Below are 57,671 nucleotides of genomic sequence, written 5' to 3' on the forward strand. Positions count from 1 at the left end.
AGCGCTTCGGCTCAACCGTGGGAGGCGCATTATACGCACCTTCTAAATCTTCGCAAGCGTTTTCTTTTTCAGAATCTGCCTGCCGGTGATTCGCAAAAGTGTTTTGCTTTCGCTTTATCACCACTCGCCGTTAAGCGAGGCGCGCATATTACGCTATTTTTTTTCTTTGTAAACCTTTAATTTTCTTAATTTTTTACAAAGCCACCAAGCTTTTAGTCTTTCCGTTTTCGCGGCCGCCCCAGCTCGGTGTGGGCGCGCACTATACGAATCCAACCCCTCTAGCGCAAGCTCTTTCGGGGAATTATCTCACCCTTACTTCGATTGAGATCACTTACCCATCAATAACAACAGAAACTATACAACCTCAAACAAGTGATATTTCTTCTTACCCACTCTCACGAGATAAAAGCGATTAAAAAAAGCATTTCCTGACGCAAAACAATTAGCCGCCTGCATATTGTCATCGATAGATTTAGCCACACCATTAACAAATACCGCATTTCTCACCAATGCATCCTTAATTTGCTTTCCAGATACAGCCAATTCGGCATCAGCCAATAACTGTGTGAGCGGCAAATCAATGATTTCTGCGCGAATCAACTTTGACGACGGCAATCCATCCTGCTGCAACTGCAAGAAATCTGACTCACTCAAGCCAGACAACTCATCACTAAACAGCGCCTGGGTAATACGCTGGGCAGCCAACAAACCAGCATCGCCATGCACAAGCCTGGTGACCTCTTCAGCAAGAATTCGCTGCGCCTCAGGCTTACCCTGACGAGCAACATCTTCCGCTTCAATAGCCTCAATCCGGGCAACCGACAGAAAAGTAAAGTAGCGCAGGAACTTATAGGCGTCAGCATCGGCAGTATTTAACCAGAACTGATAAAAGGCATAAGGCGATGTTTTTGCTGCATCAAGCCACACAGTACCCGACTCAGTTTTACCAAACTTGGTGCCATCCGACTTGGTCACCAACGGCATAGTCAAACCAAACACATGCGCACCATGCATACGGCGCGTCAAGTCGATCCCACCGGTAATATTACCCCACTGGTCGCTACCGCCAATTTGTAAAGTACAGGCATTGCGAACATAGAGCTCGGAGAAATCATAGGACTGCAGCAACATGTAGGTGAACTCGGTAAAAGAAATCCCCTCCCCCTCACGTTCGATACGCTGCTTTACCGATTCTTTATTAATCATGTTGTTGACAGAGAAATGCTTACCCACATCGCGCAGAAAGGTAAGTACATCGATTTTTCCAACCCAATCCAGATTATTCACAACCTCGGCTGAATTTTGGCCGCAAGAAAAATCGATAAATTGACTCACCTGACATTTAAGCTTATCAACCCAATTAGCAACCACATCAGCAGTATTGAGCTTACGCTCCTGTGCTTTGAAGCTTGGATCACCAATCAACCCCGTGGCGCCGCCCACCAAGGCAATAGGCTTGTGGCCGGCAAGCTGGAAGCGCTTGAGCATCAGCAACGGCACCAAGCTACCAATATGTAAACTGTCCGCAGTCGGATCAAAGCCACAATAAAGGGTGCGACTGCCAGAATTGAGATGCTCGACTATGGCATCGCCGCCAGTCATCTGTGCAATAAGTCCGCGGGCTTGCAACTCTTGCAAGAAATTAGTGTCAATTGCTGTCATAACGCACCAACCAAGGTTAAAAAAAGTGTTTCGATTAGGAACAAAAAGGCGGCAAAGATACCTCAACTTTCCTCAATTACAAGACCAAAACAGACCCTTGTTACGGAGTGATGAACTTTTGGGGTGTTAATGGCATATTTTTCTGCTATAAATGCTCTTTCTTGGATCACATTCCTATAAAGAATTACGACTTTTACGATGCCACCAATGAAACACTATTACACCATTGCCCGATCGACCCTGCTTGAGCATGTGCCGCGCGGACACCTTGCGGCCGCAGCATTGCTCTCTGCTGGTCTAGTGATTTTGTTAGGTACGGATAGCAATACAACACAATCCTCAACGATAATACAAAGCAGCAATATCCCAGGACTGGAAATTCAAGGCACAGAAACCCAAGCCGCCCCCATAGCTATTCCTCCTGTAGAAACCATCATCCAGCAAATTGCCGCTCCGGCAGAAAAAGAACCTGTCGATGTGGTGCCACCAAAACCCCAATGGAAAGAGTTTACTGTTCAGAATGGCGACAACTTGTCGGTTTTGTTCAAGCGCGCTGGCCTCAATGATCGCGCCATCTACGAATTATTTAGCGATGCCAAGGATGCCAAGGATCTGCGCAATATTCGCCCGGGCCAAAAGATGGCATTCCTTGTCGAAGACGGCCACCTGAATGGCTTGAAATATGTTGTCGATGAACTCAATAGCTTGACCTTTGATCGCGGCACCAAAGGCTTTACCAGCAAAGAAATTGCACTTAAGCCCGACGTGAAGTATGCCTTCCGCCAAGCATCTATTGACAGCTCTCTTTATATGGCCGGCAAACGCGCAGGCATGCCAAGCAATTTGACCATGGAAATGGCAAATATTTTTGGCTGGGATATCGACTTTGCTCTGGACATACAAAAAGGCGATAGCTTTAAAGTGATGTATGAAGAGCAATTTCTGAATGGAAAAAAAATTGGCGTCGGCAAAGTAATAGCGGCGGAATTTACTAACGGCGGCAAAACATTTAAAGCAGTGCGCTACACCGACAAAACTGGTAATAGCGCCTACTACACGCCGGATGGTCGCGGCATGCACAAGGCATTCCTCCGCACCCCCATTGAGTTCGCTCGCATTAGCTCTCACTTTAATCTGGCACGCAAACACCCTGTTTTGCATATTATCCGTGCGCACAAAGGCACAGACTATGCTGCTGCACGCGGAACACCTATTCGCGCCACAGGTAATGGTAAAGTTTCCTTTGCGGGACGCAAAGGTGGCTATGGCAACACAGTTATCATCCAACATGGACAAGGTATACAAACACTCTATGGCCATATGAACGCATTTGCCAAAGGTATGCGGAATGGCGCCAGAGTGAGCCAAGGGGATGTGATTGGCTATGTTGGCTCTACCGGTTTAGCCTCAGGCCCGCACCTACACTATGAATTTCATGTGAATGGACAGGTACGCAACCCGGTTACAGTTCCGCTGCCAAAATCTATTGGCATAGAGAAGACCGAGCTTGCACGATTCAACGAAACCACACGCCCACTGATTGCCAAACTGGATCAATTCAAATCATCTAATCGTCTGGCAGTTGCAAACAACGGCACCAGCGGCAATTAGCTCTTTAAATGATGCCACCTGCAAGGTGGCATCATTGCACATCGGGAATAATCCAATGTCCCACTCCAATCTCTATATCGGTTTAATGTCTGGCACAAGTGCGGATGCAATAGATGCTGTGCTGGTGGAATTCGGAGCGCAGCCGCGTCTGATCGCTAAATATAGTGAGCCATTGAGCAATGCCATTCGCCAGCAAATCCATGCGCTTGCACTACCTGCCGCCAATGAGATTGATCGCATGGGCGCACTCGATATTGACTTGGCACGACTATTTGCAAACACAAGCCTAAAACTGCTCGATCAAGCTAATATCCTACCCGATCAGGTAATTGCTATAGGCAGCCACGGGCAGACTATCCGCCATCGCCCACCAGGCTCCCCTGAAGGTTGCTTCACCCTGCAAATTGGCGACCCCAACACTATTGCCGAATTAACCGGGATCACCACAGTTGCGGATTTCCGGCGGCGCGATATAGCCGCAGGTGGCCAAGGCGCCCCATTGGTACCGGCTTTTCATCGCGCCATTTTTCAAACACCTGAACAGCATAGAGTTATTGTGAATATTGGCGGCATGGCCAATCTCACCTGGCTCCCCAAGCTAGGGCTTGCATTGGGCTTTGACACTGGCCCCGGCAACGCCCTGATGGACGAATGGACACTACTGCATGCGGGCAAACGTTATGATGAGTCGGGAGCTTGGGCGGCAACAGGCAAAATTAATCAGGAGCTACTGGACAGATTTCTACAGCATAGTTTCTTCGCACTAGCCGCCCCCAAGAGTACCGGGCGCGAAGCATTTAATCGTCAATGGTTAGACCAAGCATTGACCGGAATTAATATCCCAGCCAACGATGTGCAGGCAACACTGCTTGAACTAACAGCCATTACGATTAGCGATGCCATTACAGCACTCAGTACTGAATCCAAAGCAGTTTTTGTCTGCGGGGGCGGAGCCTACAACTCGCATTTAATGAGGCGCCTGCAAGCTCTACTGACAAGAGATAAGCTAGAAACCACCGCCACCCTTGGTGTAAACCCGCAATGGGTAGAAGCTATGGCGTTTGCATGGCTGGCCCAACAAACCATGAACCGGCAGCCAGGAAATTTAAAGGAAGTAACGGGGGCTAATAGAGAGGTAATTCTGGGTGGCGTGTATTACGCGTGAGCAATACACGCCAGATAAACCTAGACAGTAAACGATGAACCGCAGCCACAAGTGCTGGAAGCATTGGGGTTTTGAATAACAAATTTGGAACCTTGCAATCCCTCTTCGTAATCTACTCGTGCACCGACCAAATAAGGGTAGCTCATAGCATCAACTACAACCTTTACGCCCTCCCGCTCAACTACAGAGTCATCTTCAGCAACTGCCTCATCGAACGTAAAACCGTACTGAAAACCCGAGCAGCCGCCACCAGTTACATAAACACGCAGCTTGAGGTCCGGGTTATCCTCTTCCTCAATCAGGCTTTTGACCTTCGCCACCGCACTGTCGGTAACAGTGACAACTTGAGGGATATAAATTTCAGCGGTAGACATAAACACTCCGGATAACAACAAAGCCCGCAAGGGCGAGATTTATTATCCCTTTACCCTAGTAAAACAGTCAACTATTAAGCTTGATCGGCCGCTATTTCCAGAGCACTGGCGGTTTGCTGCTGGGTATTGATCATACTGCCATTCACTTGTGCACCTTTTACCATTTCTATCGAGTGATAATGTACCGTACCGATAACATTCCCCTTGGCCGCGAGCTCAAGATGCTTGGTGGAGTAGATATTGCCCTGCACCTTACCGTTTACTATGACTACTGGAGCGCGAACTTCGCCTTCAACAACACCGGTATCCGCGATCACCAATTTGGCATCCTTTTCATTCTCGGCAATGATATTGCCAGTCACCTTGCCCTCCAGTTGCAGCTCACCAGTAAAGTACAAATCGCCGACTACTTTGGTTGCGCGCGAAATCAAGGTGTGGTTATTGGAAAATGCCATCAGGGGCTCCTCAGTAAAGGTCTATTTATGTTTCGGCCATTCCAGCTGCGCCTCTACCGTTACGGGATTCCGGCGCGCATTGGACTTTACCGCCAATTCAAGGCGATCTGGAGTAAAGCCATCTGGCATAAGGATTTCCGTATCAATATTTTGAAAGAATTTGAAATTCAGGGGGATGGTGGCGGCCATCGATTCGCCTTGGTTTATCGCTAGTTCGTGCAATGAAAATCTGCGCTCTTTGCCCTCTTGCTGACCGACTACTGTTGCCTTGAGATCGCCCACAAAATCATCATCCCCCTCGGCCAGTTTCTGTATCACCAACTTGAACTGGTGTTTGCTGTCAGTAGTTGGCGAGACTGAAAACACACCAAAACTAATTCCCTTGGGATTGCTGTTCTTTTTGGAGGTCATAATGCGGTATACGTCGATATCCCGCTGCAATGCAGCTTTTTCCTCGCGCAACTCCATTACCCGTTGACGCAGCTCCTCACCAGCTTTGCGATCCACCTCGGCACTGAGCTGATAGGTTGCCAGCTCACGCCGCAACTCAGCCGATTCTGTGGTCATAACGTCCAATTGACCGCGCAACGCTTTGGCTTCGGCGGGTGAAAGTCGCTCAATACTGGCCTTATATTCCGCATAGCGATAAGCGGCAACAACCGCAGCCAAGACCAAGGCAATAGATAGCAGGGTAATAAGCGCCGATTTCAACGGGCGATGAGGCACCAGCTTGAGACGGTAAACGGGAGAACCTTTAACTTTGGCCATAGCAGATTTCATCTGTCATCGTTTTTATTATTCGCGGGATGACAGCTCATCCCGCGCGCTAAACCGTCATTAGGGCATTAAAGCCACAACATCCAGACCGGCAGTCTCTTCAAAGCCGAACATAATGTTCATATTTTGGATAGCCTGACCAGAAGCGCCTTTGGTGAGGTTATCAATCACCGATAACACCACCACTGTATCGCGCTGTTGCGGGCGCACAATGGCGATACGGCAAACATTGGAACCTTTCACACTGCGGGTTTGCGGCAATACACCTGCGGGTAATACATCCACAAAAGGTTCGTTGGCATAACGATCTTCATACAGCTTTTGCAGATCTGGCACTTTGCTGGCATCAAGCAGAGTTGCATAAAGCGTCGCGTGAATTCCGCGAATAATCGGCAACAAATGCGGTACAAAAGTCAGCGCTACTGGCGCAACACCGGCGGGCTGTACATCGCGTAAGCCCTGCTCGATTTCTGGCAAGTGACGATGCCCCGCCACACCATAGGCTTTGAAGCTATCGCTGATTTCCATCAATAGATTGTCGATTTTGGCTTGCCGACCGGCACCACTCGCGCCACTGGCGGCGTTGGCGATCAAACGGGTTGGATCGACCAGATTGTTTTCAATCAGCGGCAGATAACCCAATTGGGTGGCGGTGGGATAACAACCGGGGCAAGCGACCAGTTTGGCCGTGCGAATCGCCTCGCGGTTCACTTCGGGCAGGCCATACACAGCTTGTGCGACCAAATCGGGGGCACCATGGGGCTGGTTGTACCATTTTTCCCACAGCGGCACATCGCGGATACGGAAGTCAGCGGACAAATCGATAATGCGCGCCTTGGTATTCATCAAACCGCTCATCATGTTCTGTGCGACACCGTGAGGCGTGGCAAAAAAGATCACATCGCATTCGCCCAATAGCGCCACGTCCGGCTCGGTAAACGCCAGATCGACATGGCCACGCAGATTGGGGTACATATCAGCAACCTTGGTGCCCGCTTCGGCGCGCGAGGTGATTATAGTCACCTCAACCTGTGGATGTTTGGACAGCAGGCGCAACAACTCAACCCCTGTATAACCGGTTCCACCAACAATCGCCGCTTTAATCACCTCAACCCCCTGAAATTTGCTCAATATCATCGCTGTGTTTCTAACTATGGAGAATCATAAGGGCCATACGACTCTGGTATTCTGAGCGCGCCCTGTGCCATGGTTAGTAATAAAGAGGGCTATCATAAGAGCCTTATTCATAAATCGAAAGTAAAAGCTGCCGCCGCATCCGGAAAACGCTGGTGGCGTCGCAGTTAACGCTTTAGCAGGAACACACTGTGCCCGCCAACCTTCCACCGAACGCCACCAATACTCCCACTGACAGCAACCGCGCCAACAGCGGCCGCCTTGGTTTTAGTCGATATGCCGAATCCCTGCGCGATCAACTGGCGGGGGCGGAATCCCTGCCGCAATTGACGCTACTGGGGTTGCTCACCGGAATTATCGCCGGCGCAGTGATTGTGTTGTTTCGCTGGGCGGTGGAATTGCCGCTGGGATATTTCCTGCCGGGTAGCTTTGAAAACTTTGAAGCCATCAGTTCCCTCATGCACTTTGCGTTACCGGTCGCCGGAGCAATCCTGCTGGGGTTGATATTGCAACTGGTCGATAAGCGCCATCACGCCACCAGCATTGGGCATGTCATGGATCGCCTGCAGAACCATCAAGGGCGATTGCCTCTGGGCAACGTAATCACCCAGTTTTTCGGCGGCGCCGCCTGCTTGCTAACCGGGCAATCGGTGGGTCGCGAGGGCCCAGCCGTGCATCTGGGTGCAGGTAGCGGCAGTTTGCTCGGCCAATGGTTAAAGTTGCCTGCCAACAGCTTGAGACCACTGGCTGGCTGCGGAGTCGCCGCTGCCATCGCTGCCTGTTTTAACACGCCGATGGCGGGAGTAATTTTTGCGATGGAAGTGGTGATTATGCAGTACACCATCGCCGGTTTTATCCCTGTCACCCTCGCGGCCGTTGCTGGCGCCACCATGACGCGACTGGCCTTTGGCCCCGAAATCGCGTTTATCAATGCACAATCCGTAATGGGGGATTTACGGGAGCTGCCGCTGATGGGTTTGGTCGGGCTGGTAGTCGCCGTCTTTGCGGCAGCCTATATTCGCCTGCACGGTGCCAGTTGTCGCTGGGCGTTAAACCGACCTATCGCCCTGCGCTTCGCCTTGGCGGGATTGTTTACCGGTATCTGCGCCCTGTGGATTCCCCAAATTATGGGCGTAGGCTACGACACTATTAGCAGCGCCCTCGCAGGCGAAATAGGCTTTGCGCTGCTTCTGGCGATTGCAGTCGTTAAGCTGCTCGCCACATCCATTAGCCTTGGCGTGGGCATGCCCGGCGGTGTAGTAGGACCATTGCTGTTTATCGGCGCCTGTATCGGCGGCGCAGTGGGTAGTGCCGCGCAAATACTGATGCCCGGCACCGCCAGCGCCATCGGTTTTTATGTGATTTTGGGTATGGGCGCAATGATGGGCGCCACACTCAATGCCCCACTCGCCGCGATGATGGCAATCCTCGAACTCACTTATAACCCCAATATTATTTTCCCCAGTATGCTGGTAGTGATTGCCGCTTGCCTGACCACCCGCTGGGTATTTCGCTGCGATGGCTTGTTCCAACACGTACTGCGTATTCAGGGAAAATTCCGCAGTACCGAAGCAATGGAACAACTCCTCGGCAGTACCGGTGTACGTGGGTTGATGGATCGCCATTTGGTGATAAGCGATAACCTCATCAACGTCTCGACCGCTCAGCAACTGCTCAGCCATCATCCACACTGGATTTTACTGCGCGAAAATAATCAGCTGCTGCAACCGGCGGACCTGCATAGCTATTTACAAACACTGCAAAACGATCCGCAAAATTTAGGCAGCGATTTGCAAACCAGTGCTAGCGAAGATCAAATCAACCTGCTGGAAATTCCCGCGCGTCGCTACGACCTTGAACGAATCCCTGCGGATGCAAATCTATTTGAAGCCTTGGAATTGATGAATCGCCAACAGCTGGATGCACTTTGGGTTGAATCACTTAGCGATTCACACCAGCCACTGGGTATAATCAGCCGCCGCAACATCGATAACTACTATCGAATCTAGCGCTTGCTGAATTGAACCCTTGCCGAATTTAATCGTTGAGATGCACTTATGCTGTGGATAAAAGCACTACACATTATTGCTGTCATCACCTGGATGGCGGCGCTGTTTTATTTGCCGCGGCTGTTTGTGTATCACACCATGAGCGAAGATGAAATCAGCCGCGAGCGTTTCAAAATTATGGAGCGCAAACTGCTACGCGGTATCGCCAACCCCTCAATGGTTGCGGTATTTATTTTTGGGATTTGGATGAGCTGGCTCGGCTGGAGCTATTACTCAACCCAAGGCTGGTACTGGTGCAAATTAGTTTTGGTGGCCATTCTCACCGGTTATCACCACGCCTGCGTCGCCTACTGGAAGCAGCTGCGCGATGATCGCTGCACCAAAAGCCACGTATTTTTTCGCTGGTTTAATGAGTTCCCGGTATTGCTATTAATTGGCATCGTCATTTTGGTGGTGGTAAAACCTTTCTAATATGAACAATAAACTCTACGCGATTACCGACTCACAATTGCTCCCGGGGGATCAACTCTTCACCGCCGTAGCCGCCGCATTAAAAGGTGGCTGCAAGCTGGTGCAATATCGAGACAAAACCTCGGACAAAGTACGCCGATCATTTGAAGCCAGAAATTTGCTTGCGCTATGCAATCAATATCAGGCGCAATTATTAATTAACGACGATGTAGAGCTTGCAAAAGAAGTTGGCGCACACGGCGTACACTTGGGGCAAGGCGATACTAATCCCGTGGCGGCACGTATTATTCTCGGCAGTCGCGCAATCATCGGTGTCACCTGCCACGATTCACTGACACTCGCCCAACAAGCAATAAAAGACAGCGCCAACTACATCGCCTTTGGTCGATTCTTTCCATCGAGTACCAAACCTAACGCGCGCCCTGCGCCAATTTCATTGATTGGCGAAGCGCGCCAACAATTTAGCGCTATACCGATTGTGGTAATTGGCGGCATCACATTAGAGAATGGCAAACAATTACTGGATGCCGGCGCTGATATGCTCGCCGTTTGTCACAGTTTATTTGCGGCGGATGACATTACCGCCCAAGCCAAAAAATTTACTGAATTGAAAAATTAATTTAAGGATTCACCATGAGCCGCTCCGAAGAACTATTTTTACAAGCCCAAAAAACAATTCCCGGTGGCGTGAATTCGCCAGTACGTGCATTTAAAGCCGTGGGCGGCACACCGGTATTTTTTGAACGCGCACTGGGCGCCTATGTGTGGGACGCAGACGGCAAAAAATATATCGATTACGTCCAAAGCTGGGGGCCGATGGTTCTGGGCCACGCACACCCAGACGTGATCAACACCGTGATCGAAACCGCCAAGTTTGGCTTGAGTTTTGGTGCGCCTACTGAACGCGAAACCACGCTCGCTGAAAAACTCTGCACTTTAATTCCCAATATGGAAATGGTGCGCTTCGTAAGCTCCGGTACTGAAGCCACCATGAGTGCCATCAGGCTCGCGCGCGCTTTTACCAAACGCGACAAAATTATAAAATTCGAAGGCTGTTATCACGGCCACTCTGATTCTTTATTAATTAAAGCCGGTTCCGGCGCACTGACCCTGGGTGTGCCCAGCTCACCGGGTGTGCCAGCCGTATTGGCTGATCACACACTCACTCTCGATTACAACAATGCCGAACAAGTGCGCGAATGTTTTGCCAAGCTCGGTGACCAAATCGCCTGCATTATTGTTGAGCCGGTAGTAGGCAATATGAATTGTGTGCCGCCGGTGCCTGGCTTTTTGGAATGCCTGCGTGAAGTGTGTGATGAGTACGGCAGCGTCTTGATTTTTGATGAGGTGATGACCGGTTTCCGTGTTGCGCACAAAGGCGCACAAGGCCACTACGGTGTAAACGCCGATATCATCACTCTGGGCAAAGTCATTGGGGGCGGTATGCCCGTGGGCGCTTTTGGCGGCCGTCGCGACATTATGCAAATGATTGCGCCCTCAGGCCCGGTTTACCAAGCTGGCACCTTGTCTGGCAACCCCGTAGCCATGGCCGCTGGTTTAAAAACTCTGGAGTTATTGGAACAGGAAAGCTTTTACAACAACCTTTGTGCACGCACTACGCAATTAGTAGAAGGCTTACAAAAGCTGGCAGATGAAGCGGGCATCCCCTTCACCACCAATCATGTAGGTAGTATGTTTGGTTTCTTTTTTACCAGCGAGAAAAAAGTCACCAACTTCAAACAAGTCATGGCCTGCGATATTCCACGCTTTAATAAATTTTTCCACGGCATGCTGGAGCGCGGCGTTTACTTGGCACCAGCATCCTACGAAGCAGGTTTTATGTCAGGTGCGCACACCGAAGCGGACATTAACGACACTTTGCAAATTGCTGCCGAAGTATTTGCCAGCCTGAAATAATTATCGGAAGACCACAAAAACAAAAAAAGCCGACGCAGTTTTGCTGCGTCGGCTTTTTTATTGCGACCAAATTTTAATTGCTAACCTGTATAGGCAGGCCCGAAACCAAAACTCCAAATCAACACAGTAATAGCCATTAAGGCTACAAACATTACCAACCCGATAGTGAGGATGGAACTGGCGTAAACGAAGCCTTCATCCTCAGGGATTTTCATAAAAATGGGAATGCCGGTATAGAGCAGATAAACGGTATAAAACACCGCGCCTATACCGACCAACATGGTCAAAATCACATTGGGATAAAGTGCACAAAGCCCTGCAACAAACAAAGGCGTGGCCGTGTACGCAGCGAATACAATCGAGCGCGCAAGCCCGGGAGCCGAATCATAAGTGCGCGACATCCAATCGATAAACGCGCCCATAACACCCACACCGGCCAACAGCGCCAAGTACATTAAAACACTCATGGTTAATGCGCTGGATTCAGTGAGCATTACTGGCGCACCATCGCCAATTACCCACCCTACCTTCGTGGTGCCTATATACATTGAGATGGGCGGGATAAGCGCAAGAAATAAAACATGCGCAAAGTACAAGTGGGACACTGTCTCTTGAGTATCGCGAATTTCTTCCCACTCTTTATGTGGATGGGTAAAAAGCCCTGCAACATGAGAAATCATATTTTCCTCCAACAACTCTGCGACTGGTTATTCACTATTAGATTGTTCGACTAAATTGTTCGACGCGTTTCTGGTAGGGCGAAAAATAAATGCATTCGTCTTACAGATTCAGTATATAGCGTGATTGAAATGGCCTCCTCCACCCCGCTAGATCAAATACTGTTAAAAATTCAGCAGTAGATAACTGCTTCATCTAGCCCTACAAGTTCTCTCTCTAAGCAATTTATTGCTAAGTACTTTGCTGCCTATACCGAAACGACAAACAACAGAATTTAGTGTGTCATCATCAGGTTGAGGTCGGCCTCAAGTTGTTCGACATCGAACGGCGGCATAAAACTGCCACTGTAAGCGCCCTCAGGGTTGACGATAAAAATGCGTGTAGAATGATTTACTTGATACACATCGCCACTGCCATCAGGCATATCTATTCCCGCAGGCACCCTTAATAATTTACTGTCAATAATCACCGAGCGATCATACGCAGCACCAAAAAATTGTGCAGTTCGGGCAAGCTCACTGTTGCTTCCCTGGAGTGCCACAATGTCCGGGTGAAAAAAACCGACGTAGTCGCGCAGCTTAGTGGGAGTATCACGCTCGGGGTCAACACTGATAAAAACCACTTGTAATCCGGTATTTCCCTGCATCACTCGCAACAATTTTCCCAGCTTTTGTAATTCCAGCGGGCAAATATCGGGGCAAGAGGTAAAGCCAAAAAAGACCAGCGACCAGCGACCTCGCCAAAGACTTGAACGGATTGCTTCACCATAATGATTGGTCAAATTGAATTCCGGCAGCATTTTCGGTGCTGGCAATAACTGTGCGTTGTTATAAACCGGTTCGGGCGACAGCTGGCGAGCCCCCACAAAAATGCCAAGCGTTAGGCTCACCACAATAACCATTGCATAGAGCCAATAATGATGAAGTTTGCGGGTGGCATTCACACTAATCATCTGCAGCCTTTTTCACCGGAATACTGACGCTGTGTTGTGTTCCATCAGCAAAATCAAAATGAATATTTACCTTGTCGTTTAGGGTCAACGGAGCGTTTGCACCCAACAACATTAAATGTAAACCACCGGGCGCCAACTGAAGCTCCGATTGTGCAGGAATTATCAGCCTGTCGTGATGATCCATATACACTTTGTCGCCCTCGCGCCGCGTTTGGTGCATCATCACTTGCGTGCAGCAATCTGCACTGACTGCCACAATTATTTTTTCCTCCGGCGAATCATTGCGAAGATTCATATAAGCCGCATTCACGGAGGCGGCCGGCGGTGCCAATTTAACCCATGGGTTTTGCACAGTAAGTTCAGCCTGGGCAATCGCTACGCCAGGACACAACAGTGCGCTGAAAAATAAGATCACCATAATTGGGATTGGTTTAAATATTGTATTAACCGGCAAAAAATGCAATAACATAATGATCCACCAACAGTGCTAAAAACAGCAGCATTAAATGCACAATAGAAAAACGGAATGTTGCCATAGCACTATTTGCATCAGGCTTGAATTTCAACCGCCAGGCATGGCGAATAAAAACAATATTTAAATAAAGGCTTGCGCACAAATACACGACTCCAGCCATGCCAATTAAATAAGGGAGCCAGCACACGGCCATAAGCAACAAGGTGTAAAGCAAAATAAGCGTTTTGGTAAATTCAATGCCGTGCGTAACAGGCAACATGGGAATATTGGCTTTGGCATAATCATTGACGCGGTGAATTGCCAGCGCCCAAAAATGTGGTGGTGTCCAAGCGAATACAATCATCATTAACAATAGCGCTTCGCTGCTGACGCTGCCGGTGACAGCCGTCCAACCCAACACCGGAGGTAGTGCACCCGCCACACCGCCAATTACAATATTTTGCGGTGTGGCGCGCTTTAATAGCATGGTATACACCACGGCATAACCAAATAAGCCAAGCAGCGTTAAATAGGCAGTGAGTGCATTTACGGCCAGCATCAACAATAAGAATCCGGCAACGGCTAACAAACAGGCAAAAATCACAGCTTGATTACTTGTCAGCCGACCTTTAGGCAAAGGCCGCATGTGAGTGCGCGCCATTTGTGCATCAATTTTTTGATCTAGCACATGATTAAATGCCGCCGCCGCGCCGGACACCAATGCAATACCCACGCTAGCCGTGGCAATAAGCAAGAAGTCTGGCACTCCCGGGCTTGCCAACATCATGCCGACCACCGCCGTCAGCACCAAGAGTGCAACGACTTTGGGTTTGGTTAACTGATAATAAGCACGACCATAGCTACTTATTTCTGCGCGCCAACTCACACCGGGCGATACACTTTTTGTTATGGCCATGTTATTTCTCCCCCTTAGTTTGAATGATCCCTATCTAAATTTTATTTGGTGTTTGTGAAAATTTATTTTCATTCACAACAGAACGAACAACACTATGCCTTGGCGACGAAATTTCTGTTTGTGCTGGCATTACTGACGCAGGGAAAATAACATCCCTACGCAAAGCAATTTGTCGTAAAAAAACTACCAGCATCATTAACAGATTAGCTGCAACCACATTATGTGCAACTGCATTCCACAGCGGCACCAAGGCAATAATATTGATTAAGCCCAAGGTCAATTGCAGTAATAACAATAAACTCATTGCGATTACCATCTTGCGCATTACGTGGGATTGGGCACGGCGCCAACAGGCGTATAAAAAAGCACAGAACACCAGGAGCGTAACAATCGCACCCACGCGATGCGACACATGAATACTCATGCGCGCTTCGTAAGGTAAAACACCATATTCATAAGTTTCATGCCCTAGCGGCAAATGAAAAACTTGTGCCAGAGAAAAGCGCTCCTGCCAACCCGCTTCACAAAAAGGCAGTTGGTTGCAAACTGCAGCCGCGTAATTGGTAGAAGTCCATCCGCCCAATGCAATTTGCGCGATTAATACCAACAACACCACAAAACCAAAACCGGCCAAGCGCGACAAAGCCGGTTCAGCGACGTTATTATTCTTAGGGGTTGAGTTTTGTGCTCGATCCCATGCTATTTCTGCGCGCAATAATGCCAACAAACACAGCAGTGTGAACCCGCCCAACAAATGCGCTAATACAATTAGCGGTAACAGATTGAGCGTTACTGTCCACATTCCCAAGGCTGCTTGAAAAATTACTAGCAACAAAAGAGCCGATGCCAAACGGCGATAGCGTTTAATGTAATGACTGGCAATAAAAATGGCCAACACTGCCAGGCCCAATAAACCAGCAATATAACGGTGCAGCATTTCATTGCGCGCCTTGTAAGGATCTACTTCCAAGTGCGGAAATTTTTCTTGCGCATCGGCAATGTGATGATCCAGCACTGGCGCATGATATTTCCCATAACAGCCCGGCCAATCCGGACAACCAAGTCCGGCATCGGTTAAGCGTGTATAAGCACCTAGCGCGATGACAACCAACGTTAGTACCAGCGTAAAACTGACTAAAGTAGAAAAATATTTCATGTTCCGCTCCGGTCATAATTCATTAAACGCAATAGATCGGTGCGGACATCTTTGGCGATATTCTGCATTTGCTCAGGATCGGCATTCACCGGATAGCGCAAAAGAGCAAGTCCGTCACGATTCACGATCACGATTTGATTTTGCAAAGATTCGGCAAGAGTATTTTTTTCCGACCACGAAAGGGATGAAAATTTGTGGAGTGAATTCGGACTTTCTGCCGCAATCACCAGCGGTTGAATATTCAATTGTTTACGTCCAAGGCCAGTATAAAGCTGCTGCATTGTGAATAACGCTTGCTCGCAATCTTTTCCACAGGACTCTGGTGCCACATAAACCAAACGCCACGCGGGAGTATTCACCTCGGCGTTGGGTAACAATTCAATTTCACGCTCCAGCCAATAACCTTTATTCACCGAGTCGTGACTAAACCATCCAAATGCCAGGCTGACTTTGGCCGCAAGTAATGGCACCAAGGCGCAAAGTAGAAATAAACTAAAAAATTTACGACTGGTCATGAATCAACTCCTTTTTTGCACTTGCACTCAGCGCAATCACAATGACTGCTACTGCCAACAGCGCCCACTGCAATGCATAAGCTCTATGGCGTTCGGGTGGTAATATCACGGGTTGATAATGCACGCGGTAGGGCGATTGTTGTTGCTGAAAAATCACACCCAAGGTAGTTAATGACGGCAGATAGGGAGCAAGGCTTAATGCATCCAATTGCTGAATGCGCATTGGCCAGTGCCCCTTATCTTCAATATTAGTTCCTAACAATAACCCTTGAGGGGCGGTACGAAAAACTCCATCAACCATTAATTGCGCTGGAATCGCAACATCCGGTAACTGCTCGCGCCCACCAACCGCAGCAACCCATCCAAGATTAATCAACACCGGAGGAACTAAGTTGGTAGATGCGGAGTTTGATAAGTCAGCAGGAATTTCTTCAACCGGAATCACCACATCGTAACCGATGCGGCCATCGACTAATTGATTGTCCAACAACCAGATAATGGGGGAGACCCAACGGGCAGCGAATTTGACGTGCACACCGTCCAGATCCTGATCGCCAAGTGCTAATAGCTGCTGTGAAGTCAGTGCTCCGGCCGCTTGCCATTGCGCAATGCGCGCCAGAGTTTGTTTTTTTTCCGTGGCGCGCGACAATTGCCAAAACGACAATGACATAAGAAAGGCAGTGGCGAGCAAACAGATGAATACCCAATGCCACCGCATAACCCAATAGCGATTGAACGCTATAATTGTCATACCTCCACTCCTGCAAGGGATTTATTATGTTTATAAAAATAGTCTTAATCTGTTTACTGGCATTGGTTGTGTTTAGCTTGTTTCAGGCACTATTTGTGATGATTAAAAATGACGACAAAGCTCCGCAAATGTCCAAGTTTTTAGGTCGTCGCTTATTTTTTTCTGCCGCCGTTGTTTTACTACTCATCATCCTCTTACTGACTGGTGTTATTACACCTAATCCACGCCCTTACTAACCGATATCCAAACCTAACCACAAGCTTGTAAACGAACCAGCAAGGTTGTGGTTAGTTACAGTACATACACAAAAATAAATAAGTTAAGCCATACCACGTCCACAAAGTGCCAGTACCAGGCAGCTGCCTGAAAACCGAAGTGCCGCTCTGGAGTAAAATGTCCTTTAATCAAAATTCGTAAAAAAATAACTAATAAAAACACCGTTCCCAAGGTCACATGCAGCCCATGAAAACCTGTCAGCAGGAAGAAGGTATTGCCATAAACACCAGAATCTAGCCGTAAGCCCAAGTCGCTATAGGCATGCATATACTCATAACCCTGCAAATATAAAAATACTGCGCCCAGCACTATGGTTAACATCATAAAAAAACCCAACTGGGCATGTTTATTTTTCTCTATGCCTATATGCGCAAATTGCAGTGTGATTGAAGACGCCAACAAAATAAGTGTGTTGTACAGTGGAATTCCCTCCCACGGCATAGGCTGGGTTTCTATACCGCCTGGGGTTTTTGTCAGCGGCCACATTGCCTCAAAATTCGGCCAGAGAATTTCGCCCGTCATCACATTATTACTTGCCCCATCCAACCAAGGCACCGCAATCATTCGGGCGTAAAAAAGCGCACCAAAAAACGCCGCAAAAAACATCACTTCCGAAAAAATAAACCAGCTCATGCCCTGGCGAAATGAGCGATCCATTTGCGAACTATAAAGCCCTTCCATGGATTCACTGATCACATTTTTAAACCAGCCAAATAACATATAACACAAGAGTGCAAAACCAATGGCTAACACATAGCCTCCGGCGCCGTGCTGGTCTTTGGCCAGGTCATTCACCAATAGCGCGGCACCAATACCAATAAAAAATAACGACACAGCCCCCACTATCGGCCAAATACTTTGCTCGGGAACATAGTAACGCTGATGATCTACACGCATAGTGATTCCTCCAATCGCACAAGCAAACTACCGCCCGACTACCTGTGGTGTATTTTTGTATAAACGATACGAGAGAGTGATGGTGGTAAAATGCGCAGGTAGTTTTGGATCTATATAAAACTGAACCGGCATAGCTCTGCGCTCATGAGCATCCAATGGTTGCTCGGTAAAACAAAAGCATTCAATTTTTATAAAGTATTTGGCGGCCTCACCGGGCGAGACTGATGGCACGGCGCGCCCTACCATTGCTTCATCGGTTGGATTTTCCACAATAAAATTCACTACTTTTATCTGCCCGGGGTGAAGGCTTATATCCGCCATTTCCGGCGAGAAACCCCAGGGAATAGAACTATCGCGATTAGCCAAAAATTCCACTTTAATCGCACGCGACTCATCAACCTTGGCTCTGGTAGTTGCAGGTTGATTGCTGGTTTTGCCATTAATACCGGTAATTTCGCAAAACACATCGTAGAGCGGAACCAAGGCATAACCGAAGGCAAACATCGCAATACAAATAAGTATTAATTTGCGCATTAATGTTCTGTGCGAAACCATGCGCCCTCCGGACTCTGTGTGAAAACCAATTAGGCCAAACAATCAACCATTCACAACCTGTTATTTCACATGAGGTGGTGTTTGAAACGTGTGATAAGGCGCTGGCGACGGAATTTCCCATTCCAACCCCTGAGCACCTTCCCATACTTGGCTGCTTGCCTTTTTACCTTTTCTGCGCATGCAGCGAACCACCATCCACACAAAAATAAGCTGTGACAAACCAAACAATAATCCACCAATGCTGATAAACGCATTCATATCTGCAAACTGCAACGCATAATCAGGAATGCGCCGGGGCATTCCCGCCAAGCCGACAAAATGCATGGGGAAGAACAACATGTTGACGGAAACAATTGAACACCAAAAATGAAACTGGCCAATTTTTTCGCTGTACATTACTCCCGTCCACTTGGGTATCCAGTAATAAACACCGGAGATAATGCCAAACACAGCGCCCGTCACCAGCACATAATGAAAATGTGCCACCACAAAATAGGTATCGTGGTATTGAAAATCGGCGGGCACTATCGCGAGCATCAAGCCGGATAAACCGCCAATGGTGAATAACACAATAAATGCCAAGGCAAACATCATCGGCACTTCAAACGTCATTGAGCCGCGCCACATAGTGGCTACCCAATTAAATACTTTCACGCCGGTTGGAACTGCAATCAGCATGGTCGCGTACATAAAAAATAATTCAGCCGCTACCGGCATGCCAGTCGTAAACATATGATGCGCCCACACAATAAACGACAAGAACGCAATACTTGCGGTGGCAATCACCATGGATTCATAACCAAACAAGGGTTTACGCGCGAAGGTTGGAATAATGCTGGAGACAATCCCGAAGGCGGGTAGAATCATGATGTAAACTTCCGGGTGCCCAAAGAACCAAAAAATATGCTGAAACATAACCGGGTCACCGCCGCCCGCCGCATCAAAAAAACTGGTGCCAAAATATTTATCGGTAAGCACCATGGTGACCACACCCGCCAGTACCGGCATCACAGCAATTAATAAAAATGCGGTGATTAACCAAGTCCATACAAACAGCGGCAATTTCATCCACTTCATGCCTGGTGCGCGCATATTAAAAATGGTGACTATCACATTCATCGCTCCCATGATGGAAGATATCCCCATCAGGTGAACTGAAAACACAAAAAATGCGGTGCTATCGCTACTGTAAGTAGTGGAGAGTGGTGCGTAAAAAGTCCAGCCCGCTGCCGGTGCGCCGCCCTCCATAAAAAAGGTAGAAAGTAAAATCGTAAAGGCAAAAGGTAAGATCCAGAAACTCCAGTTATTCATACGCGGCAACGCCATATCGGGCGCGCCAATCATCAGTGGAATCATCCAATTCGCCAAACCAACAAATGCAGGCATAACTGCACCAAACACCATCACCAAACCATGTACTGTGGTGAGCTGGTTAAAAAAATGTGGATCAACAAATTGCAAACCCGGTTGAAATAATTCGGCGCGAATCATCATTGCCAAAATGCCGCCGGTAAACAGCATTAGCAGCGAGAACAACAAATAAAGCGTGCCAATATCTTTATGGTTAGTCGTAAACAACCAGCGGGTGATGCCGTGTGGCTTGTGGTCATGCGCATGATGATCATCGCTCTGGTGATGATCTAATTCACTACCCAATGCGCTGCTATTTTCGGTGCTCATTATTATTCTCCTCCCTTAACTGCGGCGACATCGGCAGCTTGCACCAACTCACCGGTATTATTACCCCACGCATTGCGCTCGTAAGTAATAACCGCCGCCAATTCGCTATTGGTTAATTGCTTACCATAAGCTTGCATGGCGGTACCGGCTTTACCGTTCACGACAATTTGAATATGTGCGGGAATATCGGTTGTTGCCATCACACTACCTTTGAGTGCGGGAATGACACCGGGCAAACCTTCACCGGAAATTTGATGACAAGCGGCACAATGGGTTTCATAGATTTTTTGCCCTTGTGCCATTAGCTCATCCATTGTCATATTTCCGCGCGCTGCCTCTGCGGCCTTTTCTTGTGCCTGACGCTCCAACTCCTGCGCCACCCACAGATCAAAATCCTCCGGGCTGCGCACATCAACAACAACGGGCATAAACGCGTGGTCTTTTCCGCACAACTCTGCACACTGCCCGCGATAAATGCCTGGCTTATCCACCTTGGTCCATGTCTCGTTGATAAACCCGGGGTTGGCATCTTTTTTCACGGCAAATGCAGGCACCCACCAGGAGTGAATTACGTCATCCGCAGTAACCAGAAAACGAATTTTTTTGCCGGTTGGCAACACCAAGGGCTTATCCACATCGCGCAGATAAAGATCGGTTTTTTCGGCTTGATTATTAATAGCGTCGCGCGGTGTCGCGAGCAGGGAATAAAACTCTATAGGGTAATCGAGATATTTGTAGTGCCATTTCCATTGTGAGCCGGTGATCAATACGGTGATATCGGCTTCGGAGGTATCCTCCATAGCGATTAACGTTTTGCTCGCCGGGATCGCCATAGCCACCAAAATTACTACCGGTATGGCGGTCCAAATAATTTCGATTTTTAAGCTGCCATGGAATTGCGCGGGAGTGGCGCCCTTGGCTTTGCGATGATGCAAAATGGACCAAAACATCAACCCAAACACTATGGCTGCGATGGCACAACAAATATAAAAAATGATCATGTGCAAATCGTAAACCTGACCACTGATGTCGGTAACACCGCGTGTCATGTTGTATTTTGCATCCTCTGCCAACAGAGGGTTAATGCAAGCCAATAAAAAAATGGCCAAGGCATAGCGAGCAGAGTGCATGTAAAAATAGCGCAGACTGGATAAACAATATTTCACTGCACAACTCCTTTATCCCATGGGTTATCGTTTTTATTACAGGCGACTAAGAAATAATGTTTGAGCAATAGCGTCCAGCTTATAAATGCCGGAAATACTGGTTTCGCAGACGGGCCACGAACAATAGCTATTACTTTTTCAGGCGTTGAGTTTCGACTCAACAGAGGAATCAGGTGTTCTTATCCCAAAACAGGCGCGACCTGACAACAGAAAAGCCAACTGGCAAAAACGGGGGCAGAGACTGACGGAAGCGACTGCTAACCGAAGGCTCTAACGACACAGCCAGAACACAGGACGTACCAGAACTAACAACCGGACACCTTAATTCCACGACCACGCGGGTAAACCTAACTCTAAGCTGAAAAAATGCTGAGAACAAAACACTACCCGACGGATTAACTATAAACCCATCGACTTAAAACGCAAGGGTAAAGATAAAAACAAAAAATGCATTTAAAAAATGTATTTATATAACAAAAAAGCCAGTTCAAAACTGAACTGGCTTTTGGTGTAACAGACGACTAAGAAAGCGAATGCTACTAGCAACCCTCACTAAAAGAGAACACTAGAAACGAATGGTTCCGCCGACCATTAAACTATTCTCGACTTCACCATCCACATAGCTGAGCTCCAGGCTAGCCTTGTCGGCGAAGAAATTACGCGCACGCACAAAGTAATCCGTCTCTGCGCCACTCACCGCAGTGTAAGAGGTATTAACAAATCCGGTGCCGATACTCAGGTTGCGATCTATGTAATAATCTGCAGCCATAGTGATAGTATCGTCAGTGAAACCCAGTTTGGATTTTTCGTAACTGGCCTCTACATTTAATGCCTGCTCACCCGAAAGCGGCAACACATACTTACCGTTAATATTCCACTCTTCCGACACATCAACATCTTCAACAAATTCAGACCACACCAATAAACCGGTGACAGGCGCGACACCCGCTTTTATAAACCAATTTGATTCCCAATCAGATGATTGACCTACAACAGCGGGCACTTTGGATTTAAATTCTTGTACTCCGGCACCGAGGAAAAACAGAGAATTAGGGATGTAAAAATCAACACCAATTAAACGCCCATAAAAATCAGCTTTTTGACCTGCAAACTTAACTTCTTCAGTAGCAAGCTGAGCATACACATTGCTTGATTTTTCGATAAATGCTGCTTCGGCAAGCGGATGATTAGAAGTATCTACCGGTGCAAAATAATATTTTCCTTCGATCCCAATAACACGACCGTCTGCATCTGAATCCTCATAATCAACATCGTCATATGCAGCAGACAATTCACTTTGATAGGTTGCAGCAAGTGCAAAGGGGGCGCTTAAAAAACCAGCAGCAGCGATAATAGCGGGAAGCAATTTAATTTTCATAATCTATCCTCGAAGAATTACAACGGCATCTGCATTGATGCACGGTTTCATACTAGCGATAGAAAATTGAATCAAAACTGAATGGAACAACTTTTTACAGAGCGGGATAAATTCATATATTTTTTATAACGGACAAAAAATATACATCTACGCCAAGCAATTACAGGAAAATAATACTTCATCTTCCAAGCGCAAAGCCGTTAACTCCCCGCCCCACACACAGCCGGTATCCAAGGCGTAAATATTTTTGGTATTTGCTTGCCCTTCAAGCGCAGCCCAATGTCCAAAAATAATTTTATGGTTGCGCATTTTACGCCCGGAGAGAGAAAACCAGGGGGCAAAACCGGTTGGCGCTGCATCGGCACTTTCTTTAGTTTCCAACTCAAGCTCACCTTGTGCAGAGCAAAAGCGCATACGGGTAAAATAGTTGGTAATGACACGTAACCGTTCGGCGCCTTGCAGCTCATCACTCCAGCGCGCCGGGGAGTTACCATACATATTTTCCAAAAGCAGTTCAGGCGAATTACTCTGTAACACAGTTTCCACTTCGCGCGCGCGCGCCAGCGCATCGTCCAATGACCATTGCGGTGGTATACCTGCGTGAACCATGGTGAAATTTAATTGTGCATCGTGATGCACTAACTTTTGTTGGCGCAACCAATAAATTAAATCGGCGCGATCAGGTGCGAGTAACAGCGGTTCGAGCGTATCGTTTTTACCTGCTTTCCGCAGGCCGTAGTAGACCGCAATAAAATGTAAATCGTGATTACCCAATACCAACGTAATGGAGTCGCGCAATTTGTATAACAAACGCAATGTCGCCAGTGAGTCTGGCCCGCGATTAATTACATCACCAGCAAGCCACAATTTATCTTTAGCGGGATTAAAATTAATCTTTTTTAACAGACATTGCAGCGGTTCAAGGCAACCTTGAATATCGCCAATTGCATAGGTAGCCATAAATTTATTTATCAGTGAATCGCATGGGGAGGCACAAGGGCAAAAGCGGGAATGTCAGCATCGAACAGCGAGCCGTCTTCAGCGCGCATTTGATAACTCCCCTGCATAATACCCGTTTCGGTTTCAAGAATAACACCACTGGTGTAAGTATAGCTGTCACCGGGTTTAATATGCGGCTGCTCCCCCACCACACCTATGCCTTGCACTTCTTGCCGCTTGTCATTTGCATCGGTAATTAGCCAATGGCGACTAATTAACTGCGCAGGCACATCGCCTTGATTGGCGATGGTGATGGTATAAGCGTAGACGTAACGATGCGCCAAGGGCTCCGACTGGGCATTAATATAAGTTGTTTTTACTGATACCTGGATCGCACACATTTTATTTATCACCACTGCTGATGACCGCAGAATTTAACGAAAGCTCGCCCAGTAAATTGCTCATCGCCACATATTCGGGCAAGCTGATTTCCTCTGGACGCAGGCCAAGATCAACCGGTAGCGACTCCATTTGCTCAGCGCTTAATAATTGTTTAAGTGAATTGCGCAAAGTTTTACGGCGCTGCTGGAATGCGACGTTCACCAATGTTTCCAAACTTTTTATATTGTTTGCAACATAGGGTAATTGTGCATAAGGAGTAAGGCGCACGATCGCCGAATCCACTTTTGGCGCTGGGTCAAACGAGGTAGGCGGCACATCAAATAAATCTTCTACCGCACAATAATATTGCACCATAATTCCCAAACGGCCATAGGCGCCATCGCCCGGTTGTGCAGCCATCCGTTTTACGACTTCTTTTTGCAGCATAAAGTGCATGTCTTGCACTTTATTGGCGTAAGTCAGCAGGTGAAAAATTAATGGCGTGGAAATGTTATAGGGCAAGTTGCCCACAATGCGCAGAGGCTGTTCGTTTTTAATTAACTGATTAAAATCAAACTGCAGCGCATCGGCCTGAAACAATTTAAAGTTGGGATGATGCTCAAACTTTACTTTTAACCAGGGAACCAAATCGCGATCCAGTTCAATCACACTGAGGTTGTCGCAGCTATCAGCAAGCAATTGGGTAATCGCACCTTTACCCGGGCCGATTTCGACAATTTGATCTGTTTTTTGCGGATGCACTGAACGAACTATGTCGCGAATAATACCGTGATCAATCAAAAAGTTTTGACCAAAACGTTTGCGCGCTTTGTGTTGGGATTCCTGAATAACATTTTTGCTCATGAAATTTGTTCCAATAAATTAGCGCGTGTTTTTGCTTGTACCATTGCCATGGCGTAAGCCAGCGCGGTGCGCAAGCTGCCTAAATCAGCTTTGCCAGTGCCGGCCAGATCCAACGCGGTGCCGTGATCGACTGAGGTGCGAATGATCGGCAGGCCGAGCGTGACATTCACCGCCTGACCAAAACCTTTATATTTCAATACGGGCAACCCTTGATCGTGATACATGGCCAGCACCGCGTCGGCCTTGTCCAAATATTTGGGCGTAAATAAAGTGTCGGCGGGCAGCGGGCCAATCAGATTCATGCCGCGCGAGCGCAGTTGCTCCAGCACCGGTTCAATCACCTCAATTTCTTCGCGCCCCAAATGACCGCCCTCCCCCGCATGGGGGTTTAAACCGCAAACCAAAATGCGCGGCTGCGCTATGCCAAATTGCAACTGTAAATCGCGCTGCAGAATTTCCGTCACCTGTGTGAGTTCATCACGGGTAATTGCAGCAGCAACATCTTTGAGCGGCAAATGGGTTGTTGCCAGTGCCACACGCAACCCCTCAGTTGCCAACATCATGACGACTTTCGCGGTATGGGTTTTATCGGCGAGATATTCAGTGTGACCACTGAATGGAATACCCGCTTCATTGATCACACTTTTTTGCACCGGGCCGGTTACCAGCGCGGCAAAATCCCCGGCGAGACAACCGTTAATCGCCGCATCCAGTGTTTGCAAAATATAGGGGGCATTGCACACCTTCAGCTTGCCGGGCTCAGCGGGCTCCGCCAGAGCGATTGGCAATACTGCCAGCTCCCCGGCAACACTTGGCCGTGGGGCATCCTGCAGATCGATAATACGCAACCGCAGCGGCATACCTAATTGAGCCGCACGCGCTTGCAGCAGCTGGGGATCGGCAATAGCTACAATTTCATAATCCTGCGGTTCCTGCGCGAGAGCAATTACCAAATCCGGGCCTATGCCCGCCGGTTCACCGGGAGTAAGTGCGATACGAAAACAGCTGGTCATAGATATCAGTGCCTGAAGAAGTTGGGTGAAAAATAATGCACAACAAAAAATCATTGCTCAAAAAGCACAGCGGCCAAAAACAAAATTGCAGTGTGCAATTCCATTTTTAGCCGCGCTTATTGCCGATGCACCGCTCAGGCGGTGCACTCGCTTAGAGCTTGATTTCGACGTAAGCCTCTTCGCGAATTTGGGTCAACCAAAGCTGGAACTCTTCATCAAAACGACGCGCACGCAAAACGTTTGCAGCCTGGTTGCGCTTCATCTTATCGCTCATATCTTCTTTGCGGCGCTCCAATACTTGCAGTATGTGCCAACCAAATTGGCTCTTGAAGGGGCGGCTGATGCCGTTGATTGGCGTATTTTTCATAGCCTCTTCAAACTCTGCTACAAACATCCCGGGCATGGACCAGCCGAGATCCCCACCACTTAACATCGAACCTGTGTCTTCTGAGTTTTCACGTGCAAGCACAGCAAAGTCTTCGCCTTTTTCAATGCGCGCTTTCAAATCCAACAATTTCTGGCGCGCCTGGGAGTCATCCATAATTTCAGAGGTTTTAACCAGAATGTGGCGCGCATGGGTCTGTTCAACCAACTGCTCGCCACCACCACGCTGCTCAATATTTTTCAGGATATGAAAACCTGCACCACTGCGGAATGGTTTGGACACCTGTCCTTCAGCCAAACCAAGCATTTGATTGCCAAACAACTCCGGCAACTGCGCGAGTTTGCGCCAACCGATATCACCACCTTGCAAGGCGGCCTGATCATTGGAGAAACTGATTGCCATTTGTGCAAAGTCACTGCCATTCAACAGTTTCTGGTAGATATCGTTAGCTTGTTTTTCCGCTTCCGCAATAGCTTCGGCATCGGCGCTGCTCGATACCGCAATCAAAATGTGGCCTATATGATAGTCGGGCGAGGTGGCATATTTCCCATCACTGGAGGCCAGGAAGTTATTGATATCCTGCTCGGTGATTTTAATGCGGCTATTAACAACACCCTGCTGCAAATTATTGATGGTCAACTCATTGCGCATCTGCTTGCGCAAACCATCCAGATTCAAACCCTGACGCTGTAAATCGGCCTCCAGTTGCGCCAATGTGATCTGGTTTTTTTGCAGCACACGGCCAATCGCCTGATCGATTTCAGATTCTTCAATGGTGATCTCATAGCGCTCGGCCATGCCTAGCTCAATGCGCTCAATAATCAACTGCTCCAGAATTTGTTTATTGAGCACATCTTCCGGCGGTAGCTGTTGATACTGGCCACGCAGCCGCTCCATGATTGACACTTTGCGGGCATTCAATTCACTTTCCAGCACAACATCTTTATCGACAATTGCTACCACACGATCCAGTGATACGGCACCGTTTTGTGCCATGCCGAGCTGGCTGCCAATCAATAAGAGGCCACCCAGTACTACTTTCCAGCCCAGAGGGTTTTGACGCTTACTCATAATTCAATCACTGTTTTATTGTAAAGATGCTTCACGCTCGCCGTAGCCGTACATGGCATTGTCGAGCAGGTTACTAATACGCTGACTCAAGGTGCCAAAACCACGCAACTGCACTTCAAAGAAGATGCCGCGGTCATAGTCATTGCTCTTGAGGTTTTCCATAAAGTTTTCGCTGAAATCAAAATCCACCCACTGGCGCGCCAGAATGCGAACCCGATAACAGCAATCGGTATATTCGAGCCCGGCAAAGGTGTCGAGTTCCGCATTGTACGTAAAATCGTAGTTGGTACGGGCAATAACCGCCCATTGGTTGCTGACCGGCCACAGAGTGGTGACATCCAATTGATTGCGGGTTTTACCAATAGATGAGCTGGTATCGAGTGGACTCAGGGATACTGGATCGCGATTGTAACGATAGCCAAGGTTAAAAATCCGATAGCGATCATCCATGTAATGCAAACTGCTGCTGAGTGCGCTGAGTTTTTCACTTTGATGATCGTAGAGCACATCATTGGTCAAACGAAAGTGATCGCCAAGCTGCGCGCTTAGCTCACCCGCAATAGCAGAGCTGGTACGGGTATTCGCATAGTCATCCGGTTTATCGAGTATTCCCACACGGCGATCATCAAAATAGGTGATTTGACCAACACTCATGCGCAGCCGCTCTACCCCGGTAGTAGATTCTACAAAACGACTGGTCACCCCCAGCGTAAGGTGATTTGCATCATCAATACGATCACCACCGGAGAAGCGGGTGTCGCGAAACAGCTGGTTGTAGGTAAACACTATATCCGAGGTATCGAAGTTCACGTAACTCGTATCAGAGGTCAAACGATAAAGCGAAGACTGGTCTTCGTAGTCGCGGTAGAGATAGTAGGCGCGAGGTTCAAGCGTTTGGGTAAAGTCTTCTGCAAAGAGATTGGTGTCGCGCTCAAAAAACAACCCCATATCGAGGGAGCCTTGAGGGGCGGCAAATTGCTGCTCAGTCTCGGCATCAGCGCGCATATTGCCAGCATCCAGGTGATAAGCCAGCGTTTTCACCCCTGCGCCAGGCTTGATATAACCGGCAGTGTATTTTTTATCCCAATGAATGCTGTAGTTGGTACGCAGACGCTCACCGACAATCAAATCCCCCAGCTTCGACGCATTGGCAGGATCATCACTGAAATAACGGTTCATTGAGAAGTTAACATACTCGTTTTCCAACCCAACAACCCAGTCGTCAAAGCGGTAGTTACCATCCGCCGACAAGCGCGGCAGCTCGCGATAGGGCAACTGACGATCAGTCAGGAGCCGGAATTCCTCGATTTTGCCGTCCAAGCGCCAATTATCGGTACGATAACCTGCGGCAGCACTCTGGCGAATGTAGGCCTGGCGATTGAGATCGACCGATCCCCGATCGACATCGCGCAGGTAATCTGTGTCACTCACTTCAGTGTAATCAACGAGCGTTGACCAGCGCTGATTGCGCCCGCCGGTCTGAACCAGGCTGTATTGCCAGCGATCCTTTCCTTTGTAAGGGTAGGCTTGCGCCTCACTGATTTCACCCGCCTCAATTTGATCCTGTAAGCGCTCGCTGAATCCACCACGATCATTGCCCAGGGAGCTGCCGCTCAATTCAGTATCAAAATACACCGACTTGTGACGGAATTCGCTCAACAGCATGTAGCCGTGATCTGCCAGGTAACGAGGCGTAAATGTGGCGTCGTAGTTGGGGGCAATATTCCAATAAAAAGGGGCAGAGAACTCATCAATCCCATCACTGGTATCAAAGCCGACAGACGGAAACAGAAACCCGGTAAGACGATCTGGACCAATCGGGAAGCGAAAATACGGGGCGTAGGCAATGGGGATATCTTTGACTTTCAATCGCATATGGCGGGCGGTGCCATAATGCTTATCGTTGTGAAGGGTAATATTGGACCCTTCAATCAACCAGGTATTGTCGCCCGGTTCACAACTGGTGAAGGTTCCCTGATCCAGGCTGATAATTTTATCGCCAAACTTCTCCAAGCTTTCAGCTCGCCCACGCACTCGCGTTTCATACATTACAAAACGCGCATTATCGAGACGGGCATTGCCGCTTTGCGTATCGACATAAGCGCTATCCGCACGCAACAGCAAACCCGGTTCGCGCACCTGAATGTTGCCATCCAGCTCGGCCTCCCGGCTCACCTTGTCAAAGGTAAATGTATCTGCATAAAAAGAGCGACGCCCTTGAGTCAGGCGAACATTGTCGCGCATGATAAATTTGGTCTGCTTTTCGGATTCAGAATAATCTGCCGTACCAAAAATACTGGCCTTCTCAGGATCAAGCTCTGACTCTGCATCATCGCGTGCGGGAGCTATATAAGCACCACAGCAGGCAGCAGGGATCAGTGCTCGCTGCTCCGCCGTCAACTCTTCCAGCGGCACCCAATCCAATTCGCGTAACTGCTGATTGGGGTCTGGCTTTACAGCTGCTGCATCAACAACTGCCACCTCATCCTGTGCATAGGCTAAAGGCGCCAAGGACAGGAGAGCACCAGCACACTGCGCCGCCACAAGGAGTGCCAAGCGGGAGCGGGAGAAGGGACTGTGCAATTTCTGTGTGGGGTAATTCTGGGTTGGAGCCATTAACCGCGGTCTCATATACGTGACACTGCTTTCTGTCACCTAAAAAATTGCAGCGATTCTACTGTAAAGCCGCTGTACAGGGAATGAATTGGGGGAAATCACTCGAGTGGGGTAGAATTCAGTCAATTCCAAGCCCCCCTAGGGAGAGGCTCGCTCACATTTATCCAATGCGGATACTACATGTCATCACACAATATAAAGACTGACTCGCCACAGACAGCCAATTTGCAACAAGATTCCCGCACCCGTGCGCTGGCAGAGTGGGTAGCTGAACAAATTGCAGACAACAATACCTCCGTCGAACTGCGCAGCCTCGGTAGCGATGCAGGATTTCGTCGCTACTTTCGTTTCAATCAAGGCCCAACCCTTCTTGCCGTGGATGCCCCACCCACCACGGAAGACAGCAATCAGTTTATCGCCATAGCAATGTTTATTGCCCAGCAAGCCGTACGCAGCCCGCGCATTATTGCTACCGATACAAACCAAGGTTTTTTGTTGGTGGAAGATTTTGGCGATCAACTGCTCTTCAAGATTGTTGATTCCCAAAATGCAGATGCGCTCTACCAACTGGCAATGCAAAACCTGCTCAAATTGCAACAAAGCACTGATGATCCCTTACTGATTCCACGCTATGACCGGGCCCTGTTGCGGCGCGAACTGGAGATTTTCAGCGAGTGGTTTGTCGGCCAACTGCTGGATTACTCACTGACACCCGAAGAGCTCGCACTGCTGGATAACACGTTTAACCAACTGGAAGCTATCGCCCTTAACCAACCGCAGAGCTTTGTGCACCGCGATTACCACTCGCGCAACCTGATCCTCTGCAACGATGGCGAATTGGGGGTAATAGATTTCCAAGGCGCACTCTGGGGTGGCATTACCTACGATCTGGTGTCGCTCTTGCGCGATTGTTATCTGCGCTGGCCAACACACAAAGTAACAACCTGGGCACTGGATTATCGCCAACAAGCGATTGCCCGTGGACTCATCAATCAACACATCAGCGAAGCGGAATTTATGCGCTGGTTTGACTGGCTAGGCCTGCAGCGTCACATCAAGGTACTGGGTATATTTGCGCGACTGAATCTGCGCGACGGCAAAGCTGGCTATTTACAGGATCTACCACTAGTCATTCGCTACACCTTGGAGGTAGCTGAAGCCTATACTGAACTCCGCCCTTTTGCCGATTGGTTTAAAACCACACTTTTGCCCATTGCAACCACTCAAGACTGGTATCGCGACTACCAAACTGCAGGAGACCGCACATGAAAGCCATGATTCTTGCGGCAGGCCTTGGCAATCGTATGCGCCCACTCACCGACCACACCCCCAAACCGCTCCTGCGGGCAGGCGGAAAACCGCTGATCGAATATCACCTACTCAACCTGCAACGCGCAGGTATTCGCGAGGTCATCATCAACCTCGCCTATCTGGGCGACAAAATCCGCCATCACCTGGGGGATGGCAGTGGATTTGGCCTGAACATTCACTACTCAGCCGAACCCGAACCACTGGAAACCGGCGGCGCCATAGTGCACGCCAGTCAGCTATTGGGTAGGGAACCTTTTCTACTGGTCAACGGTGATGTGTGGTGTGATATTGAATTGAGCGATTTTGTCGGGCGTGCCCTCGCGTGCAACGACAATAAAGGCCACCTGCTATTAGTGCCCAACCCGGATTTTCATCCGCATGGTGACTTTGCGCTCGCCGATAAGGGCAAGCTGCTTGATGACCCGGAAAAAAACGCGCCGCATCGCTTTACGTTTGGTGGTATAAGCCTGCTTCACCCTTCGCTCATCGATGACTACCCGCTCAAGCGGCAGAAATTCCCTCTGGTTGAAGTATTTCGTCACGCGATAAACGCAGGGCAATTGACTGGCGAAGTGTACAATGGTCACTGGAGCGACGTAGGAACCCCCGAGCGGCTCAACACCCTTGATGACTACTTGCACCACCAACGCACCACAATAGGCGCAGGAGTTTGAACAAAAAACCATATGTTTGGTTGACAAACCGACCGAACACGGCATAATGTCGCGTCCTTGAATTTAGACCCTTTTTCGATAGTTTTATCCAGAATTTATATATAGGAGCACTAAGGTGGCAAACTCACCCCAAGCCAAAAAACGCGCGCGTCAAAATGAAAAAGCTCGCAAGCACAACGCAAGCATGCGCTCTATGGGGCGTACTTACCTCAAGAAAGTGCTGAGCGCTATCCAAACTGGTGATAAAGAAGCAGCTACCGCCGCTTATGTATCAGCAGTTGCCGTGATCGACCGTATCGCCGATAAAGGTCTGATCCACAAAAACAAAGCTGCTCGTCATAAGAGCCGCTTGAATGCAAAAATCAAAGCATTGGCTGCTGCCTAATTATTTGTTTTGACTTAATGCATAAAAAAACCGGCTAAGGCCGGTTTTTTTATGCCCGTCGTTTGTTCAAACGCTTCTCGTATTGCACACAAAGCACCCGACTGACTCTATACACTGCAATAAAAACAGATTATCTTCGGCAGCAACTTTTCACCGGAACAAGAGTCCGGCGCCACACGAACGGACTTATGGGGCAATAACTGATTACAGCCGGTCATCCCAAAAAAAGATGCACCACTGACAACAGCTTTGCCACCAAAGTGCACATACTAATAATGGAGATAACCTATGCTGCCACGCGAACATTATCTGAAACAAACCTTTCAGGATGCAGTGAATTTCCCCGAAGGATTTGAAAAGGGCGGATTATCTGACATTCAAGCGCGCCTGGTGCGCAAACACGGCGCACTTATCAATGCGATAACCCAGGAAGAGGTGTCCGACCCCACCACCGACGATCTGCATATCCTCAAAGTTGTTGCCAATCAAAGCGTCCCCAAAAGCCCCATTGAACAAGCCTGGATCAAATACCTTTCAATTGTTAAAGCCCGTCAAGCTGCAGCACCAGCAAAAGTCAGCAAACCCAAAGCCCCCAAAACCAAAGCAGCAGAACCTGCCGCCGCAGAAACAGCAGCAAAAACCGTAAAGAAAACTAAAAAAACCGAAGCAAGTTGACAGCGCCGGTGTGTTACTAAAGAATTCACCTACCGAAGGGGAGTAGTTCCCGCTGTGGATGTCGTCATCACGAGCCAGTAGCTCCGGCGCCACAGGCAGTTGCATAGCAACTGTGAACGAGACCTTTGTCGTAATGACAAAGGTTTCGCGTGCCCGGTCGTTACGTATTTAACCTTACGCGCAAACACCGGAGAATCAGAACATGTATTGCCCAAACCCAAGTTGCAGTGAATCCCCTGATCGCCCCCACCTGCTTATTGCTGATCGCAACGGCATTGAGATTGATTATTGCCCGAAGTGTCGCGGCGTTTGGTTAGATCGCGGCGAGCTGGACAAACTGATTGAACGCGCGCAGGCCGATGCAGCACCCGCACCACAAGCGGCACCGCAACGTGAGCAGTATCGGGAACCGGAACGCGACTACCGCCCCCAAGAGCGGCGCGACGATCGCCAGCATATTGACCATCGCCCACACTATGGCGCCCACCATAAAAGTTCTGGGTATGACAGCTACGGCAAGCCGCGGAAAAAATCCATTTTGAGTGAGATTTTTGATTTTTAAACCAATGAACAATCCAAAATTACTATTAATAAAAAAAGGCGTGTGAGAAACACGCCTTTTTTGTTTTTTACAACCAGATTAATTTTGCACTAAACCATCGGCACAACGACATTCAATAAATAAACCTGGCCCACCTGAATATTCCGCACGCAATTATCGACCAACAACTCACCATTGCAGCTCAGCAGAATTTTGTCGGTTGCACCGCGTGCAATCGCTACATGGAAAGTCGCACCGCGAAATTGACGCACCGCTTTGACCTGACTCCAAGCGGACGGTAATTGCGGCGCAACACGCAAGCCTTCATCGCAGCCTTGCAAACCGAATACGCCTTCTACCAGACAGCGGTAAACCCAGGACACAGTGCCGGTATTAAATAATTGCGATGATCGCCCTGCCGTGCGTGGATACTGATGATAAGCGCCACGATAATAATTCGGGATATACACCGGCAACTGACCGCGCTGGAGATAATCCGCCTCGCTTGGGCCGGGAATCATTTGGCGCAGCAATTTATAAGCGCGATCCCGCTCCCCGATGCCAAACAAACTGAAAATATAAAACACCGCCGCATGATTATAAACAGAACCATTTTCCGCTGAGCCGGGGTGTTTTTGGGTCACACGCCCGACATCATCGCGCATGGCCGTATAAGCGGGGGCAAGCATGGCAACACCGTAAGGTGTCTCCAATTGTTGCTCTACCGCGGCGATCATTTTTTCACGCTGCTCCGCACTTGCCGCACCACCTAAAATCGCCCAGCTTTGAGGATTCAAAAAGATGCGCCCCTCCTGATCCTTGCTAACACCAAACACCACATCATCGTCAGTAATACCGCGTCCAAACCAATTGCCATCCCACAGGTATTTATTCACGGCCACATTAATTTCCTGCGCACCCGCACGAAACTCCTGCTGCAAATTTTCCTCCGCAAGTTTTGCGCAAACATCCGCCCACAAATTCAATGCGTAAGCGGTGGCAACCGAAAGCCAGCCGGAAACGCCTTTACCTTTGTAACCCACCATATTCATGGGGTCGCACCAATCACCCTGGGCGATAAAACTTAAACCGCGCTGATCTCGCGCCTGTAATAACCAGCGCATTGCATTGCTAATCCGCTCAAATACCGACAAGGTTTTGCCGTCATGACCTGTGACCATTTCCTGCAAAAGCGCATAGTCATTAGTTTCATCAAGGTAGGTTTTTAAACATACCGGCAGCCATACGCAGTGATCTGTATGGGGAATTTGGTTGATATATTTCAACTCAGCCTCCGCACTCAACAAAATGCCATCGGGCATTGCGCCCGACACTTCTTGCTGACTCAGCGCATGCAAAAATGCCGCGCGCGCAACCTGCGGTTTAACAAAGGTCATGCCCATATTATCTTGCAAGTAATTACGCGTTTGCGGATCGGTCGTTAACCGATTGACATCGCCGTGATAAAAAACCTGCCGCGGCAGCCAGTGGTTTACAAAATTATCCAATTCGGCATCGGGAGTTTCGATCTGTAAACAACCACTACCTTTTTGGATATAGTCAGCGTAACTCGCCTGTGCCTGCGCAAAACCGTCGGCACTTAAATATTTTTCGCGCAACTGCTGTATTTCCGCATCATCAAATGCGGGGCCAAACATAAACCGATATTGCTGTTGGGCTGATTCAGTCAATTCCAAACGATATTGCAGTACCGCCGCTGGCGTTTCATAGCGCGCATCGCCGCCACGCAATAAAGCTTCCTGCAGCGCAGAGGGATTGTGCAAGCCGCCCTCGCCTTCAAAAGTTTCTTGTTTAGCCTCCCAGGCGACGGGGGCTCGATCGTGCAAGAAAAACGTTTTGTCTTTGAAAAATTTATTTTTAAAATGATCCGCGACTTTTTGATAAGGCGTTACGCAGGTGGCGACAATACCGCCCAAGTCTGCACGATACTCGGCCGACTGATTCATCCACGACATATAACCCACCGGGAAATAGGGATAAACACTAATGCGGCGCGCACGCTTAGAGCGATTAGTGATTTTTACATCCCAGAGTTCAACTACATCTGCCACAGGCAGTGACAAACCGAGTTCAACTTCAATACCCAACGCTTGCACAGTCCAGCGCAAATCACTTTTACCCACTGAAAATACAAAATTTTCGTAAGGTGCGCGCACCGGTTCATAAGGCGCAGAAAAAATCTCACCGGTCTCTTCATCTTTGATATAAAAAAAACGGCCGGGGTGATGGGCGTAATAGGGTTGCTCTGGCTGCATAAATGTTTTTGCTTCCAGATTTGGTGCGTAGGCATATTTCGCGGGCTCTGGCTGCATAAATTGGGCAACCGCATAACCGCGACAGGTAACCTGAATCATCATGCGCTGATTCCACAAAAAACCGGCAGCGCGTGGCAGCGCGGTGGGGGAATACAATTCATAGCGCTGCCCCTGCTGGGCGGGCTGCAATAATGGTTTGGACATAACACACTCCGGCAAAATAACGGACAAAAAAGCGGACAAAAAAAATGCCGCAATCCGGTACTAAACCAGTGCGACACAAGGGAGAATAATCAGGGAGTCGGCACTTCGCGGTTTTTCAAATCGGACTGGATTTGCGCGAGCATGGCGTTGGTTAAAGGATAAAAACTAATAACCGCTACCGCGATCAATGCAATTACACCGGGGATAACTGTTTGCAATAATGCAATACCGGTTTGCGAAGCGTCAGACTGCGCTTCTTTAGCAACATAGCCTATGCCCGCCAACACCCACAACATTACCGCCGAGCCCAATGCACCACCCAATTTTTGTGCAAAAGTGGCAGCAGAAAATGTCATGCCTGTTGCGCGGCGCCCGGTTTTCCATTCGGTGTAATCTGCAGAATCCGCGTACATTGACCAGGCTAGCGGCGACTTGGGGCCAAGCGCCAAACTGATCAAAATATTCAGCACAAAAATAACCGACACATACTCTGCCGGAACAAAATACATAGCGATCGAAAGCACGCCCACAATCGCCATCAGCAGCATTAATAATTTGGTTTTATCAACGTATTTAGTGAGCAGCGGCGTGATGGCAGCGCCCACACCAAGCGCCAAACCTTGTACAAATAAATAATCAGAAATTAATTCCGGGCGTAGCAAATAATATTTTAGATAGTAGTAACTCGATCCGCCGCGCAGGGTGATAGTCATCATAATCACAATGGCTAACCCGATTAAAATCAACCAGGGGCGATTGTCGAGCAGATCTTTAATATCCCCCCAAGGTGAGGTTTTTTGTTGCGGCGGCGGTGCGATGCGTTCGCGGGTGGAAAAAAAAGTAATTGCAAATGCAGTACCCGCAATCAGGCCATAGAGCGCCATGGTGAGCTGCCACCCTAAAGATTCATCGCCCGCCCCCAAATAATCCACCAGCGGTAAGGTAAATTTATTCACCAATGTTGTGCCCGCAAACGCGGCGATAAAACGAAAACTGATCAGGGTATTGCGCTCTTGTGGATGCGCTGTCATCACTCCTGAAAGCGATGAATAGGGTGTGCTCAAAATGGTGTAACACAACATCATCAACGAGTAAGTGATGTAAGCATAAATAATTTTCCCGCTATCACTTAATTCCGGCGTACTAAAGGTGATGACCGCAGCGCCCGCCATGGGTGCACCGGCAAAAATTAAATAGGGGCGAAATTTTCCCCAACGGGTTTTGGTGCGATCCGCCACCGCGCCCATAATCGGATCGGTAATCGCATCGATAATTTTGGTCACTAAAAACATGGTGCCAGCCGCCGCAGCGGGAATGCCAAATACATCGGTGTAGAACACAGCTAAAAACGAGGCGATACTGGCCCAATACAAATTAAAACCCAAATCGCCCAGCGCAAAGCCCATTTTTTCGCGCAGCGAAAGCCGCGCCAAGCGATCATTTGTTGAAGTAGTCATAGACTGTCCCGGTTTTGATTATTGTTGAAAATTAGGCTTGGCGATTAGTAGAGTCGCGCTGTTTGATGGCGTAACCCATATCAATTTGTTTGTGCTCCGGCGGCTGCTTGTTGAGTGATTGAATAATCAATTCGGCAGCCTTAATACCCATTTCGTAACGGCCCACCGCCACACTGGTGAGCGAGGGGTTAACGTAAGCCGCGGCTTCAATATCGTTAAAGCCACAAATTGCCAATTGTTTGGGCACCGCAATATTCATGCGCTGGGCTTCAAATAATGCCCCCAGTGCCAAATCATCGTTCGCGCAAAACACGGCATCAATACGGCCTTCGTTGGCTGCCATCAAACTCTTGAACAAGGCACCACCCAAGGCGATGGAGGAAGGTTCGGGCGAGGTAGCGATCAGGCTGGCCTCAAATAGATCCTGCTGGCTGAGCGCCTGGGTGTAACCGCGAATACGCTGCTGCACCCGTGAATCCATACGCGCACCAATAAAACCAATGCGCTTGCAGCCTTTGGCCAGCAAATGTGCGACCACATCAGTACCCGCCAAGAAGTGGGAAAAACCGATATTCATATCTATGGGGTTAGGTAACAGCTCCATGATTTGCACCAGCGGGATACGCGCTTTACGCAGCAACTGGTCGCAGGCGGGCGTTTGGTCGCCACCGGTAATGATTAGCCCTTCGGGCGATTGGCTGAGCAGAGTGCGCACCATTTTTTCTTCTTCGAGGGGCGAGTAATGGGTGTCGACCAACAAGACCTTATAACCCGCCGCCCCCATCACCTTATAAATACCGCGCAATACATCGGTAAAGACCACGTTGCTGAGCGAGGGAATGGCGACGCCAATCACGCCCGAGCGCGAAGAGGCAAGCGAGCTGGCATGCTGATTGGGGATATAACCCAGCTCATCGATAGCCTTCTGCACCTTGAGCCGGGCGGACTCAGACACTTTATCCGGCTGATTGATAACCCGTGACACAGTGATGGGGCTGACCGCTGCAGCAAGCGCCACATCGACCAGAGTAATTTTGCCGTCAGAACCGCCTTTTCTCGATTTTTTCATGGTTTTTAATGCTTTTTGGCAGGATGTAGTGGTTGGTTATTGATTATTTTTTTATACCCTACCACGATCAAAATGATTGCGCTATCATTTGATGGCTAATTAGGCGCCAAGCCGCTAGTATCCCAGCCTTATCAACACCCATCCCAGGAAGATCGCGATGCAATCTCACCGCCAAGCGCAACCCAGCAACCCTGACGCCCAGACCTGCCTGATTATTGTGATGGGTGTTTCTGGCAGTGGTAAATCCACCCTTGCCCAAGCGCTGGCAGCTCACTATGGCTACGCGTATTTGGACGGTGACGACTTTCACAGCCAGGAGGCGCGCGACCGCATGGCCCAGGGCTTACCGCTGGACGATGCGATGCGCCTACCCTGGGTAATGCGCATGCGCGATTACTTCAGCGCCGCCGCCAACGAAGGCAAACATGCCACCCTCGCCTTCTCCGGCTTAAAACGCGCGCATCGCGAGGAATTACGCAACGCGGGCCGCAAAACCCTGTTTTTGTTTCTGCACAGCGATATCAGTACCATCCAGCAGCGGGTTGATAATCGCGCCGGGCACTTTATGGCACCGAGCCTGGTCAGCAGCCAATTCGATAGCCTGGAGCGCCCGGTTGATGAAACAGATGTGGTGGATATTGATGTGCGTGCGCCGTTCAATGAAGTACTGCAGCAGGCCATTGCGATTATTGATCAGCAGCTGCTCGGTGCAACGCAAATCCAGCACGCCTGAAATCGCAAATGACTGCTTGCATTCGCGAGCACGCGGTAGAGAATAGGAACTTCAGCACCTTGTCTTAATCAAAGTTCTTGATTGATACAACAATCCCGTTCACTTAGATGGAGCAACCTATGCCAGCCGTAAACATACCCTCAATCAGCGCCCTGCTTGTTATTGCCCTGTCGCTCTCTGCTTGCGCGGGCAAAACCCAGTATCGCACTGCATGCGCCAGCGAGGTGGATGCGGCCTGGAGTGAACTGTCGATCGCCAAAGCAGAAGGTTTTAGTGGCACGGTCAGCTACGGCAAAGCCTTAGGGTTAATTACCAGTGCACGAACCATGCAAACCGTGGAAAATTTTGACAACTGCTATCGCCATGCCAAAGACGCACGTTTTTATATTCGCGAATCGCGCAAGGGCCAATAAAGCCCTTGCCCGAAACATCGGCGCGCATTAACTATTCTGTAGGCAAATTTAATGCGCGACGAATTTTTTCCCAACTTACATATTTAAAGTTTTGCGGTGCTTCCGGCATCACCTTGTGGCCGTCTTGCACTACCAACATACCCTCTGGAAATGCAGCGCCAAAATCAATACTGCTCACTTCCAAGCCATCGGTTTCAGAAACACCATCAATATTTTTAGTGGCATCCAGTGCGATGCGCACAATGCCGCGCAACGCGTAAGGTGCGGCTGCATCCAAAATCACAAAACTGTTATTGCCCTGACTGGAGATCACCAAAAAGGATTGGTTTTTGCCCTGATAAACACCGACACCTTCAATATCCGCGACCAGAATCTCACCGGCACCAAGTACTTTCTCCAAACGAGTTCCGCTATCGGGTTCAGCCGCAATAGTCCAGAGCGCAACGTCCTCCTCACCTACAAATAAACGTTGGTTTTTATCATCGGCGACACAGCCTTCAGGTTGGCTCTCTACAGAAAAACGGCGCTTGACTTGCCCCTGCCACTGCACAGCATTTTTATCTGCAGCACTCACTGCGGCGCTCAATTGAATTTGCTGGAACTCACCACTTTTATCGTTGGGAATCGCATAGAGCGCACCTTCAGGTTGCGCTGCACTGGCAGGCGCTTGATACATACAAAAACCATAGATTTCTTTCATGTCGGTCGCAACACTGCCAGAAAAGGCTAATTTACCGCTGCGTGGATCAATAGTGTAAATGGACAAACTATTATCATCGCGGTTAGTCGCCACCGCCAGGTCAACTACTTTTTTGCCTAGGCGCACACCGTAACGCACATCAACGTTGTTTAATTTTCCGGTATTAAATTGCTGTACTTCTCGGCCCTGCAAGTCGTAAACAAATAAACCCTGTTGTTTATTGGTGCCGAGTACCAAACTTTTTTGCGGACGCTTTTTATTGACCCAAATCGCAGGGTCATCTGCCGCATCGCCAAAACGCAGCATCGACTCGGTTTGCACATCAGCAGTAACGGTCACAATCGGATGTGCGGGTGGTTGTTGAGCTGTCGGATTCCACGGCAATTGCAGCAAATGATTACCGGTTTTTTCATCGTTTACGATTAACGCCAGGCTTTTTTGCTCAGCCACATACGCAGCCTTCACCACTTCCGGTTCATCGGTTTGCGGTAAGTCGATTTGTTGCTGCTGCGTAAATTTACCCTGTTGCACGGAATAAACCGCGAGCTGTTTTTCCTCAGCAATCGCCGCGACTAAACCTTGAGGCATAACCGCCAGCGATTCCACACTGCCCGGCAATTTTCCAAACGGCTGCTGCATATCCACCGCAATACGACCGGGCGATGACTCCTCACTCGCGCCCTGCGCCCAAATACCCACGCCTTCTTCGGCGATAAATAATAAATCCTGTGCATCATCTACGGCGCAGGCTTTGCTATTCGGCGCAATCGGTACACGGCGCAACAGTTTTGCATCCGGCTTCCCATTGGCATCAATAACTAGCCAATGCTCGGCAGTGCCGCGCTCATCCAATAAATACAGCGACAAATTATCGCCCGCCGCGCGACTCAAACAAATATTTTCAATTTTAAACGCGGGGGTAGGCACTCGCAGCAATTCACTCAGCTCACCTGTCGCAGGGTTTAATGCAACCAAACCCGGCTGTTGTTCCGGTAAAAATACGGTAGCGGCGATAAGACCAGGTATGGATTTGCCTTGCGTTTGCACAGTCACCGGGTAGCGCCAATCCAATAACTCAGCGGCTTGATCTAACTGCGCTAATGATTCACCACTTGCCGCACGCCAATGAATTTGGTTGTTATCACCCAGAGTTAAATACGTTGCTTGCTGATTTTTTTGCAGCGGGAGCGGCGCAACCAGGTCTGCATTCAACTTGGCAGTAAGCAATTTATTGCCTGGTGAAATCGCCATCACAGAGAATGAACAAACCCCAAGAACAACCGCCAGGATTTGCGGGAAATATTTTTTATTCATAGCTTTACTCTCAAATTAAAAGTGACAGCTGTGATTATTATAAAAAATCGATTAATCACAACCATCACACAAATTACAGCAGCAAACTTAATTCATTATTAAAATTGCATAAAGGTAATGCCCAACTTATAAGTTGCACCGTAGCGCTCATACTGGGCATTGTAATTATGCTTGTTCACGTAGGTGTAATAGACCTCATCGGTTAAATTCAGCGCTTCAAAATGCAGCTTAATGGTTTCAGTCAAGTAATAACGCAGGGAGAAATCCAGCTGGACTTGATCATCCACATAGGCATCGTAATTTGCTTCCATGGGATCAAGCACTTCCAACAAATAATTGGATTTGTAATTGGCCGATAAACGCATGCTGATCAAATCAGATTCATAACCAACCATGAGGTTAGCCGAGGTATCCGACTGACTGGGCATGGGGATATCGCGTGCAATAAATTCACCGTCATCATAACCACCAATTTCTGCAGTGGAGTCCACAAAGGTAGCGTTACCGCCAATCAATAAACCATCCCAAGGCGCCGGCAATTGCGTGAACTGTTTGGATGCCGCCAATTCAATGCCCATTAATTCTGCTGAATCACCATTGACATAAGTGAAAGCCTTATCAAATTCTTCATAACCGGCGGTGCCACCCAAATCCGTTTGATAGGCAAAATTTTCTATATCTTTATAAAACACAAATGCAGAGAGCACGCTCGCCATGCCCGGGTAATGTTCAATGCCCAAATCAATATTGCTGGACTCAAGCGATTTTAATGCCGGGTTACCAAATTCTGCTTCAACATCACCGTCGTCCTCTTCGATCAACTGACCGGGTGATAACTGTGCAAAACCGGGGCGCACCACGGAATTAGTCCAAGCCGCACGCACTTGGGTTTTATCATCGATACTGTAGCGAATATGCAGCGCCGGTAAGAAGTAATCATCAGAGTTACTAAAGTTTTGCGTGGTTATTGCCTCATCTTCGCTGTTATACGAAAAGCCTTCTGCAGTGAAGTCTGTATTTTCATAACGCACACCGGTGAGTATGCGCCAGTTATCAATATCAATTCGCCCCATTAAATAGGCTGCAGAGGTATCTTCGGTAATCTCGTAATCACCAATACTGGATTCAGCGGTATCCTCTTCCAGCTCACCTATAGCTGCCTTTATCGCACGGGCATTGATTTGATTACCAAACTGACCCAGTTTGTAATCCACGGCCTCGCCGGAAAAAGCGCTCAGGGAGGTATCACCCACAAAATCTTCCGACGTCCAGACAGCCAAATCGTTATCCTTGCTGCGCGCCTGATGTTTTGCCCCAAATTTTAGTTGCGCAGCATTGCTACCCAATTCCAATTCGCGGGTGAAATCCATATTTACCGCCGTACTTTCGTCGTTGGTATTAGTGCTGCCTAACTCGACTTCATCCAATTTATAACTGGCACTTTGATAAAATTCGGCGGGCGCGGTCAAACTGATTTTTTTGCTATTGTTAAAGGAGAGATCAAATGTCTCATCGGCAATCACGTCATCGTCAATTTTAAATACGGCGCCCGCGATATTCTGCGGCTCGTCTTCGCTGGATTTGCTGTAAGCAACGCGATAATCCACCGTCCAATTATCCAGACGGGTCTGACCACCCAATGACGTAGAAAGAATTTTTTGCGTTTCAGTGCGATCTTTTAATTCACGTTGTACTTCTGCAGCGCGTGTTTGACCGGCAACAACCTCCTCTTCAAATTCAATAACGTTCGCTAAACGAATTTCCGCATCCGTGTATTCGCTATACAAATTACGCCAAAACAAATCGGTATTTTCGCTAGGTTTGTAATCCAGATTCAAAGTCAAACCAGAGCGCTCACGGGTAATACGATAATCGCGCTGCTCCATTTCCTCCAGGCGCGCCGCGTCCTCATCAAAATTCCATGCACCGCCGGTTTCGACGTTATCTGAACCGAATTCGCGCTTAAAAGAACTCACACCAAACGCAACACCTACATTATTATCGTCATTACCGATACTGAATTGATTACTTGCTGTGGCGGCAAGTTTTGGACTGTATTCTTCGGTGTTTTCATCAAAGCTGCCTTCGGCGGTTAATTGATAGAAAAAACCATCGCGATCAAATGCCGACAAACTCTGTACATCAATAGTGCCGCCGAGAGAGTTGGCATCCATATCCGGCGTCAAACTTTTTGTCACCGTCAGGTTTTCTAATAAGTCAGAAGGAATTACATCCAGCGCCACCGCGCGACGATCGGCATCCGGCCCCGGCACACCAACGCCATTAATGGTCACCGCGTTGTAATCCGGGCTCATACCGCGTACACGTACGTAACGGCCCTCACCTTGATCACGCTCAATCGACAAACCCGGTAAACGTTGCAGCGACTCGGATACATTGGTATCCGGAAATTGGCCAATCGCATCTGCCGACACCGAGGTAATAATATTGTCGGCGCTACGCTGTTTATTCAGCGCCTTATTAATGCCCGCCGCCTGACCAATAACAATGACGTTTTCAACCAAACCGGACACACCCTGCAACTGAAAACTGGCGCGCGTGGTTTTTAAATCTTCAACCACAATGGTGCGCGAAATATTATCCGCACCGATATAACTCGTCTCCAAGGTGTATTGACCGGGCTTTACATCCAAAAATACAAAACGGCCATCGCGCTGGCTTACCGCTTCGCGTTTTAATTCTTTAATGCGTACCTTGGCGCCCTGCAGGGCAATGCCTTTGTCAGTCGCTTTAATTTCACCTTCAATGCGCCCGTCGGCTGCAGCCTGAGCAGCAACACCGGCAACAACTAATGCCAGACAGGTTTTAGCAAATAGATTAGGTAATACGTTTTTCACAATGAGTCCCCAAGCGAGTGATTGATTTCAACAGCGCCAAACTAGGGTTGCTCTGTGACACTTCTGTTACCTGTAGCGCTTGCCCAGCAAAAATCACCTGAGCTGATTTGCCTCCCTTTATCACTCATCTCACTAAAAAAATATAACGAAAGAATCGCCCCGAGCAGTCACAAAAATGTCACAACAATTTGTTAAGGGTGTCAGCCATTATTCATATTTCACTGCTGTGGATTCACGCTCTATGCTCGCACTACACAAATGGAAACTGCTTTTTCTCGCACTGGCGGCCAATCTGGCTTTAGTTGGCAGCCTTGCCAGTGGCGATATAAAAACCACTAGCGAATGGAATTGGCTAGACATAGTTGGCGAGGGCGGCTTGGCGTTGCTGGCATTAATTTGGCTGTTATTGATTTTGCACAGTCGCCCCGCTGGGCGCGTGACACAATTTCTCAGCTTGGGGCTGAGTGCGGTATTTATTGCTGGCTTTCAGGATTGGCTGGACGAATTCATTTATTTTCCCGAAGGGGCACTCTGGGATCACTGGATTGAATCGGGCTTTATGCCGATAGGGTTAATTTTATTAACCTTGGGTATTTATCACTGGCACAAAGAACAGCTATTAATTACTGAACAATTGCGTAAACGTGAGCGGCTTTTTCGTGAGCACCGCGGGCTTGACTTCACCACCAGTTTAAGCGGCGCACATTATTTACGCGTGCAATTACAGCACGAATTGGCACAGGGTAATCAGGAAAATCCGCTGGCGTTAGTGCTGATTGATATTGATAATTTTGCCCAGATTAATCGCCGCTATGGTAATCGTGAAGGTGACAATCTATTACATTCATTAAGCGAGTTATTGCTGCTCAATATTCGCCGCAATGATTTACTCTGCCGTTATGCAGGCGATCGCTTTGCGCTGTTGCTACCGAACACGGGCAAACTCATGGCCAATACTATTGCGGCGGAAATATCCCAGGCCGTGCGCCATTTTGCATTTAAACCGCAACAACAGCAGGACAGTATTTTTCATTCCGTGAGCATTGGTATCGCCTTCAGCTGCGGGCAAACGGCAGAAGCAGATACACCCGACAGTTTAATCGCCCGCGCCACCCAAGCATTACTCCATGCCAAGGAACAGCGCGACTCGCAACAATTGCGCGCAGCTTGATATGAGCGAGTCTGTAGAATTTCCGCTGTGCCCTGTGCCGCCGGTTTACTACGAGCGGGACAGCGCTATAGTGCACTCCCACTTTTGGCCAGCAGAATTAATCGACCTGGCACAGACAAGGGCAATTCCAGAGCACAAGCTGCTGCGCCACACCGGTATTTTTTGCGAAGACATTCATCGCCCGGATCACTGCATCTGCCCCGAACAACTGCTGCAATTAATCCAAAACATCACCAAAAATACTTCCGCTGACGACCTCAGCTTTTTAGTGGGGCACCAATTGTTACCGGGCAAAATTGCGGTTATTAGCGATCAATTAATGGCTTCAACCAATCTCGATGAATTGATTGATGCCCTAGTAGAACACCAAGCGTTTTTAAGCCCACTGATTAATATTCGCCGCTGCTATGAAGGTGATGCGCTAGTGCTCTATTGGCAAGATGCCTGTGGTGCTGAGGATTCATTTATTTTTTTAGTAGAAGCGTTAACTACTGCTATCAGCAGCCTTGCGCGCTGGCTTTCCAACAGCCGCCTGCCTTGGCAATTTTATTTTTCCCATAAGGCACCGACTTATATCGAACAGTATGAAGTACACCTGGGCGGGAATATTCACTTTGATTGCCAGCGCAATGCCATGGCTATCGCCCGCGAATATTGTTATCAGCCATGGGTGAAAAATGCGGATATAACAGCAGAAATTTTTACAGATCACTCAACCAATATAATAGAGGCTCCCACCAAAGGCTTTCTTGCCGCCGTCTATGATTACCTGAATAGCAATATCGCCACTGATCCGAACTTAGAACAAACCGCTGCCGACTTCGGTATGAGCAGCGCGAGCTTTAAACGCAAACTCAAAAAACATCGCAGCCACTTTCAGGCCATTTACGATCAGGTACGCAAAGACCTCGCCGTTTATTGGATTAATCAGGAAGGCTACAGCAGCGAACAAGTTGCAAAAAAATTACATTTCCACGATGTCGCCAATTTACGGCGCGCGTTTAAAAAATGGACGGGACTGACACTGCTGGCGGCGCGCAGTTAGCAGGAAAGGAAATACTTACTGTCGATCAGCCGGATGATTAACGCCATCATTCACTGGCACATTGGGAATAAGAAAAGGATTCACTCCCTCTAAACATCCCACGTTGTAACCATAAAGTTCTGGATTGGAGCGGCGCTGGTGGTGGGTGTAAATACCACATACCGAACAAAAATAATGTTTTGCTTGATGCGTATTAAATTGATAAAGCCGAAGCAGCGCCTCCCCTTTTACCACCCGAATTCCTGACAACAATGCAGACGCAACTACAGCACCTTTCCTGCGGCAGATAGAACAATCACACCGACGCGGATCAACAATGCCATCTGGCAAATCAATCTCCAACTCCACTGCCCCGCAATGACAAGTGGCTTTGTGTTTTGGCTGGATATCGGTATTACCCACACGCTTGATCATAGAAATATTCCTTAAGTTTTTCCTTCAAACCAGTTATCCATTTTTTTCTGCAACGATAAAACAGTAATCTCCTAAATCATTTGCATAATTGTTAAGAATAGATTCAATCTTACCAGTTTCAATATCTGCTTTTAATTTCAATAACCCCGATTGCAGCTCTGCTTCCGAACATAAGTTACGGAATGAGGAAATTCCAGACCTGACAGATTGGGATAAATAGATCTCAGGCTGATATTTTCCGCTGTAGAGAAAAAGATCCTTAATTGTAGGTGACACTGAAAATCTCTCAATCTCAACTACCCTAAGATTCGCCGCATGTAGCGCACACTGAATATTATCCAACAACGGCATTTGCTCAACAGAACGAGCAAGCATGTTAGGAAAATAATGATTTAACCAGTAACGGTTCATTTGCTCTGGCAAAGAAGTAAAAACAACAAACTTGCCAGAAGGTTGCAGCAGCCTTGCCACCTCGGCAAAAGCTCGCCCTAAATCAGCAAAATGGTGAATCGCCAATGAGCACAGAGCCGCATGAAAAGAATTTGAGCTATAGGATGTTTGTTCAACATCAAAAATGCTCCACTGAACGAGTGAACTTTTAGCTTTCGCCTGTGTAATCATCAACTCCGATTGATCAAACGCATGCCACTCTCCACCGAGGCGCGCAAGCTCAACCGTATAGTTTCCCGTGCCGCAACCTATATCAATATATAAACCATCTTTCCTCACTGATAGCAGACGCGCCATAGCACTTAAAATTTCAGGATCAGCACATCTTGTTGTGTCATATCCATTTCCAATTTGGTTGTATATCGCAGTCATAACCTCATCCACAGGAAAGTTATTATTTAGCACAAGGTCGATGGCAAAAATCACGTTATTTTAAGGTCGTGACAATTCAACCAAATCGTTAGTAAGACTATAAAAATCCTTCCCCATTTTTCCCACACTATTTAATTGTGCTTGATTGATAAAACCATCCAGCCAAACAGCATCATCCACAAAAATAGTTTTTACATCCAACAACGCGGCGCTGCCGCCCATGGGGAGGCTGCTGAAACGCACTACTTCGCGCAGTGTGCATTCGTAGCGGACTAAGGTGCCGCGTACCGAGGGAGGTTTAACACTGTGACTTGTGCATTGCTCAAGTTGGGCGAAATCGAATTCGCTTTGTTCAGCGGGAAGTGAGGCGCAGGTCTGGTTCATTTTTTCCAGTAATTGTGCGTTAACAATATGTACCACGCATTCTTTGGTATCGAGCAAATTGACCAGCGTATCTTTATCGCCACCATCGCGCGGGTTAACTTGGGAATACCAGAGGATTGGCGGGTTGCAGCTGGCCACATTGAAAAAGGAATATGGCGCTATATTTGCCACGCCAGTTTTTGACAGGGTACTGATCCACGCAATTGGGCGCGGCGTGACGCCACCTACGAGCAGACGATAAATTTCTTGCGGGTTTAGTTGGGCCGTATCGAACAACATAATAAAAGTCCGGAAAAGTGTATTACTGAATTTTCAGCGATACTAACAAAAAAGGAGCCTTGCGGCTCCTTGATTGCGGGTCATTTAATTTAGTTTTTTCCGTCTTTCGGCAGCGAGTTGAGCGATACGATACGGGTTTTGCTGATTTTGTGGCGATAGATTTCGCGCAGGTATTTGATTGCTTTTTTCACGCTGTCACGCGATAGGCGAATATCGTTGATCGAGCAGAATTTTTCCGAGTCGTTGATTAGCTCGCGGTATTTTTTCTCGTACATAGGTTTGATGGCGTACCAATTAGTATCGAGAATTTTTGCCGGGTTTTCGTATTCGTTAAGCATTTTATCTACGAGAGCCTCATCGAACTCCTCAGCGCGGATAAAGTCGAGCATGGCGCTATCCAGCTGTTCATCAAAACGGTAGGAGTCTTTGGCGAAGCAACGTTTGATAAAGGCGACAATTAAGGTGAGAAAGTCATCGCTCAAGCAGGGGCTTTTTACAATAAGCGTGGTTAAGGAAATATTCGCCGAGGCGCCAATCACCAAGGCATAGCGTTTTAATGTGGTATTGGGGAAGAGTGCGTTCAAATGGGATTTGAGTTTATTCAAATCCATGTAGCTGAGTTTGTAATCTTTTGGCAGGGAAATAATGGATACCACTGACGAGCAATTCTTGAAGAAGTGCAGGTCTTTTAAGGCGTTGGCGTCGTAACCTTTTTGCAGGTAGTTCGCCAGCGCCTCGCGGTAGCGTGCTGATTCAATCGGCAATAAACTGATGCCTTCAATCGCCTGGGTCACTTTATTAAAGTGCGGCAAATCGATGGAGCGATAGAACAAATCATCGATGTTTAATTCGCCGATTTTTTTGGTATCTATGCCGCGCAGTTTATCTACACCCTGCGGAATACTGGCGGGAATAACGGATTCCGCGTAAGCAACCGCGACGGGGCCAGCGAGGCTCATAAATAAATCGTTCGCGTCGAGGCGAATGGTTTCGCCAATATCGATACCCGCGCGGCGGAAATAATTTTCGTCGTAATCAGTAGTCACTGCTTGTGCGGTGAGGATGTTAAAAATTTGCTGGGAGATATATTGGTTAGCGTATTTCTCCATGGCGTTAACATCAATGTGTTGGATCGCGCCTTCATCGGTTTCTTCGGCGTAGCGCATGATGTCGTTGGAGATCAGCATCATCGCGTTCCACGGGCGAATACGATGCATCACACTCGCTTCACTGCTGTCTTCGTTATCGAAGTTGTAGGAGAAATCCCACTCTTCCGAGAGATATTTACACAGCAACCGCCCAGCGTTGATATGCAGCGCCTCCGACATTTCCACGCCGTGGTCGGAAATATTGGGCAGGATACAAATACCGCTGGTAAAAATCGGCTCAAACACAAACGAGTGGCCGCGATTACTGCTGTCCTCGGACTGGGCGCGCACATCAAATGTTTTGCTCATATAAGCGTACTGCTGAGCTAAACCAAATTCACTGGCCATACCTGAACCGGTACCGCCACCAGCGCTGAAAATATAAAAATACAAACGCGATTGGTTGGCTTTTATGCCGCAGGAATCAATCAAATAAGAATGCACAAATTTCCAATCGGGGTTGGAAAAACGCTGGGTATCTTTATTGAGAATAATTTTGGCGAGGTACTGACCAAGAATGGGCGCGTTGCCTGAACCGCCCGCATGGACTTCCGACAAGTCCATGATTTTCATTTTGGTGTAATCCTTGAGGAAACCGGCGCGCTCACCTTTATGGGAGAAACGGATGCGGCCTTCAATATCTTTATCTAAATCGCCAAGCATCACCAAGGGTTCGATTAAAAATACCGGCTTGAGTTGATGCGAGCCTTTTAAATGCAAGCTGCGTTTGATCCAGCGCATGGGCATGTGATCCGGCTCGCGCACTTCTTTTTCTTCGCTCAGAAATTCATTCAGATAAAAGTTGCGCGCGTTATAAACCAAGCTCGCCACATCTAACGCGATATTGGAACCGCAACGCCCCAAACCAATGAGGCAGACCGAGGGAAATTGCGGCTGCTTTTGGTTGTCGGCATCCTGTTGGTTTGCAAGGTGGGGGTAAACGCTATCGCGCAGGGTATCGAGGTTATGCAGAATTTTATTTAAATCCCGCTCGGTGAAGTACATGTAGCCATTGCCGTTAGCATTGGTGAGTGGACGACTGATAACCTCTACTTCCGCCTCGGGACTGGCAGTGATTACGTCGTCCAGTTCGGTGGATTCAGTGGTGCGGGAGGTCTTTTTGGTGGCCATCGATAGGGTTCCTTTTTACATGCGACAAGGTTACGAGCGACTAAGTTAAGAGCGAAGGAGAGCGATATTTTTATAGCTATTCAATGGCCGATATTAGCCAAAGTACCAAACACTCTTAACGCTAGTCGCGACTGGCGATAAATACAAATCGCCAACCCTGTCACAATAAAAAAAACACCTGATTGTTAAAGATCGCCCGCAGGTTCGAGCAGGTTGATAACCGGCTGGCTCACGCGCCGATTCAACGCCGCGAGCACCGCGCCATCGCGGGCGTAAATATCTGGCTTAAATGCCACTTTGGTGTCGCTCACGGCATCCACAGTCCAATAAGCAAGCATGATGGGCACCCGCTTGGCGAGCGTCACATTGCGGGTTTTGCCGGTAGCCAGGGTTTTGTTGATCGCCGCATCATCCCAATTAGGGGTTTCCTCCAGCAGCAACTCCACCAGTTCCAATGCGCGCTCCACACGGATACAGCCCGAGCTAAACGCGCGCTGGCTTTTATTAAACAGGCGCTGGTGCGGCGTGTCGTGCAGGTACACCGCGTAAGGGTTGGGGAAACGAATCACCGCCTTGCCCAACGCCGCATCGTCGCCCGCATCCTGGCGCAGGGTGACATTGCCGGGGCGATACCAGTCGATGGTCGCTGGGTCCAATTGCTGGCCGTTGCTATCAAGCACGCGGATCTTATGCTCGCGCAGGTAACTTAAGTCCTTGCGCAGCTTGGGCAATATATCCTTGCGCAAAATGGTAGGTGGCACTGTCCAGGTGGGGTTGAGGGTGATGTAGTTGACCTCGGACTTGAACACCGGCGTAGTGCGGTAGGACATGCCCACCTGCACCCGGGACTTCCACAGCTCTTTGCCACCCTTGAAATAGGTGATTTTGAAACCGGCGATATCCACCAACAACAGCTCGTCGGGAATGTTGTGCAGCAACCAACGCGCGCGATCCAGATTGACCCGGATTTGATCCACCCGCGCCTGAGCAGAAATATTCAGCGCCGCCCGAGTCGCCGGGCCTATGGCACCATCGTCCTCCAGATATTGATCGCGCTGGAATTGTTTGACCGCCGCCACCAGGTATTCATCAAAGACTTCTTCATTATTAACTGCCGCCGCGCTACTACTGGCAGAACTGTCACTTGATGGGTTCGGCTGTGTGCTGCCTTCGCTGCTATCCGACTCTGCAAGCTGGGCACCCAGCTCGCCAGTGATGGCAGGATCCAGTACTGCGTAGTTGTTCGCCTCGCTTGCACCTACCGAGCTAGTGTTCTTGGCTTGTGCCACCTTGGCGTTCGCGGCAAGGCACGCCGCCACTGCCTGCACCTGCTCTTCGTCGCCCGGGTGTTGATACTCACCGGTTACACGCAGGCGATCACGCAAGAGCGCAACTTGAGGGTCGATCATGCAGGGTTTTAGCGTGGGGCCCGCGGGCAGTGAGAACCATCCCCCCTGAGCGGCAAGCTCGCGGTAGCGGCTCAATCCGGCCTGCAAGCTGGTATAAACGGGGTGTTGGGGGCGCGTTTGGGCAAACACATCCTCTATCCGGCGAGAGTCAACGCCCTCACTCATCAACCCCGCCACCACGGCAGGCGATAATTCGTGCAGCTCGAAATTCCACTGGGGGTCCAGGCCGGCGGGATCGACCTTGCCGTTAAATAAATGATAGAGCGCGCGTAAATAAGCATTAGTAGCCAGCAGTTCCCACTCCACCAACTCACTGGCGATTGGCCGCTGCCCGGTTTTTAACAAGCTGTGCATTTGGCGCAGAAAGCTGATGGAGTAATCCTCGGGGTCGAGGCCATCGGCGTGCAGCCCCTCCAGCGCTGAGATCAACTCCTGAAGACGGTTCAGATCAGACCAAGCCGGTTGAAAGCCGCGCTGCTGATAAAAGCTGCTTACCGCCTGCGCCACCGGGCTGACCGTAGGCAAAGAGGAAGGGTCACCTGCTGGTGCCTGCAATGCCTGCACCCGGGCCTCCAACTCCGCAACTAACAAGGTGTTAGCCGCACCACGCAAATTCGTACCAGAATCCCTGGCCGCTTGCGCGGGTAATTCAAGGCTTAGTATTAAGCCCAAGGTTAGCAACAACAACCGCATAAACGAGCGCTCCTGCACGCTTAAAAAACAACGATGTATTTCCCAAAATGACTAAAAAAGGTCTAGAAACGGCATATTTTTTGATCAATTATTATTTGCCGCCTCAGGTTCATGATGCTAGCATTCAACAGCTTAACCCTGCTGCAAGGGTAAAAACATAATCTCACCTAGCAAGGCCGCTACAACTTCAATGACCCAGTGTGTCCGGGGATGTCCATGTTGTATTCACTATTGAAGGCCTTGTTTGTCTCGGCCGGTTTAACATTTTTGTGCTCTTCCGGCACCTTCGCCGCTCAGGATCGCCCCCTTACACTCCCCAAGCACACAGCTAACAACCCCTTTACGCACCCGGCCTTCGGCAAGGATCAATCCTTCCTGAACTTGCTGGATCGCCTTACCCGCGCGGCGCCGGGAGCCAATCCGCAAGTGATCAACATGGCGCTCACCGCGCTCGATTGCGCCCTGAAAAACGGCATGGAACCGGCGCGCAACCTGACCATGATCGACTATTCACTGGTCTCCACCCAAAAACGCCTGTGGGTATTTGATTTGGTGAGCGGCAAGCTGTTGTTCCACGAATTGGTCGCCCACGGCAAAAATACCGGTGAACACGTTGCCCGCCACTTTTCCAATACCTATGGCAGCCTGCAAACCAGCCTTGGGCTGTTCCGCACCAAGGAAACCTACATGGGCGCCAATGGATATTCCCTGCGCATGGAAGGTCTGGAAGAAGGGTTCAACGACAAAGCCATGGAGCGCGCCATTGTATTCCACGGTGCTCCCTATGTGGACTTAAAACTGGCTAAAAAACTCGGCCACCTAGGGCGCAGTTATGGCTGCCCGGCAGTGCGTAATGGCATCGCCCGTAAAGTAATAGACACCATTAAAGGCGACCAATTCCTGTTTTCCTACTATCCTGATAAACACTGGCTGGCGTCGTCCAAGTTTTTGAACTGCAACCGTCGCGAGCAGTTGGCCCAGCAAAACCTGCGTTAATCCCCCGCCTACCCGACAAGGCTGGTTTGCGCAGGATGATGCAAGCGCCAGTCTTAGTCTGTTAAGACATGTTAATCAAACCTTCATTAATCAGATTAATTTATCAAGCTGTGTAAAACCTGTCGCTGATCGGCGATGGAGCAGCTATATAGCCACTGTAATTACAAAACATAACAACGACCTGCAATCCCAAGGGAAAACACTTCATGAAAAACACACCACTAACACGCGCTATTGCACCTGTTTTATTCGCTTTTGCCGCCTGCTCTATCAGCACCCTGAGCACTGCTGCCGAAAGCAAAAAAGAGCCATGGCAGCTCGCTGAAGAAACCGAGGTCTGGGAGCCGGTACCACCGGTGGTATCCGCCCCAGCTAACGGTGTTCCCTCCGACGCCGTTGTATTGTTTGACGGCAAAGATTTAAGCAAATGGGAATCGGTTAATGGCGGCGCTGCTGCCTGGAATCTGGCCCAAGGCGCAGTAACCGTTGCAGCGGGCAAGGGCGATATTCGCACCAAAGAATCCTTCTGCGATGTGCAACTGCATATTGAGTGGAAAACCCCCACCGAAATCAAAGGTGCCGATGGCAAGTTGCTGGAAGGCCAAGGCCGCAGCAACAGCGGTGTGTTCTTCCAGGAACGCTACGAAATTCAGGTGTTGGATTCCTACAACAACAAAACCTACCCTAACGGTCAGGCGGCATCGGTTTACAAACAAACCATCCCCTTGGCTAACGCCACCCGTGCACCGGGCGAATGGCAGACTTATGACATTATCTTCACCTCGCCCAAGTTTGACGGCGACAAGCTCAGCAAACCCGGTTATGTGACCGTGCTGCACAACGGCGTATTGGTGCAGAACCACGTTGAAATCCAAGGTGCTACCGAGTGGATTGGCAAGCCGGTTTACAAAGCCCACGGCTGCGCCCCGATCCGCCTGCAAGATCACAGCAACCCGGTGAGCTTCCGCAATATTTGGCTGCGCAAACTCTAAGATTTGGCTGATTTTTTATCTGTCCGCTGACAGTTTTGTTTTGCCTGAACTGTCACTTCTTTGCGCCGCAGCTAACCCTGCGGCGCTTTTTTCATAATTGGTATCGGTATTGATCATGTCTCTACTCAAAAAAAGCACACTGCTGACACGCAGTACCCTGCTTGGCTCGCTGATTGCCTGCAGCCTGCCGCTCTATGCACAAAGCCCCGCCGATTTTTTCAAGGAAAACAAAGCGTGGGTCACCACCACCAAAGCCAGTGCTGTGGGCAACAAATTACAACTGGCACCCACCAGCAAAGATGGCACCATCCTCGCACTGAGCGCCAGTAACGGCGAACACTTGGTCGCCCACGAATGGCTGGGGGATTCCGTATTGGATATGGAGTTTTTGGTCACCGAAGGCAGCGACGCCAAACTGTTTATCCAAGGTCGCTACGCGGTAGATTTAAAAAACGTCACCAACGAATGGCAGCACCTGCGCGCCAAATTCCGCGCTCCGCGCTACAACGAAGCCAGCATCAAAACCGAACCCGCATTGATTCTGGAAGTTACGATTAACGGCGAGCCAGTGCTGACCAACGATATTCGCACCGGCCTGAGCGAAGGCTCCAGCATTCCGTGGGAAGGTACGGGCGGCCCCACCAGCTTGCTGGTCAAAAAAGGCCAAATGGCATTGCGCAATTTCACTCTAGCCGGCGCCGATTTCTCGCTAGTAACCCTGCCCAAAAACTCCGGTGAAGCTACCAACGAAAAAGAACTGGTGGATTTTGTGGCCTTGGGTAAAGAAACCTTTGGCGCTGTAGGCTGTAACGCCTGTCACTTGGTTTCCGCAGATGACAGCGGTGTCAGCACCGGACCTAACCTCTATGGCTTGTTTAAACGCGAGCCACGCAACCGCGAAGTGGTTGAGGGCGGCGAAGGTCATCGCTTTACGGTAAAAGCCGATCGCCAATACCTGCACCGCAGCCTGCGTGAACCCGAAGCCCAGTTAGCAATTGCCGAGAGCGGCGCCAAAAAAGGCGAAGCCTACTTACCAATCATGCCCGCGTTTTCGGCGCAGGTTTTAAGCGATGTACAAATCGATGCGATTGGCGATTACCTCGCCACGCTGAACATTCCAGCCGAACAAGGCCCGGCGATTAAATTGCTCGCACAAACCGGCGCGGAAGAATACGACCCGGTAACTGACCGGTTGCAATTTTTGGTGGGCGATGAAGTGCGCATCCAGCGCGGCCCGATGGTCCTCACCGACGGATTCGGCAGCTCTGGCCGTGCGATTCACGTAGGCACCCCTTGGGGCGTGAACTACACCTTTGATCCACGCCTGCTCGCTATCACCAAAATTTGGCAAGGCGGCTTCTTGGATATGAGTGGCGAGTTTTTGAATCGCGGCGGCAAGGGTTTAAAAATGGGCTTTGAAAGCCGCGAAATTAATCTCGGCAGCAAAACCTTTTTAATCGCACCACTCAATGCCAAAGGCGATGTAATTGATTTCTCTTTTAAAGAGGCCCAGTTTGGCGATGCAGCCACGGTGAAAGCTTCACTGGAAAGCAAAGAGGATCACCTGCCCCGCGTAGCGGCGATGGACGCCCAGTTTCTGGGTTACTTCCGCGACTCCAAACAAAAGCAACAACTGCCCAGCTTCAAGTATCGTGTAGGCAAAAACACGCTGGAGATCCAAACCAACATCGCTGCCGATGGCACAGTAACCGTTAATCTCACAGGTGAATTGGCCAGCCCACAAACCTTCGCACTGAATGGCGATGCGCTGCAAAACATCAGCAGCAAACAAGGGAAAATTGCCAACCAGCAATGGACCTTACCCGCCGGTAAAACCAAGGCCAGCCTGAGCGCCAAAATGACCCTGGCAAACAACCCCTGGCGCCCGGAAGTGGTGAAGTTTGATCACTATAAACAACCGGTAAAAATCACCGAATCCAAAGCCAATATGCCTGCCGGTTACAAAGTGGAAAGCTACTACCCACCGAAAGACAACTTCGGCCGCGAGCAATTGTTTGAAGCCCTGGGTTTAAGCCTGACCGAAGACGACACAGTAGTAATCGCCACCCGCACCGCCGGTATTTGGCGCATGGTGAAAGGCCAGTGGCAATTGTTTGCGGAAGGTACTTTTGACAGCCTGGGTGTTATCGCCGAGGACAAAAAAGGCCTGAGTGTAGTGGTTGGCCAAAAGGCCGAATTGACGCGCATCAGCGATACCAACGGCGACGGCGTGGCAGATAAATTTGAAACCCTCTTTGATGCCCACTCCTACCACGGCAACTATCACACCTATATGCACGGCCCGGCGCGCGGTAAAGACGGCGCTTACTACATCAGCCTCAACCTCGCCCACAACGAA

Annotated in this window: 53 protein-coding genes (1 of these 53 running past the window's edge); 20 read left to right on the forward strand and 33 right to left on the reverse strand. The window is 49.0% G+C overall.

All coding sequences use genetic code 11. The features are described 5' to 3' along the window. Positions 1-180, forward strand: a 180-nt coding sequence (locus O59_RS22100; protein WP_040393299.1) for a hypothetical protein, incomplete at its 5' end; no start/stop codon positions are given. A gap of 174 nt (positions 181-354) precedes the next feature. Here the strand turns inward: O59_RS22100 and tyrS are convergent. Beyond that, the gene (gene tyrS, locus O59_RS17125) at positions 355-1,662 is read right to left on the reverse strand and encodes a tyrosine--tRNA ligase (protein WP_007644853.1); all 1,308 of its coding nucleotides are present in this window, start codon (positions 1,660-1,662) and stop codon (positions 355-357) included. Positions 1,663-1,869: 207 nt separating this feature from the next. Between tyrS and O59_RS17130 the strand changes: the two genes are divergently transcribed. Both O59_RS17130 and O59_RS17135 read left to right on the forward strand, forming a co-directional pair. Continuing rightward, entirely contained in the window at positions 1,870-3,273 is a 1,404-nt protein-coding gene (locus tag O59_RS17130; RefSeq protein ID WP_007644855.1) for an OapA family protein, read from the forward strand. Positions 3,274-3,328: 55 nt separating this feature from the next. Then, positions 3,329-4,438: an anhydro-N-acetylmuramic acid kinase gene (locus O59_RS17135; RefSeq protein WP_007644856.1), complete on the forward strand. Its 1,110-nt coding sequence runs from the start codon at positions 3,329-3,331 to the stop codon at positions 4,436-4,438. A 20-nt stretch (positions 4,439-4,458) separates the two neighbouring features. Here the strand turns inward: O59_RS17135 and erpA are convergent, their stop codons facing one another. The 4 genes from erpA to argC form a co-directional block, all read right to left on the reverse strand. Beyond that, entirely contained in the window at positions 4,459-4,812 is a 354-nt protein-coding gene (erpA, locus tag O59_RS17140; RefSeq protein WP_040393300.1) for an iron-sulfur cluster insertion protein ErpA, read from the reverse strand. 74 nt (positions 4,813-4,886) lie between these two features. After that, positions 4,887-5,267, reverse strand: a complete 381-nt coding sequence (locus tag O59_RS17145) for a polymer-forming cytoskeletal protein (protein ID WP_007644858.1) — start codon at positions 5,265-5,267, stop codon at positions 4,887-4,889. Positions 5,268-5,288: 21 nt separating this feature from the next. Then, positions 5,289-6,035: a DUF6776 family protein gene (locus tag O59_RS17150; protein WP_157152623.1), complete on the reverse strand. Its 747-nt coding sequence runs from the start codon at positions 6,033-6,035 to the stop codon at positions 5,289-5,291. Positions 6,036-6,104: 69 nt separating this feature from the next. After that, positions 6,105-7,151 (reverse strand): N-acetyl-gamma-glutamyl-phosphate reductase, encoded by a 1,047-nt coding sequence (gene argC / locus O59_RS17155; protein WP_040393347.1) that lies wholly within the window; start codon positions 7,149-7,151, stop codon positions 6,105-6,107. Positions 7,152-7,369: 218 nt separating this feature from the next. On the opposite strand from argC, the gene O59_RS17160 reads away from it, so the two are divergent. Genes O59_RS17160 through hemL form a run of 4 tightly spaced genes read left to right on the forward strand, consistent with a single transcriptional unit; the run spans position 7,370 to position 11,575 of the window. Further along, positions 7,370-9,187: a chloride channel protein gene (locus O59_RS17160; protein WP_007644870.1), complete on the forward strand. Its 1,818-nt coding sequence runs from the start codon at positions 7,370-7,372 to the stop codon at positions 9,185-9,187. 48 nt (positions 9,188-9,235) lie between these two features. Next, entirely contained in the window at positions 9,236-9,658 is a 423-nt protein-coding gene (locus tag O59_RS17165) for a CopD family protein (RefSeq protein WP_007644872.1), read from the forward strand. Between the two features lies 1 nt (position 9,659). Continuing rightward, entirely contained in the window at positions 9,660-10,277 is a 618-nt protein-coding gene (thiE, locus tag O59_RS17170; protein WP_007644874.1) for a thiamine phosphate synthase, read from the forward strand. Positions 10,278-10,291: 14 nt separating this feature from the next. Further along, complete coding sequence (gene hemL, locus O59_RS17175) at positions 10,292-11,575, forward strand: glutamate-1-semialdehyde 2,1-aminomutase (RefSeq protein WP_007644876.1); 1,284 nt, start codon at positions 10,292-10,294, stop codon at positions 11,573-11,575. Between the two features lie 80 nt (positions 11,576-11,655). On the opposite strand, the gene O59_RS17180 is transcribed toward hemL, so the two are convergent. The 7 genes from O59_RS17180 to O59_RS17210 form a co-directional block, all read right to left on the reverse strand. Continuing rightward, a complete protein-coding gene (locus O59_RS17180; protein ID WP_007644878.1) occupies positions 11,656-12,255 on the reverse strand; it encodes a Yip1 family protein in 600 nt (199 codons plus the stop codon). 272 nt (positions 12,256-12,527) lie between these two features. Beyond that, a complete protein-coding gene (locus O59_RS17185) occupies positions 12,528-13,205 on the reverse strand; it encodes an SCO family protein (protein ID WP_007644880.1) in 678 nt (225 codons plus the stop codon). Further along, the gene (locus O59_RS17190; RefSeq protein ID WP_040393301.1) at positions 13,198-13,674 is read right to left on the reverse strand and encodes a copper chaperone PCu(A)C; all 477 of its coding nucleotides are present in this window, start codon (positions 13,672-13,674) and stop codon (positions 13,198-13,200) included. The genes O59_RS17185 and O59_RS17190 overlap by 8 nt, the downstream gene beginning before the upstream one ends. Then, on the reverse strand, positions 13,649-14,575 hold the full coding sequence (gene cyoE, locus O59_RS17195) for a heme o synthase (RefSeq protein ID WP_007644884.1): 927 nt from the start codon (positions 14,573-14,575) through the stop codon (positions 13,649-13,651). The genes O59_RS17190 and cyoE overlap by 26 nt, the downstream gene beginning before the upstream one ends. 34 nt (positions 14,576-14,609) lie before the next feature. After that, complete coding sequence (locus O59_RS17200) at positions 14,610-15,731, reverse strand: heme A synthase (protein ID WP_007644886.1); 1,122 nt, start codon at positions 15,729-15,731, stop codon at positions 14,610-14,612. Beyond that, positions 15,728-16,246: a hypothetical protein gene (locus O59_RS17205; protein ID WP_007644888.1), complete on the reverse strand. Its 519-nt coding sequence runs from the start codon at positions 16,244-16,246 to the stop codon at positions 15,728-15,730. The genes O59_RS17200 and O59_RS17205 overlap by 4 nt, the downstream gene beginning before the upstream one ends. After that, positions 16,233-16,997, reverse strand: a complete 765-nt coding sequence (locus O59_RS17210; RefSeq protein ID WP_040393303.1) for an SURF1 family protein — start codon at positions 16,995-16,997, stop codon at positions 16,233-16,235. The genes O59_RS17205 and O59_RS17210 overlap by 14 nt, the downstream gene beginning before the upstream one ends. A gap of 26 nt (positions 16,998-17,023) precedes the next feature. Between O59_RS17210 and O59_RS17215 the strand changes: the two genes are divergently transcribed. Next, entirely contained in the window at positions 17,024-17,233 is a 210-nt protein-coding gene (locus O59_RS17215) for a DUF2909 domain-containing protein (RefSeq protein ID WP_007644892.1), read from the forward strand. Between the two features lie 55 nt (positions 17,234-17,288). On the opposite strand, the gene O59_RS17220 is transcribed toward O59_RS17215, so the two are convergent. From O59_RS17220 to O59_RS17270, 11 genes are all read right to left on the reverse strand, one after another. After that, on the reverse strand, positions 17,289-18,170 hold the full coding sequence (locus O59_RS17220; protein ID WP_007644904.1) for a cytochrome c oxidase subunit 3: 882 nt from the start codon (positions 18,168-18,170) through the stop codon (positions 17,289-17,291). Positions 18,171-18,197: 27 nt separating this feature from the next. Beyond that, positions 18,198-18,725 (reverse strand): cytochrome c oxidase assembly protein, encoded by a 528-nt coding sequence (locus tag O59_RS17225; protein WP_040393305.1) that lies wholly within the window; start codon positions 18,723-18,725, stop codon positions 18,198-18,200. 60 nt (positions 18,726-18,785) lie between these two features. Continuing rightward, entirely contained in the window at positions 18,786-20,405 is a 1,620-nt protein-coding gene (gene ctaD, locus O59_RS17230) for a cytochrome c oxidase subunit I (RefSeq protein WP_007644908.1), read from the reverse strand. Between the two features lie 2 nt (positions 20,406-20,407). Continuing rightward, positions 20,408-21,571, reverse strand: coding sequence for a cytochrome c oxidase subunit II (coxB, locus tag O59_RS17235; RefSeq protein WP_007644910.1), 1,164 nt, complete (start codon positions 21,569-21,571; stop codon positions 20,408-20,410). Positions 21,572-22,136: 565 nt separating this feature from the next. Continuing rightward, positions 22,137-22,949 carry a putative porin gene (locus O59_RS17240; RefSeq protein WP_007644912.1) on the reverse strand — a complete coding sequence of 271 codons (813 nt, stop codon included), beginning with the start codon at positions 22,947-22,949 and terminating at the stop codon, positions 22,137-22,139. Between the two features lie 147 nt (positions 22,950-23,096). Beyond that, positions 23,097-23,909, reverse strand: coding sequence for a symmetrical bis(5'-nucleosyl)-tetraphosphatase (locus O59_RS17245; protein WP_007644915.1), 813 nt, complete (start codon positions 23,907-23,909; stop codon positions 23,097-23,099). 11 nt (positions 23,910-23,920) lie between these two features. Continuing rightward, the gene (gene apaG / locus O59_RS17250; RefSeq protein ID WP_007644917.1) at positions 23,921-24,289 is read right to left on the reverse strand and encodes a Co2+/Mg2+ efflux protein ApaG; all 369 of its coding nucleotides are present in this window, start codon (positions 24,287-24,289) and stop codon (positions 23,921-23,923) included. Position 24,290: 1 nt separating this feature from the next. Then, entirely contained in the window at positions 24,291-25,133 is an 843-nt protein-coding gene (gene rsmA, locus O59_RS17255; protein ID WP_007644919.1) for a 16S rRNA (adenine(1518)-N(6)/adenine(1519)-N(6))-dimethyltransferase RsmA, read from the reverse strand. Then, a complete protein-coding gene (gene pdxA / locus O59_RS17260; RefSeq protein ID WP_040393310.1) occupies positions 25,130-26,146 on the reverse strand; it encodes a 4-hydroxythreonine-4-phosphate dehydrogenase PdxA in 1,017 nt (338 codons plus the stop codon). Before pdxA ends, rsmA begins: the two co-directional genes overlap by 4 nt. A gap of 151 nt (positions 26,147-26,297) precedes the next feature. Next, positions 26,298-27,602: a peptidylprolyl isomerase gene (locus tag O59_RS17265; RefSeq protein ID WP_007644922.1), complete on the reverse strand. Its 1,305-nt coding sequence runs from the start codon at positions 27,600-27,602 to the stop codon at positions 26,298-26,300. A gap of 15 nt (positions 27,603-27,617) precedes the next feature. After that, complete coding sequence (locus O59_RS17270; protein WP_081489730.1) at positions 27,618-30,218, reverse strand: LPS-assembly protein LptD; 2,601 nt, start codon at positions 30,216-30,218, stop codon at positions 27,618-27,620. Positions 30,219-30,398: 180 nt separating this feature from the next. On the opposite strand from O59_RS17270, the gene O59_RS17275 reads away from it, so the two are divergent. The 5 genes from O59_RS17275 to O59_RS17295 all read left to right on the forward strand — a co-directional run bounded on the left by O59_RS17275 (position 30,399) and on the right by O59_RS17295 (position 33,825). Next, positions 30,399-31,487: an aminoglycoside phosphotransferase family protein gene (locus tag O59_RS17275; RefSeq protein ID WP_007644926.1), complete on the forward strand. Its 1,089-nt coding sequence runs from the start codon at positions 30,399-30,401 to the stop codon at positions 31,485-31,487. Continuing rightward, complete coding sequence (gene murU, locus O59_RS17280) at positions 31,484-32,203, forward strand: N-acetylmuramate alpha-1-phosphate uridylyltransferase MurU (protein ID WP_007644928.1); 720 nt, start codon at positions 31,484-31,486, stop codon at positions 32,201-32,203. Before O59_RS17275 ends, murU begins: the two co-directional genes overlap by 4 nt. Positions 32,204-32,318: 115 nt before the next feature. Continuing rightward, a complete protein-coding gene (rpsT, locus tag O59_RS17285) occupies positions 32,319-32,588 on the forward strand; it encodes a 30S ribosomal protein S20 (RefSeq protein WP_007644930.1) in 270 nt (89 codons plus the stop codon). A gap of 288 nt (positions 32,589-32,876) precedes the next feature. Next, on the forward strand, positions 32,877-33,263 hold the full coding sequence (maoP, locus tag O59_RS17290) for a DUF413 domain-containing protein (protein ID WP_007644932.1): 387 nt from the start codon (positions 32,877-32,879) through the stop codon (positions 33,261-33,263). Positions 33,264-33,465: 202 nt separating this feature from the next. After that, positions 33,466-33,825, forward strand: a complete 360-nt coding sequence (locus O59_RS17295) for a zf-TFIIB domain-containing protein (protein WP_007644934.1) — start codon at positions 33,466-33,468, stop codon at positions 33,823-33,825. Positions 33,826-33,914: 89 nt separating this feature from the next. Here O59_RS17295 and O59_RS17300 read toward each other — a convergent pair whose 3' ends face one another. From O59_RS17300 to O59_RS17310, 3 genes are all read right to left on the reverse strand, one after another. Continuing rightward, entirely contained in the window at positions 33,915-36,284 is a 2,370-nt protein-coding gene (locus tag O59_RS17300) for a GH36-type glycosyl hydrolase domain-containing protein (RefSeq protein ID WP_007644942.1), read from the reverse strand. An 89-nt stretch (positions 36,285-36,373) separates the two neighbouring features. Then, positions 36,374-37,741, reverse strand: coding sequence for a glycoside-pentoside-hexuronide (GPH):cation symporter (locus tag O59_RS17305; RefSeq protein ID WP_007644945.1), 1,368 nt, complete (start codon positions 37,739-37,741; stop codon positions 36,374-36,376). Positions 37,742-37,772: 31 nt separating this feature from the next. After that, positions 37,773-38,810, reverse strand: coding sequence for a LacI family DNA-binding transcriptional regulator (locus O59_RS17310; protein ID WP_007644946.1), 1,038 nt, complete (start codon positions 38,808-38,810; stop codon positions 37,773-37,775). Positions 38,811-38,967: 157 nt separating this feature from the next. Between O59_RS17310 and O59_RS17315 the strand changes: the two genes are divergently transcribed. Next, a complete protein-coding gene (locus O59_RS17315) occupies positions 38,968-39,543 on the forward strand; it encodes a gluconokinase (RefSeq protein WP_007644948.1) in 576 nt (191 codons plus the stop codon). Positions 39,544-39,662: 119 nt separating this feature from the next. After that, positions 39,663-39,956 carry a hypothetical protein gene (locus O59_RS17320; protein WP_040393311.1) on the forward strand — a complete coding sequence of 98 codons (294 nt, stop codon included), beginning with the start codon at positions 39,663-39,665 and terminating at the stop codon, positions 39,954-39,956. A 31-nt stretch (positions 39,957-39,987) separates the two neighbouring features. On the opposite strand, the gene O59_RS17325 is transcribed toward O59_RS17320, so the two are convergent. Both O59_RS17325 and O59_RS17330 read right to left on the reverse strand, forming a co-directional pair. Then, on the reverse strand, positions 39,988-41,970 hold the full coding sequence (locus O59_RS17325) for a phytase (protein WP_007644952.1): 1,983 nt from the start codon (positions 41,968-41,970) through the stop codon (positions 39,988-39,990). 98 nt (positions 41,971-42,068) lie between these two features. Beyond that, complete coding sequence (locus O59_RS17330) at positions 42,069-44,828, reverse strand: TonB-dependent receptor (protein ID WP_007644960.1); 2,760 nt, start codon at positions 44,826-44,828, stop codon at positions 42,069-42,071. A gap of 175 nt (positions 44,829-45,003) precedes the next feature. Here O59_RS17330 and O59_RS17335 point away from each other — a divergent pair, with 175 nt between their 5' ends. Together O59_RS17335 and O59_RS17340 are read left to right on the forward strand one after the other, a co-directional pair. Continuing rightward, complete coding sequence (locus O59_RS17335; RefSeq protein WP_007644964.1) at positions 45,004-45,999, forward strand: GGDEF domain-containing protein; 996 nt, start codon at positions 45,004-45,006, stop codon at positions 45,997-45,999. A 1-nt stretch (position 46,000) separates the two neighbouring features. Continuing rightward, positions 46,001-47,044: an AraC family transcriptional regulator gene (locus tag O59_RS17340; RefSeq protein ID WP_050977105.1), complete on the forward strand. Its 1,044-nt coding sequence runs from the start codon at positions 46,001-46,003 to the stop codon at positions 47,042-47,044. Positions 47,045-47,059: 15 nt separating this feature from the next. Here the strand turns inward: O59_RS17340 and O59_RS17345 are convergent, their stop codons facing one another. From O59_RS17345 to O59_RS17365, 5 genes are all read right to left on the reverse strand, one after another. Next, on the reverse strand, positions 47,060-47,458 hold the full coding sequence (locus tag O59_RS17345; protein WP_007644968.1) for a GFA family protein: 399 nt from the start codon (positions 47,456-47,458) through the stop codon (positions 47,060-47,062). A gap of 33 nt (positions 47,459-47,491) precedes the next feature. Next, positions 47,492-48,280, reverse strand: a complete 789-nt coding sequence (locus O59_RS17350; RefSeq protein ID WP_040393315.1) for a class I SAM-dependent methyltransferase — start codon at positions 48,278-48,280, stop codon at positions 47,492-47,494. A gap of 60 nt (positions 48,281-48,340) precedes the next feature. Continuing rightward, the gene (locus tag O59_RS17355) at positions 48,341-48,943 is read right to left on the reverse strand and encodes a flavin reductase family protein (protein WP_007644972.1); all 603 of its coding nucleotides are present in this window, start codon (positions 48,941-48,943) and stop codon (positions 48,341-48,343) included. Positions 48,944-49,032: 89 nt separating this feature from the next. Continuing rightward, positions 49,033-51,222, reverse strand: a complete 2,190-nt coding sequence (locus tag O59_RS17360; protein ID WP_007644974.1) for a hypothetical protein — start codon at positions 51,220-51,222, stop codon at positions 49,033-49,035. 185 nt (positions 51,223-51,407) lie between these two features. Next, the gene (locus O59_RS17365) at positions 51,408-53,324 is read right to left on the reverse strand and encodes a murein L,D-transpeptidase (protein ID WP_157152624.1); all 1,917 of its coding nucleotides are present in this window, start codon (positions 53,322-53,324) and stop codon (positions 51,408-51,410) included. Between the two features lie 216 nt (positions 53,325-53,540). On the opposite strand from O59_RS17365, the gene O59_RS17370 reads away from it, so the two are divergent. The 3 genes from O59_RS17370 to O59_RS17380 form a co-directional block, all read left to right on the forward strand. Then, positions 53,541-54,320, forward strand: a complete 780-nt coding sequence (locus O59_RS17370; protein ID WP_157152625.1) for a murein L,D-transpeptidase catalytic domain family protein — start codon at positions 53,541-53,543, stop codon at positions 54,318-54,320. 206 nt (positions 54,321-54,526) lie between these two features. Beyond that, a complete protein-coding gene (locus O59_RS17375; protein ID WP_007644984.1) occupies positions 54,527-55,312 on the forward strand; it encodes a DUF1080 domain-containing protein in 786 nt (261 codons plus the stop codon). A gap of 115 nt (positions 55,313-55,427) precedes the next feature. After that, a protein-coding gene (locus tag O59_RS17380) for a c-type cytochrome (protein ID WP_007644988.1) crosses the window boundary here: on the forward strand, positions 55,428-57,671 show its 5' portion. Its footprint extends 1,026 nt past the window's final position; only the first 2,244 of its 3,270 coding nucleotides appear in the window; the start codon lies at positions 55,428-55,430; its stop codon lies off the right edge, out of view.

Origin of the sequence: Cellvibrio sp. BR, assembly GCF_000263355.1 — a bacterium.
Classification (GTDB): domain Bacteria; phylum Pseudomonadota; class Gammaproteobacteria; order Pseudomonadales; family Cellvibrionaceae; genus Cellvibrio.

What these genes read in the sequence shown, in the direction of transcription:
- O59_RS17135 (WP_007644856.1), top strand. Translation starts at nt 3,329, where the DNA reads ATGTCCCACTCCAATCTCTATATCGGTTTAATGTCTGGCACAAGTGCG.
- O59_RS17320 (WP_040393311.1), top strand. Translation starts at nt 39,663, where the DNA reads ATGCCAGCCGTAAACATACCCTCAATCAGCGCCCTGCTTGTTATTGCC.
- O59_RS17240 (WP_007644912.1), bottom strand. Translation starts at nt 22,949, where the DNA reads ATGAAAATTAAATTGCTTCCCGCTATTATCGCTGCTGCTGGTTTTTTA.
- O59_RS17295 (WP_007644934.1), top strand. Translation starts at nt 33,466, where the DNA reads ATGTATTGCCCAAACCCAAGTTGCAGTGAATCCCCTGATCGCCCCCAC.
- O59_RS17225 (WP_040393305.1), bottom strand. Translation starts at nt 18,725, where the DNA reads ATGGTTTCGCACAGAACATTAATGCGCAAATTAATACTTATTTGTATT.
- O59_RS17185 (WP_007644880.1), bottom strand. Translation starts at nt 13,205, where the DNA reads ATGATTAGTGTGAATGCCACCCGCAAACTTCATCATTATTGGCTCTAT.
- O59_RS17205 (WP_007644888.1), bottom strand. Translation starts at nt 16,246, where the DNA reads ATGACCAGTCGTAAATTTTTTAGTTTATTTCTACTTTGCGCCTTGGTG.
- O59_RS17200 (WP_007644886.1), bottom strand. Translation starts at nt 15,731, where the DNA reads ATGAAATATTTTTCTACTTTAGTCAGTTTTACGCTGGTACTAACGTTG.
- O59_RS17305 (WP_007644945.1), bottom strand. Translation starts at nt 37,741, where the DNA reads ATGACTACTTCAACAAATGATCGCTTGGCGCGGCTTTCGCTGCGCGAA.
- rsmA (WP_007644919.1), bottom strand. Translation starts at nt 25,133, where the DNA reads ATGAGCAAAAATGTTATTCAGGAATCCCAACACAAAGCGCGCAAACGT.
- ctaD (WP_007644908.1), bottom strand. Translation starts at nt 20,405, where the DNA reads ATGAGCACCGAAAATAGCAGCGCATTGGGTAGTGAATTAGATCATCAC.
- O59_RS17275 (WP_007644926.1), top strand. Translation starts at nt 30,399, where the DNA reads ATGTCATCACACAATATAAAGACTGACTCGCCACAGACAGCCAATTTG.
- O59_RS17145 (WP_007644858.1), bottom strand. Translation starts at nt 5,267, where the DNA reads ATGGCATTTTCCAATAACCACACCTTGATTTCGCGCGCAACCAAAGTA.
- O59_RS17165 (WP_007644872.1), top strand. Translation starts at nt 9,236, where the DNA reads ATGCTGTGGATAAAAGCACTACACATTATTGCTGTCATCACCTGGATG.
- O59_RS17245 (WP_007644915.1), bottom strand. Translation starts at nt 23,909, where the DNA reads ATGGCTACCTATGCAATTGGCGATATTCAAGGTTGCCTTGAACCGCTG.
- maoP (WP_007644932.1), top strand. Translation starts at nt 32,877, where the DNA reads ATGCTGCCACGCGAACATTATCTGAAACAAACCTTTCAGGATGCAGTG.
- hemL (WP_007644876.1), top strand. Translation starts at nt 10,292, where the DNA reads ATGAGCCGCTCCGAAGAACTATTTTTACAAGCCCAAAAAACAATTCCC.
- O59_RS17180 (WP_007644878.1), bottom strand. Translation starts at nt 12,255, where the DNA reads ATGATTTCTCATGTTGCAGGGCTTTTTACCCATCCACATAAAGAGTGG.
- O59_RS17350 (WP_040393315.1), bottom strand. Translation starts at nt 48,280, where the DNA reads ATGACTGCGATATACAACCAAATTGGAAATGGATATGACACAACAAGA.
- murU (WP_007644928.1), top strand. Translation starts at nt 31,484, where the DNA reads ATGAAAGCCATGATTCTTGCGGCAGGCCTTGGCAATCGTATGCGCCCA.
- O59_RS17190 (WP_040393301.1), bottom strand. Translation starts at nt 13,674, where the DNA reads ATGTTATTGCATTTTTTGCCGGTTAATACAATATTTAAACCAATCCCA.
- O59_RS17310 (WP_007644946.1), bottom strand. Translation starts at nt 38,810, where the DNA reads ATGAAAAAATCGAGAAAAGGCGGTTCTGACGGCAAAATTACTCTGGTC.
- O59_RS17355 (WP_007644972.1), bottom strand. Translation starts at nt 48,943, where the DNA reads ATGTTGTTCGATACGGCCCAACTAAACCCGCAAGAAATTTATCGTCTG.
- apaG (WP_007644917.1), bottom strand. Translation starts at nt 24,289, where the DNA reads ATGTGTGCGATCCAGGTATCAGTAAAAACAACTTATATTAATGCCCAG.
- O59_RS17370 (WP_157152625.1), top strand. Translation starts at nt 53,541, where the DNA reads ATGTTGTATTCACTATTGAAGGCCTTGTTTGTCTCGGCCGGTTTAACA.
- thiE (WP_007644874.1), top strand. Translation starts at nt 9,660, where the DNA reads ATGAACAATAAACTCTACGCGATTACCGACTCACAATTGCTCCCGGGG.
- O59_RS17365 (WP_157152624.1), bottom strand. Translation starts at nt 53,324, where the DNA reads ATGCGGTTGTTGTTGCTAACCTTGGGCTTAATACTAAGCCTTGAATTA.
- O59_RS17360 (WP_007644974.1), bottom strand. Translation starts at nt 51,222, where the DNA reads ATGGCCACCAAAAAGACCTCCCGCACCACTGAATCCACCGAACTGGAC.
- O59_RS17325 (WP_007644952.1), bottom strand. Translation starts at nt 41,970, where the DNA reads ATGAATAAAAAATATTTCCCGCAAATCCTGGCGGTTGTTCTTGGGGTT.
- tyrS (WP_007644853.1), bottom strand. Translation starts at nt 1,662, where the DNA reads ATGACAGCAATTGACACTAATTTCTTGCAAGAGTTGCAAGCCCGCGGA.
- O59_RS17130 (WP_007644855.1), top strand. Translation starts at nt 1,870, where the DNA reads ATGAAACACTATTACACCATTGCCCGATCGACCCTGCTTGAGCATGTG.
- O59_RS17340 (WP_050977105.1), top strand. Translation starts at nt 46,001, where the DNA reads ATGAGCGAGTCTGTAGAATTTCCGCTGTGCCCTGTGCCGCCGGTTTAC.
- O59_RS17335 (WP_007644964.1), top strand. Translation starts at nt 45,004, where the DNA reads ATGTCACAACAATTTGTTAAGGGTGTCAGCCATTATTCATATTTCACT.
- O59_RS17345 (WP_007644968.1), bottom strand. Translation starts at nt 47,458, where the DNA reads ATGATCAAGCGTGTGGGTAATACCGATATCCAGCCAAAACACAAAGCC.
- O59_RS17375 (WP_007644984.1), top strand. Translation starts at nt 54,527, where the DNA reads ATGAAAAACACACCACTAACACGCGCTATTGCACCTGTTTTATTCGCT.
- pdxA (WP_040393310.1), bottom strand. Translation starts at nt 26,146, where the DNA reads ATGACCAGCTGTTTTCGTATCGCACTTACTCCCGGTGAACCGGCGGGC.
- O59_RS17150 (WP_157152623.1), bottom strand. Translation starts at nt 6,035, where the DNA reads ATGGCCAAAGTTAAAGGTTCTCCCGTTTACCGTCTCAAGCTGGTGCCT.
- O59_RS17315 (WP_007644948.1), top strand. Translation starts at nt 38,968, where the DNA reads ATGCAATCTCACCGCCAAGCGCAACCCAGCAACCCTGACGCCCAGACC.
- cyoE (WP_007644884.1), bottom strand. Translation starts at nt 14,575, where the DNA reads ATGGCCATAACAAAAAGTGTATCGCCCGGTGTGAGTTGGCGCGCAGAA.
- O59_RS17300 (WP_007644942.1), bottom strand. Translation starts at nt 36,284, where the DNA reads ATGTCCAAACCATTATTGCAGCCCGCCCAGCAGGGGCAGCGCTATGAA.
- erpA (WP_040393300.1), bottom strand. Translation starts at nt 4,812, where the DNA reads ATGTCTACCGCTGAAATTTATATCCCTCAAGTTGTCACTGTTACCGAC.
- O59_RS17270 (WP_081489730.1), bottom strand. Translation starts at nt 30,218, where the DNA reads ATGGCTCCAACCCAGAATTACCCCACACAGAAATTGCACAGTCCCTTC.
- O59_RS17210 (WP_040393303.1), bottom strand. Translation starts at nt 16,997, where the DNA reads ATGACAATTATAGCGTTCAATCGCTATTGGGTTATGCGGTGGCATTGG.
- O59_RS17220 (WP_007644904.1), bottom strand. Translation starts at nt 18,170, where the DNA reads ATGCGTGTAGATCATCAGCGTTACTATGTTCCCGAGCAAAGTATTTGG.
- O59_RS17215 (WP_007644892.1), top strand. Translation starts at nt 17,024, where the DNA reads ATGTTTATAAAAATAGTCTTAATCTGTTTACTGGCATTGGTTGTGTTT.
- O59_RS17265 (WP_007644922.1), bottom strand. Translation starts at nt 27,602, where the DNA reads ATGAGTAAGCGTCAAAACCCTCTGGGCTGGAAAGTAGTACTGGGTGGC.